This window comes from Acidiphilium rubrum, from assembly GCF_900156265.1.
GTDB classification, from domain to species: domain Bacteria; phylum Pseudomonadota; class Alphaproteobacteria; order Acetobacterales; family Acetobacteraceae; genus Acidiphilium; species Acidiphilium rubrum.
On record NZ_FTNE01000003.1, the window covers coordinates 189,553 to 235,435 of the forward strand.

General features: G+C 65.4%; 42 protein-coding genes. 29 read left to right on the forward strand and 13 right to left on the reverse strand.

The annotated features are described in order from the left end of the window. Positions 1 to 268: 268 nt before the first annotated feature. From BW994_RS03820 to BW994_RS03830, 3 genes are all read left to right on the forward strand, one after another. Positions 269 to 541 (forward strand): type II toxin-antitoxin system Phd/YefM family antitoxin, encoded by a 273-nt coding sequence (locus BW994_RS03820; RefSeq protein WP_029312823.1) that lies wholly within the window; start codon positions 269 to 271, stop codon positions 539 to 541. A gap of 2 nt (positions 542 to 543) precedes the next feature. Then, on the forward strand, positions 544 to 966 hold the full coding sequence (locus BW994_RS03825; protein WP_029312822.1) for a type II toxin-antitoxin system VapC family toxin: 423 nt from the start codon (positions 544 to 546) through the stop codon (positions 964 to 966). A gap of 106 nt (positions 967 to 1,072) precedes the next feature. After that, on the forward strand, positions 1,073 to 1,768 hold the full coding sequence (locus tag BW994_RS03830; RefSeq protein WP_029312821.1) for a DsbA family protein: 696 nt from the start codon (positions 1,073 to 1,075) through the stop codon (positions 1,766 to 1,768). Here BW994_RS03830 and BW994_RS03835 read toward each other — a convergent pair whose 3' ends face one another. Next, on the reverse strand, positions 1,769 to 2,041 hold the full coding sequence (locus BW994_RS03835; protein WP_029312820.1) for a hypothetical protein: 273 nt from the start codon (positions 2,039 to 2,041) through the stop codon (positions 1,769 to 1,771). It lies immediately after the preceding gene. A gap of 318 nt (positions 2,042 to 2,359) precedes the next feature. Here BW994_RS03835 and BW994_RS03840 point away from each other — a divergent pair, with 318 nt between their 5' ends. Next, positions 2,360 to 3,415 carry a ribonucleotide-diphosphate reductase subunit beta gene (locus tag BW994_RS03840; protein WP_029312819.1) on the forward strand — a complete coding sequence of 352 codons (1,056 nt, stop codon included), beginning with the start codon at positions 2,360 to 2,362 and terminating at the stop codon, positions 3,413 to 3,415. 316 nt (positions 3,416 to 3,731) lie between these two features. Next, entirely contained in the window at positions 3,732 to 4,001 is a 270-nt protein-coding gene (locus BW994_RS03845) for a hypothetical protein (protein ID WP_175612083.1), read from the forward strand. On the opposite strand, the gene BW994_RS03850 is transcribed toward BW994_RS03845, so the two are convergent. From BW994_RS03850 to BW994_RS03875, 6 genes are read right to left on the reverse strand one after another with little or no spacing between them, the layout of a single operon-like run. Then, on the reverse strand, positions 3,998 to 4,609 hold the full coding sequence (locus BW994_RS03850) for a ribonuclease HII (protein WP_029312817.1): 612 nt from the start codon (positions 4,607 to 4,609) through the stop codon (positions 3,998 to 4,000). The genes BW994_RS03845 and BW994_RS03850 overlap by 4 nt on opposite strands. Further along, on the reverse strand, positions 4,602 to 5,105 hold the full coding sequence (locus BW994_RS03855) for an NADH-quinone oxidoreductase subunit B family protein (protein WP_029312816.1): 504 nt from the start codon (positions 5,103 to 5,105) through the stop codon (positions 4,602 to 4,604). Before BW994_RS03855 ends, BW994_RS03850 begins: the two co-directional genes overlap by 8 nt. After that, on the reverse strand, positions 5,098 to 6,420 hold the full coding sequence (locus tag BW994_RS03860; RefSeq protein WP_076454373.1) for a nickel-dependent hydrogenase large subunit: 1,323 nt from the start codon (positions 6,418 to 6,420) through the stop codon (positions 5,098 to 5,100). Before BW994_RS03860 ends, BW994_RS03855 begins: the two co-directional genes overlap by 8 nt. Then, on the reverse strand, positions 6,417 to 7,757 hold the full coding sequence (locus BW994_RS03865; RefSeq protein WP_029312814.1) for a hypothetical protein: 1,341 nt from the start codon (positions 7,755 to 7,757) through the stop codon (positions 6,417 to 6,419). The genes BW994_RS03860 and BW994_RS03865 overlap by 4 nt, the downstream gene beginning before the upstream one ends. Beyond that, entirely contained in the window at positions 7,754 to 9,058 is a 1,305-nt protein-coding gene (locus tag BW994_RS03870) for a hypothetical protein (protein ID WP_217696431.1), read from the reverse strand. Before BW994_RS03870 ends, BW994_RS03865 begins: the two co-directional genes overlap by 4 nt. 42 nt (positions 9,059 to 9,100) lie before the next feature. Continuing rightward, positions 9,101 to 9,955, reverse strand: a complete 855-nt coding sequence (locus tag BW994_RS03875; RefSeq protein WP_029312812.1) for a protein-methionine-sulfoxide reductase heme-binding subunit MsrQ — start codon at positions 9,953 to 9,955, stop codon at positions 9,101 to 9,103. Between the two features lie 259 nt (positions 9,956 to 10,214). Between BW994_RS03875 and ileS the strand changes: the two genes are divergently transcribed. The 4 genes from ileS (at position 10,215) to BW994_RS03895 (ending at position 15,404) form a co-directional block, all read left to right on the forward strand. Further along, positions 10,215 to 13,043 (forward strand): isoleucine--tRNA ligase, encoded by a 2,829-nt coding sequence (gene ileS, locus BW994_RS03880; protein WP_029312811.1) that lies wholly within the window; start codon positions 10,215 to 10,217, stop codon positions 13,041 to 13,043. Further along, entirely contained in the window at positions 13,040 to 13,549 is a 510-nt protein-coding gene (gene lspA / locus BW994_RS03885) for a signal peptidase II (protein ID WP_029312810.1), read from the forward strand. Before ileS ends, lspA begins: the two co-directional genes overlap by 4 nt. Continuing rightward, complete coding sequence (locus tag BW994_RS03890) at positions 13,546 to 14,124, forward strand: DUF3035 domain-containing protein (protein ID WP_029312809.1); 579 nt, start codon at positions 13,546 to 13,548, stop codon at positions 14,122 to 14,124. Before lspA ends, BW994_RS03890 begins: the two co-directional genes overlap by 4 nt. A 68-nt stretch (positions 14,125 to 14,192) precedes the next feature. After that, a complete protein-coding gene (locus BW994_RS03895; protein WP_035229612.1) occupies positions 14,193 to 15,404 on the forward strand; it encodes an MFS transporter in 1,212 nt (403 codons plus the stop codon). A gap of 28 nt (positions 15,405 to 15,432) precedes the next feature. Here BW994_RS03895 and BW994_RS03900 read toward each other — a convergent pair whose 3' ends face one another. Together BW994_RS03900 and BW994_RS03905 are read right to left on the reverse strand one after the other, a co-directional pair. Beyond that, the gene (locus BW994_RS03900) at positions 15,433 to 16,323 is read right to left on the reverse strand and encodes an alpha/beta hydrolase (protein ID WP_029312807.1); all 891 of its coding nucleotides are present in this window, start codon (positions 16,321 to 16,323) and stop codon (positions 15,433 to 15,435) included. 32 nt (positions 16,324 to 16,355) lie between these two features. Then, positions 16,356 to 17,204: an SDR family NAD(P)-dependent oxidoreductase gene (locus tag BW994_RS03905; protein WP_029312806.1), complete on the reverse strand. Its 849-nt coding sequence runs from the start codon at positions 17,202 to 17,204 to the stop codon at positions 16,356 to 16,358. A 54-nt stretch (positions 17,205 to 17,258) separates the two neighbouring features. On the opposite strand from BW994_RS03905, the gene mutL reads away from it, so the two are divergent. The 3 genes from mutL to BW994_RS03920 all read left to right on the forward strand — a co-directional run bounded on the left by mutL (position 17,259) and on the right by BW994_RS03920 (position 22,612). After that, entirely contained in the window at positions 17,259 to 18,995 is a 1,737-nt protein-coding gene (gene mutL / locus BW994_RS03910) for a DNA mismatch repair endonuclease MutL (RefSeq protein ID WP_029312805.1), read from the forward strand. A 40-nt stretch (positions 18,996 to 19,035) separates the two neighbouring features. Further along, complete coding sequence (locus BW994_RS03915) at positions 19,036 to 20,724, forward strand: M3 family oligoendopeptidase (protein ID WP_029312804.1); 1,689 nt, start codon at positions 19,036 to 19,038, stop codon at positions 20,722 to 20,724. 133 nt (positions 20,725 to 20,857) lie between these two features. Beyond that, positions 20,858 to 22,612, forward strand: a complete 1,755-nt coding sequence (locus tag BW994_RS03920; protein WP_051657487.1) for an ABC transporter ATP-binding protein — start codon at positions 20,858 to 20,860, stop codon at positions 22,610 to 22,612. 98 nt (positions 22,613 to 22,710) lie between these two features. Here the strand turns inward: BW994_RS03920 and BW994_RS03925 are convergent, their stop codons facing one another. After that, positions 22,711 to 23,568, reverse strand: coding sequence for an oxidoreductase (locus tag BW994_RS03925; protein ID WP_029312802.1), 858 nt, complete (start codon positions 23,566 to 23,568; stop codon positions 22,711 to 22,713). A 99-nt stretch (positions 23,569 to 23,667) separates the two neighbouring features. Continuing rightward, entirely contained in the window at positions 23,668 to 24,387 is a 720-nt protein-coding gene (gene ubiG, locus BW994_RS03930; protein ID WP_245594173.1) for a bifunctional 2-polyprenyl-6-hydroxyphenol methylase/3-demethylubiquinol 3-O-methyltransferase UbiG, read from the reverse strand. Positions 24,388 to 24,517: 130 nt separating this feature from the next. Between ubiG and BW994_RS03935 the strand changes: the two genes are divergently transcribed. The 9 genes from BW994_RS03935 (at position 24,518) to BW994_RS03975 (ending at position 35,557) form a co-directional block, all read left to right on the forward strand. Beyond that, complete coding sequence (locus tag BW994_RS03935) at positions 24,518 to 25,735, forward strand: aspartate kinase (protein ID WP_029312800.1); 1,218 nt, start codon at positions 24,518 to 24,520, stop codon at positions 25,733 to 25,735. Beyond that, positions 25,735 to 26,775, forward strand: coding sequence for an NAD(P)H-dependent flavin oxidoreductase (locus tag BW994_RS03940; protein WP_029312799.1), 1,041 nt, complete (start codon positions 25,735 to 25,737; stop codon positions 26,773 to 26,775). The genes BW994_RS03935 and BW994_RS03940 overlap by 1 nt, the downstream gene beginning before the upstream one ends. Further along, a complete protein-coding gene (gene ptsP / locus BW994_RS03945) occupies positions 26,753 to 29,023 on the forward strand; it encodes a phosphoenolpyruvate--protein phosphotransferase (protein WP_051657486.1) in 2,271 nt (756 codons plus the stop codon). Before BW994_RS03940 ends, ptsP begins: the two co-directional genes overlap by 23 nt. A gap of 86 nt (positions 29,024 to 29,109) precedes the next feature. Then, the gene (locus BW994_RS03950) at positions 29,110 to 30,270 is read left to right on the forward strand and encodes a helix-turn-helix domain-containing protein (RefSeq protein ID WP_029312797.1); all 1,161 of its coding nucleotides are present in this window, start codon (positions 29,110 to 29,112) and stop codon (positions 30,268 to 30,270) included. Between the two features lie 15 nt (positions 30,271 to 30,285). Then, entirely contained in the window at positions 30,286 to 31,422 is a 1,137-nt protein-coding gene (ispG, locus tag BW994_RS03955; protein ID WP_029312796.1) for a flavodoxin-dependent (E)-4-hydroxy-3-methylbut-2-enyl-diphosphate synthase, read from the forward strand. Positions 31,423 to 31,674: 252 nt separating this feature from the next. Beyond that, complete coding sequence (hisS, locus tag BW994_RS03960; RefSeq protein ID WP_029312795.1) at positions 31,675 to 32,910, forward strand: histidine--tRNA ligase; 1,236 nt, start codon at positions 31,675 to 31,677, stop codon at positions 32,908 to 32,910. Beyond that, positions 32,907 to 33,962, forward strand: a complete 1,056-nt coding sequence (prfA, locus tag BW994_RS03965; RefSeq protein WP_029312794.1) for a peptide chain release factor 1 — start codon at positions 32,907 to 32,909, stop codon at positions 33,960 to 33,962. Before hisS ends, prfA begins: the two co-directional genes overlap by 4 nt. Positions 33,963 to 33,966: 4 nt before the next feature. Next, entirely contained in the window at positions 33,967 to 34,830 is an 864-nt protein-coding gene (gene prmC, locus BW994_RS03970) for a peptide chain release factor N(5)-glutamine methyltransferase (protein WP_029312793.1), read from the forward strand. Positions 34,831 to 35,083: 253 nt separating this feature from the next. Then, positions 35,084 to 35,557, forward strand: a complete 474-nt coding sequence (locus BW994_RS03975; protein WP_029312792.1) for a DUF4167 domain-containing protein — start codon at positions 35,084 to 35,086, stop codon at positions 35,555 to 35,557. Between the two features lie 3 nt (positions 35,558 to 35,560). Here the strand turns inward: BW994_RS03975 and BW994_RS03980 are convergent, their stop codons facing one another. Further along, complete coding sequence (locus BW994_RS03980) at positions 35,561 to 36,253, reverse strand: tyrosine-protein phosphatase (RefSeq protein ID WP_081849156.1); 693 nt, start codon at positions 36,251 to 36,253, stop codon at positions 35,561 to 35,563. A gap of 43 nt (positions 36,254 to 36,296) precedes the next feature. Between BW994_RS03980 and BW994_RS03985 the strand changes: the two genes are divergently transcribed. From BW994_RS03985 to BW994_RS04020, 8 genes are all read left to right on the forward strand, one after another. Next, complete coding sequence (locus BW994_RS03985) at positions 36,297 to 36,809, forward strand: CHAP domain-containing protein (protein WP_029312790.1); 513 nt, start codon at positions 36,297 to 36,299, stop codon at positions 36,807 to 36,809. A gap of 9 nt (positions 36,810 to 36,818) precedes the next feature. Next, a complete protein-coding gene (murJ, locus tag BW994_RS03990) occupies positions 36,819 to 38,378 on the forward strand; it encodes a murein biosynthesis integral membrane protein MurJ (protein ID WP_029312789.1) in 1,560 nt (519 codons plus the stop codon). Positions 38,379 to 38,601: 223 nt separating this feature from the next. Next, positions 38,602 to 39,603, forward strand: coding sequence for a tryptophan--tRNA ligase (gene trpS / locus BW994_RS03995; RefSeq protein WP_029312788.1), 1,002 nt, complete (start codon positions 38,602 to 38,604; stop codon positions 39,601 to 39,603). Then, complete coding sequence (locus BW994_RS04000; RefSeq protein ID WP_029312787.1) at positions 39,600 to 41,243, forward strand: ABC transporter substrate-binding protein; 1,644 nt, start codon at positions 39,600 to 39,602, stop codon at positions 41,241 to 41,243. Before trpS ends, BW994_RS04000 begins: the two co-directional genes overlap by 4 nt. After that, positions 41,240 to 42,259: an ABC transporter permease gene (locus BW994_RS04005; RefSeq protein ID WP_029312786.1), complete on the forward strand. Its 1,020-nt coding sequence runs from the start codon at positions 41,240 to 41,242 to the stop codon at positions 42,257 to 42,259. The genes BW994_RS04000 and BW994_RS04005 overlap by 4 nt, the downstream gene beginning before the upstream one ends. 4 nt (positions 42,260 to 42,263) lie before the next feature. Continuing rightward, positions 42,264 to 43,238 carry an ABC transporter permease gene (locus BW994_RS04010; protein WP_029312785.1) on the forward strand — a complete coding sequence of 325 codons (975 nt, stop codon included), beginning with the start codon at positions 42,264 to 42,266 and terminating at the stop codon, positions 43,236 to 43,238. Continuing rightward, complete coding sequence (locus BW994_RS04015; protein WP_051657485.1) at positions 43,235 to 44,233, forward strand: ABC transporter ATP-binding protein; 999 nt, start codon at positions 43,235 to 43,237, stop codon at positions 44,231 to 44,233. The genes BW994_RS04010 and BW994_RS04015 overlap by 4 nt, the downstream gene beginning before the upstream one ends. Then, on the forward strand, positions 44,230 to 45,222 hold the full coding sequence (locus BW994_RS04020; protein ID WP_029312783.1) for an ABC transporter ATP-binding protein: 993 nt from the start codon (positions 44,230 to 44,232) through the stop codon (positions 45,220 to 45,222). Before BW994_RS04015 ends, BW994_RS04020 begins: the two co-directional genes overlap by 4 nt. An 8-nt stretch (positions 45,223 to 45,230) precedes the next feature. Here the strand turns inward: BW994_RS04020 and BW994_RS04025 are convergent, their stop codons facing one another. Then, positions 45,231 to 45,452, reverse strand: coding sequence for a hypothetical protein (locus tag BW994_RS04025; protein WP_139333969.1), 222 nt, complete (start codon positions 45,450 to 45,452; stop codon positions 45,231 to 45,233). Positions 45,453 to 45,883: the final 431 nt, after the last annotated feature.

The window sequence follows — 45,883 nt, forward strand, 5'->3', positions numbered from 1 at the left end:
TTCATCCCCTCCTTCAACGTCAAAAAACTCTGGCGGAAGGGGCCATGATTTCGCGCGCCTAAATCGTTACGATAACGTAACGAAGAGCACAAAAGACAAGCAAAATTTCTATCCCTCCGATACCCCTCACACGTTCGGACGAAACCACCTTGAGCGACGACCCCACGACAAATGCCCCGACCGAGCCACCCATCCGAACCGAATAACCTTGCGCCCCACTGATCCATCCCATACAACTAGTCATCTCAAACGACCACAACGGACATCCATGAGCAACCACCCCCAAATCGCCGCCGCCGCGTTCAAGGCCAAGTGCCTCGATATTCTCGACCGCGTCGCCAATCGTGAGTTCGATACGGTCACCATCACCAAGCGGGGCCGGGTCGTTGCCATCCTCTCCCCGCCGGCTAGCGAGGCCAGCGCCGTCCACGCGCTGCATGGTTTCATGCGCGACAGCGTCATCATCCCGCACGATATCGACCTGACCGACCCGATCGCCGAAGACGATTGCGCCGCCGCCCACGGCATCTTGCACAACTGACCATGGCGGGCGCCCTGCTCGACACCTGCGCCGTCATCTGGCTCGCCAACGGCGACTCGCTATCGGCCGCGGCACGCGAAGCCATTGTGGCGGCCGGCCTCGCCGATGCCCTCCACATCTCGCCCGTCTCCGCCTGGGAAATCGGCATGCTGTCCCGCCCGAAACAAAACCGCCCTGCCCTGGAATTCCTGCCCGACCCGAAAACCTGGTTCGCCCGGCTCATGGCCGGCCCCGGCATCGTCAACGCACCCCTCACCGCCGCCATCGCCATCGACTCCTCAAACCTCGCCGACGATCTCCACGCCGACCCCGGCGATCGCCTGATCATCGCGACCGCCCGCCACCTCAACGTCCCGATCATCACCCGCGACCGCAGGATCATCGATTACGCCAAAGCCGGCGGCGTGCGCGCGATCCCCTGCTGACGCCCCTTTGACACGCACCCCCACCACCGCCATCACCCGGCCAAACGATTCGCACCTGCACCATGATTCTTATTGATCGTTCACCCGAACCCTGTATCGGAAAACCATGACAAACCGCATCAGAGCTGCCCTGTTTGCCGTGGGTTCCATCGCCATCGCCGCCGTTCTGGTGGCCGTGCTGCATCATCCCAAACCGAAACCCGCCGACGATGCCAATCCGCCGGTCATCCAGACCCCGTTCACCGCCGCCAGCCTGATCCGCGCGGGCGATCCGGTGTTCGGCAATCCGGCCGCCGCCGTCACGATCATGGATTTCTACGATATCCGCTGCCCGCCCTGCCGGCGGATGAACGTGCGGTTCAACCGGTTGATGAAGTCGGATCATGATTTCCGCTATGTGCCGGTCGACTACCCGATTCTCGGCAAGCCCAGCGTGCTCGGCACCAAGGCGCTGTTCGCGGCGGCGCTGCAACACAAATACCGGCCACTCCGACACATCCTGATGCGCCAGAAGCGCAAACCCACCTTGGCAATCCTGAAAGCGGACGCGCAAACCGCCGGGATCGACTGGCCGAGCCTGAAGGCGGCGATGAACGGGCCGGCGGTCACCGCCCGCCTCGCGGCCAATCTGGCGCGCGGCCACGGGCTTGGCTTGAAATACGTGCCGAGCTGGTACATCGGCCACCAGCGCATCATCGGCTCGATCAGCTATGCTGATCTGGTCAAAACCGTCGATCAGGCGGAGCAGCGGGAGCGTCAGGCCGGCAACGGCCAGGCCGCCGCCGCGAGCCACAAATCCTGATCAGGGTGCTGCGGGCGGCTCATCGGCGCCTCCCGCGGTCAGATGCCGGTCCACCGACAGGCGGAAATCCTCGAGCGCGACCACGGCTGAAGGATCCAGCGCCTCGACCCCAGCCATGAGTGTATCGCTCAGCTCACGAAGGGCCGAGAGCAGCGCCGTGCCCACCAGATTGCCGGACAGCACATCGGCAAAGCGCGCCGCGTGTTCGGGGTGGTTGTTGTCCTCCAGCGTCCGGATCAGGGTTTCGGCGTGTTTCTGCGGTTCATCGGTCATCGTGCATCCGTCCATGCGGTTTGGTTGGCGAGTCTCGGTGGGGTTGGCGGCGCTGTCAATCGCATTGCGGCTTGGGGCGCCATACGCGTCAACATATAGTAGGGCGGAACCGTGTTGCGCACAGATGTAGTGGCAAAACGCCGGTCCAACCAAAAAATGCAATTGCCGAACCGCCCATACCGGTCCATAAGATATGCATAGAGTCGATCATCAAAACCAGCGCGGTCCGGGACCGTCCCTCTGCTTTGCCGTGCGCGTCACGTCGGCTCGGGGACCACTCCCTCGCCTTGACCTCGCTTTGCCTCAAAGGATAACCGCATGTCCGCCATCATCACCCCGCCGCCGACCCCGATCGTCCTGCCAACCAAGTTCGATCTGCTGACGGAAAACCCGGTCTACAAGCCGTTCCGCTACCCCTGGGCCTACGAGGCCTGGCTGACCCAACAGCGCGTGCATTGGCTGCCGGAGGAGGTGCCTCTCGCCGATGACGTCAAGGATTGGCACAAAAACCTCACCGCCGGCGAGCGCAATCTGCTCACCCAGATTTTCCGCTTCTTCACCCAGGCAGATGTCGAGGTGAATAATTGCTACATGAAGCACTACAGCCAGGTCTTCAAACCGACCGAAGTGCTGATGATGCTCTCGGCCTTCTCTAACATCGAGACGGTGCACATCGCCGCCTATTCGCATCTGCTCGATACGGTGGGCATGCCCGAGCTCGAATACTCCGCCTTCATGAAATACAAGGAAATGAAGGACAAATACGACTACATGCACGGCTTCCGGGTCGACAACAAACATGAAATCGCCAAGACCCTGGCGGCGTTCGGCGCCTTTACCGAGGGGTTGCAGCTGTTCGCCTCCTTCGCGATCCTGCTGAACTTCCCGCGCTTCAACAAAATGAAGGGCATGGGCCAGATCATTTCCTGGTCGGTGCGCGACGAGAGCCTGCACTGCCTGTCGATCATCCGGCTGTTCCGCACCTTCATTTCAGAAAACCCCGAAATCTGGACCGAGGAACTGCGCCGCGAGCTGTATTTGAGCTGTGCCACCATCGTCGATCACGAGGATGCGTTCATCGATCTGGCGTTCGAATTCGGCGCGATCGAGGGTATCAATGGCGCCGAGGTGAAGCGCTATATCCGCTTCATCGCCGACCGCCGCTTGCAGCAGCTTGGCCTCAACCCGTTGTTCCATGTTGAGAAAAACCCGCTGCCCTGGCTCGATGAAATGCTCAACGCGGTGGAACACGCCAATTTCTTCGAGAATCGGGCGACCGAATACAGCAAGGCCTCGACCACCGGATCGTGGGAGGAAGCCTTTTCCGATTTCGTGTTCACCTCGCCCGAACCACCGCTGATCGTTGCGGTTTGATCGATCGTGACGAACCGCCAATTCTGTTGACGCGCGCAATCATCTCGCCCGCGGCTCCGCCCCGCGTGCGAGATTATTCGCATACTTGGCGTTAGGTCTTGTCAAAAATGAGAGAGTGTGGCTTTATATCAAAGACGAGTAGTTTCAAAAATAAGAAATCGCCATGAACTGCGTTGTGCGTACAACACTATTCCTTTGTATGGCGTTTTTTGTTGGCAATAGACGTGTTTGAGCATAGCCAAATGTTAGAAAACCGGTAAGATGACTTGTAGTTCATCTTTTGATCGGAATACCCGCAGTGACAGATGAGGATACCATCGACCAGTTCGCCGACGACGTTGTCAAGGCTGATAAGACCCAGTCGCGGTACAGCCGGCGCCTGTCCGACAAGATATTGATCGCGTTTCACCACGCCTGCGACCAGGACGATTACGAAATCGCCGAGCAGTTGTTGGTCATTCTCGAGCACATGCTGACGCGCCGCAGCCCTAACAGCGATGCCAACCGGCGCAAGAGTATCGAGAGCCTGGTGGCCGCGCACGAGCGTCTGTGGCACCTGCGCCATCCGGAACAGAAATACGCCTAACCCTGCGCGGTGACGTCCCGCAGCAGCGGCCCGAAACCGCGACGGTGATGCGCGGTGATCCCAAGTGACATGATTGCCGTGCGGTGCGCTTGCGTGCCGTAACCCGCGTTACGCGCCCAGCCAAAGCCGGGGTGGCGCTGATCCAGCCGCACCATCAACCGGTCGCGCGCAAGTTTCGCCGCGATCGAGGCCGCGGCGATCGAGAGTGAAATCCCATCGCCGCCGATCAACGCCGAACAATTCATCGGCAGCGATGGCGTCATCGTGCCATCGACCAGCACATGGTCCGGCCGCACGGTCAGGCGTGCCACCGCCCGTCGCATCGCGAGCAGGCTCGCCTGCAAAATATTCAACCGCGCAATCTCGGCAACCGACGCCGCGCCGAGCGCGATGATGGCGCCCGAGTCGATCAGCGCGGCCAGCGCCATGGCCCGCCGCGCGGCCGATAATCGTTTGGAATCATCGATCAACCGGATGATCATCGCATCAAGATCGAGCGGCAGAATCGCCGCGGCCGCTAGCACCGGGCCGGCCAGCGGTCCGCGCCCGACCTCGTCCACCCCTGCCACGATCCCGCCGCAGCGCAATTCATGGCTGAAATCAGGCATGCGGCTCGATGCGCGATGAGCGGCGCGCGGCCGCGACGGGCGCGGCATTTGCCTCGAGCAAAGCGACCAGACCGGCGATGATCCTTCCCGGCGATGGCGGGCAACCGGCGATCAGCAGATCGACCGGAACGATCCGCTCGGCACCGCCCAGCACGGTCGGCGCACCCTTGAACACGCCGCCATCGACCGCGCAATCCCCCACCGCGACCACGAAGCGCGGCGGTGCCATTGCACCCAGCGTGCGGGTGACCGCATCGGCCATCGTGGTGGTGACGACGCCGGTGATCAGCAGCACATCGGCTTCGCGCGGATCATCGACCAGCGTGATGCCGTAGCGGGTCAGCCCGGCCCGCAGCGCCACGGCACCCGCCAGCGAAATTTCGCACCCGCCGCAACTGCCTGCATCGACATGGCGCACCGCCAGGCTGCGGCCAAGCCTTGTGATGCCGGCATCCGCCAGGCGCGCCGCCAGTGAACTCACCGCCGCTTCATCCATCGATCGCCCCCACCGACAGGCCATAACACGCGATCAGCACGGCTGCCGCTTGGGGATCGAGCCCGACCACGCCGGCTTCGAGCGCCGGCAGCAGCCGCGCGGATGGGTCGATCGCGACACAATCGCGGATCTGGCCATCGAGCAGGTCGATCCAGTGATACACCATGCCCCGCGCGCTTTCGGCGGCCCCCAGCGCCGTGCCGGTGCCGGCGGGCAGAGCCGCGGCGATGATGCCTTCGGGCACCACCGCGAGGTCCGCACGCACCGATGCAGCAAGCGCGCGGATCGAGCGTGCCCGCGCCTGCGCGATGCCAGCGGCCGGCCCCAGGTCGCGCCGCACCCGCCCCCAGGCGAACGCCCGCACCACCAGGGAAGCGCGGTCCAGCGCGGCAAGCAGGGACGCAACGGCATCGCCGCGCAGATCGAGCGCGAGCCCGCCGGGCACCACGATATCCATCATGAGCCGATGGCCGAACGCCTCGCCCAGCGCCACGGCGCTCTGTTCACGCGCCTGACCGAGCAGGGTCGCGAACCGCGCATCACCCGCCGCCGCCACCGCCGCCGCCAGCGCGGCGAGATCGGCGGTCATTCGCTCGACCGCCACCATGATCGCGCGCAGCGCCACCGCCCGCGGCGGTGCCACGGCACCGCTCGCCGCCTCCGCCGCGCGGGCAAACGCGACCGCATGCGCGACCGTGGCATCGCCGGCGATGCGAGCGGCGAACCGTGCGGCAACCCGGGGCGATTTGCCGCGCATCAGCCCCGCGATGCCGCGATGGGCGTAGCCGAGCCGGTGTTCCAGGCGGAGAATCCGCGTGTCGTCCGTGCTGAAACACCCCATGCTGAAGCGCCCCATGCTGAAGCGCCCCATGCTGAAACGCCGGTGCACCGGGCTTGCGATCCGCCCGGCAACCGGGCCGGCGCCGATCTGATAGAAGCCTTCGCCCGCGGTTTCGATGAAGCGCGGCCAGGCGGCATCGGTGCCGGCGGCCCCTTGGGCGATCGCCGGGCGGCGGTCGGTGGCACCTTCGGCGGTGGCACCGGTCTGGTCGAACGCCAGCCGTTCGAACCAGGCGGCCTGGGGAAACCCTGTGGCGATCGAAGGATAGGCGTTGGCGATCAATTCGGTCGCCAGCAGCAGCGGCGCCGATCCATCGGTGAACAGCGCATGCACCCGCCCGCCCGAGACGAATAGGCCGACAAACCCCAGCCGGGCGTCGCCGGCCGCGAGGCTGCGCCAGGTGGCGGCATCCAGCATCACGGCCGTACCCGGCGGGGCCGCCGACGCGATCGCAACGTCGAGTGCGGGGTTCATGCGGGCAGCGCGATCAGCCAGGGCAGCAGCCCCAGCGCGGCGGCGGCGAGCAACAGCAGCGCGGCGGGCACCGCGCGGCGCGCCGGCGGCATGGTGAACCGAGCCGGCGGCTGGCGTGCCAGCGCGATCGCCGCGGTCAGCACCACCGCCGCCAGCACCACCCCACCCAGCCCGATATCAAGGCGGAAAGCGGCGCGCAGCACGGCGACATCCCCGGCGAACGCGCCGAACGGCGGCAGGGCGAGCAGCGCGATCAGGCCGGCGGATGCGAAGGTGCCGCCGGCGAGGCGCGCGAGCGCGATGGTCACCAGGATCAGCAGCGCCCCGTCGGTCGCGCCCAGACCGAAGCCGAGCGATGCGACGCCGAGTTGCACGCAACCCGCCGCCTCCAGCACCGCGCCGCGCCGGATCAGCCCGATCAGCCCGGCCAGAACCAGTACGCCGCCGCCGGCGATCAACAACGTGGGCACCGCAACCGCCTGCACCAGCATCACCACCAGGCAGCCGATCGCCGCGGCGACGCCGAGCCGGATCGCGAAGCGGCGCGGCGCCAGCCAGATCAGGATCAAGCCCAGCACGCCGGCCTTGATGATCCAGGTGAGCAGCCCGACCGGCCAGGTGGCGGCGAGACCGGCATCGGCCATCGGCACGGGCGCGATCATATCGAGCACGATGGCCAGCAGCACGATGCGGCGCAGCATCGCCTCGATCCGAAACAGCGCGCGTTCCGGCCCGGCGTAATCGGCCGGATCGTCGAGCTCGTAGCAGCCGAGCGTGAGCGCCAGCGCGATGCCGGCGAGCAGCACCAGCGCCGTGTTCGCGGGTGTCGCCGCGAGCAGGCCGCCGATCGCATCCAGCCGGTCGCTGCCCGCCCGCACCGCCAGCGCGCCGAGCACGACCAGCCAGACCACGAGGCCGATTGCCAGCCGCAGCGCCGCCCCCGCCGCCCGCGCGCCGCGCCCACCCTCCCCCGATTCGAGCCATGCGGCCAGGCGCGCGCCCAGCGCCAGGGCGAGTAGTCCGGCCAGCAGCGGCACGGTCGCGAGCGGTGCGGTGATCAGGCCGAAGGCAAAGCCGGGCACCACCAGCAAGGCGGCACCGCTCGCGGTCACCGCGATGACCGGCCACGCGGGATAGAGCGGCGAGGCGAACCCCGGCCGCAGGCGGCGTTTGCGGCTGAGTTTGACCAGATCATCCCAGGCCTGCCGCCACCGGGGCGGTGCCACACCATCGTGCACCGCCCGCAGGACCGGCGCGAGCAGCGCCAGCGCGGCCGCCATGCCGAGCAGCGCGGCAATATCGATCAGCGTCGCAATCAGGCGGCTCAGCAGCATCATGGCCGGAACGGCACGGCGAGCCAGCGGCCGGCGCGGCAGGCCCAGCGCCAGGCGGGTTGCGCGCGGGGCGGCAGGCGCAGCGCGCCGGCAAACCCGGTCGCGGTGATCTGAGTCGTCGGATCGCCGAACGGCAGCCAGGCCGGCGAGCGGGCGAAACCATCGTCATACGCCGGCACGTCGACCGGGCCGGCCCGCAGCAGGAACCACCGCGCGCCGAGCGCCAGCGCGGCCATGGCGAGGCCAAGCCCGAGCCGCGCCGGATCGGCCAGCGCAAAGATCGCGCCACCGAGCAGCAATGCTGCGAGTGCGACCAATACCGGCCGCGCCGCATCCTCGGCCGCCGCGGCGCGCAGGCTGCGCGGCCGGCCGAGTGCGATGGCCGCGAACGCGCGCAGCACGGCAAATCCCATCAAGGCGAACCACAGCGCCAGCACCACGATCGCGGTCCAGGCACCGGCACCGATCGCGGCACGCCACGCCGCGCTGAACGCGACAAACCCCGGTCCGGGCGGCAACATGGCGGCGAAGGCGAGGCCGCCGCCCATCAGCAAGGCAAAGCGCGGCATGCCGCGCGCGATGCCGCCCAGCCAGTCGAGCGCGCTGGTGCCGGTTGCCTCGGTCAGCGTCGCGGCGGCGATGCCGAGCACCGGGGCGATCAGCGCGTTCGCGATCATCGCCGCCACCGCCGCCGGCGCGGCGCCGAGGCCGAGCGACAGCAGCGCCAGCCCGGCGAACCCCAGGGCCGTGGCGCGGGCGAGGCCGGCCAGCGTGTTTGCGCGCGCCGCCCATAGCCCGCCGCCGAGTAGCGCCGCCCCGCCCGCCAAGGCGAAGACCGGATCGAGCGCCGGCGCATCGAGCGCCACCGTGACCAGGACCGACGGCACCGCGGCCAGCGCGAAAGCGCCACCCTGGCGGCCCCACAGCGCGAGCAGCAGCGCGATGCCCCCCCAGAAGACCGCGCCCAACGCTGAACCGTACGGGCCGAGCGCCAGCACCGCCAGCACGCTCGCGACGATCAGCGCGTATAAACCTGGCTTGGGTCGCCCCGCCGCCGTGATGGTGGCGGCGGCGGCGAGCAGCAGCGGCGCGAGCAGTGCGGCCCGCAGCGGATCGACCGCGAAATCTGCCACATCGAACCCGGCGCCGCCGAACCAGGGCAGCGCCGCCTGCATCGGCGCAAGGCCGAACAGCGCGACCGCCGCCATGCCGAGCGCGCCGGCGAACGCCAGACCGGCAACGCCGCCGGCCACGGCGGCCGGCATCGCAGCCATGACGCGTGATTGCTCAGAGGGTCGGGCCATGCCCCGGCATAGCAGGCCGGGCCGATTCGCCCACCACCACGGTCACGCCGATGCGCGCTTCTGCACCCGCCGCGCGATCACCAAACCGACCAGGATCGCCAGATCGATCGCCACGAATGCCGCAGCACTGATCCGCAGCGTGCTGAAATTGGCATCGAGCACCAGCCACGGGTTGATCCCCGAGTTGAGCTTGTACCAGAGCGCCTCGCCCAGCGCCGTGATCATCACGCTCGCGACCGCCAGGATCACGATGCCTGGGAGCGAGCGGCGGAACCCTGGCGCACTCGCGCGCCATAGCATCAGCCACACGAACAGCCCGGCCGGCACCATCGCCACCCCGACCTCGACCTTCTGGGTCAGGAAAAAATGCCACAGCGACAGGATCGCGACCGGATAGATCAGCCGGTGCAGCGCCTTCCATTTTTTGCCCAGCCGCGCCATCGCCGCATCGGTCGAGGTGACCGAGAGCGCGATGAACCCGACCGTCGCGATCGTGCCGAGAATGAGGTAGAATACCGTCAGCATCTGGCTGACCACGAAGCCGAGCGCGAACCCCTCGTCCCACGCGTAGAGCACGATATGCGCGATCGTGTAGAACGCCGCCGCGAGCCCGAGCATGCGCCGCAGCATCACCACGCGCGGCCAGTCGAACAGCGCGCGCGCCGGCGTGACCGCGAGGGACAGGATCAAGAAGCGGATCGCCCAGAACCCGGTTTCCAGCATGGCGTGATGCACCGGCCGGCTGCCCAGGTCATCGGTGCGCCACTGCCAGAGAATGAACGGCGTCGGCGCGATGCAGAGCAGCAGCGTGATCAGCTTCAGCCAGGAAAACCGCCCGGCCGGCGTGCGCCAGGGGACTGCGAAGACAGAGGGGCAGCGCTTGGTTGTGGTGCTCATGTGGGTCTCATGTGTTTACGCATCTACGCTGGCAAATGGGGCGACAGGCAAAAGTAAGGCTTCTTTTTTAAAAAAAAGAAGCAAAAAACTTTTTGTCCTGTGGGCGCCGCGGCGCTGTGGCTTGACCGGGGTGGCTTGGGGCTTGCATATATTGACCATGAATGGGTGCTGCATCCGGCGCGTGAGCGGACGAATTATCGGGCCGGCCCTGAGCTAAGGGCCGGGTCACACACCTGTTTCCTCTCCTCCGGAGCTTGCCATGAACGATAGCGTCCCCGCCGAGCGCGATTACCGCGCCACCGTGTTTCTGCCCCGCACCGCATTCCCGATGCGCGGCGACCTGCCCAAACGCGAACCCGAAGCACTCGCCCGCTGGGAGGCGATGGGTCTGTTCGTCCGCCTGCGCGCCGATGCCGCCGGCCGCACCCCCTTCATCCTGCACGACGGCCCGCCCTACGCCAACGGCAATCTGCACATCGGCCACGCGCTGAACAAAATCCACAAGGATGTGATCAACCGCGCCCGCCAGATGGCCGGGTTCGATGCCGATTACGTGCCGGGCTGGGATTGCCACGGCCTGCCGATCGAATGGATGGTCGAACAACAATACCGCAAAGCCGGCAAAAACAAGGACGAAGTGCCGGTGCTCGACTTCCGCGCCGAATGCCGCGCCTACGCCGCCAAATGGCTCGACATCCAGGCCGCCGAGTTCAAACGCCTCGGCATCGAAGGCAATTGGGCGCAACGCTACGCGACGATGGATTTTTCATCCGAAGCGGCGATCGCCGCCGAGATCCATAAATTCGCGGCGAACGGCGCGCTCTATCGTGGCCTGCGGCCGGTGATGTGGAGCCCGGTGGAAAAGACCGCGTTGGCCGAGGCCGAGGTTGAGTATAAGGATCGGACGGATACGGCGATCTGGGTGCGGTTTCCGATCATCGCCGGTGAATTCGCCGGCAGCGCCATCGTGATCTGGACCACCACGCCCTGGACCATTCCGGGTAACCGCGCAATCGCCGCCGGCGCAAGCTTCGACTATGCGCTGATCGACGTCGATGCGGTCGGCGAAACCAGCCACGCGCGGGTCGGCGACAAATTGTTCGTCGCAGTCGATCTGCTTGATAAATTCACAACCGAAACCGGCATCGTCGGTCATACGCAGCGCCGCATCGTGACCGGTGCCGATCTGGTGGACGTGGTCTGCGCCCATCCGTTGCGTGGACAGGGCTATGAGTTCGATGTGCCGATGCTGCTGGGCGATTTCGTCACCACCGAAGCCGGCACCGGTTTCGTCCACATGGCGCCTGCCCATGGCGAGGACGACTTTTTCCTCTGCCGCGAACACGGCATCGATGTGCCCGAGACGGTCAACGACGATGGCACCTATGCCGCCGATGTGCCGCTGTTTGCCGGCCAGCATGTCTACAAAGTGGCCGACAATGTCTGCCGCGCCCTGGAAGACGCCGGCGCGTTGCTCAAACGCGAGGAGTTCCTCCATTCCTACCCGCATTCCTGGCGCTCGAAAGCGCCGCTGATCTACCTCGCGCGGCCCAACTGGTTCATCCGGATGGATGGCGAGGAGCACATCCGCGACAAGGCGCTGGCAGCGCTCGATGCGACACAGTTCGTGCCGGATGCCGGGCGCAACCGCATCCGCTCGATGGTGGAATCCCGGCCGGACTGGTGCATTTCGCGCCAGCGCGCCTGGGGCGTGCCGATCGCGCTGTTCATGCGCAAATCGGACAAATCGATCCTGAACGATCCGGCAGTGTTCGCCCGCACCCGCGCCCTGTTCGAGGCCGCAGGGGCGGACGCCTGGTACGCCCGGCCTGCCGCCGATTTCCTTGGCAACGGCTATAACCCGGATGATTACGAACAGGTGTTCGACATCGTCGATGTCTGGTTCGAGAGCGGCTCGACCCATGCCTTCGTGCTCGAAGCGCGCGGCATGCCCTGGCCGGCCGATTTGTACCTCGAAGGGTCGGATCAGCATCGCGGCTGGTTTCAGGCCTCGCTGCTCGAAGCGGTCGGCACGCGCGGCGTGGCACCGTTCAAGGCGATCGTCACCGATGGCTTCGTGCTCGACGAGCAGGGCCGCAAAATGTCGAAATCGCTCGGCAACGTCACCGCGCCGCAGGAGGTGATCGACCTGTACGGCGCCGATATTCTGCGCCTTTGGGTGATGAATTCGGACGTGCACAACGATCTGCGGATCGGCAAGGAAATCCTCAAGCAGCAGGCCGATCTGTATCGCCGCATCCGCAACACGCTGCGCTGGATTCTGGGCGGGCTGGAGGGTTATTCCGAGGCGGAAATACTCGATCGCGCGGCGATGCCCGAGCTCGAGCAATACATGCTGCACAAACTCGCCGAGCTCGATGCGATGCTGCGCCGCGCCGTCGCCACGCACGACTGGACCGGCGTGTATCCGGCGATCCATCAATTCTGCAACAACGATCTCTCGGCGTTTTATTTCGATATCCGCAAGGATGCGCTCTATTGCGACGTGAAGCTCGATGCCGAGGGTCGGCAGCTTGCCCAGAGCGAAACAAGGCGCGCCTGCCGGACCGTGCTGGATATTCTGCACCGCTGCCTGACCACATGGCTCGCGCCGGTGCTGCCGTTCACCGCCGATGAGGCATGGCGGGCACGATTCGGTGAGGATGAGTGCGTGCATCTGGCGCAGTTTCCGCCGGTGCCGGCGGAGTGGCGCGATGACGCGCTCGATGCCGGCTGGGCGGAAATCCGGGCGGTGCGCAAGCTCGCGAACACCCAATTGGAGGAGGCACGACGCAGCGGCGACATCGCTTCCTCGTTGCAGGCCTGCATCAGCATCACCCTCGCGGTCGATGCGCCGATCGCGTTGCAGAGCGTCAATTGGGCGGAACTGCTGATCACCTCGGCGGCCGAAACCATGATCGCGACCGATGAGGCCGGCGCCGGTGCGGCGGCACCGTTGCGCGCGCCGCCGAAAGTCACGATCGCGCCAGGGACCAAATGCGCGCGCTGCTGGCAGGTCTTGCCGGAAGTGGGCGAGGATCAGGCTCACCCAACCCTGTGCCGCCGCTGCTGCGAGTATGTCGGATGAACCGCCGCCTTGCCGGCGTGGTGATGGCGCTGGTCGTCCTGCTGGCTGATCAGGCGTCGAAATACTGGGTGCTGTACGGTCTCGACCTGCCGCAGCGCGCGGTCGTGCGGATCCTGCCGGTGCTGAATTTCGCGATGGTATGGAACCACGGCGTCACCTTCGGGATTCTGGCGGGCGATAACGCCACGCTGCTGCTCATCGTGGTGGCCGCGGTCGCGGTGATCGCGCTGGCGGTCTGGCTGTGGCGGGCGGTGCATCTGACGACGACGCTGGCGGTGGGCGCGATCATCGGCGGGGCGATCGGCAATATTATTTCGCGGGTGCAGTACGGCGCGGTGGTCGATTTCATCGATGCGCATATCGGCGCCTATCATTGGTATGTATTCAATGTCGCGGATGCCGCGATCGTCTGCGGTGTCGGGACGTTGATTCTCGACTCGATGCTCCGTCGTGAGCCCGCCGCTCCCTTGCCCACCGGGGCGCGCGGCGATAAGGAGGCGTCATGATCCGCACACGCAAATCGGCCGCGCCGTTGACCCTTGCCGCCATCGCCACCATCGCGACACTGGCGCTCGCCGGGTGCAGCGATGCCTCGAAAACCTTCGGGCTCGAGGTCACCCCGCCCGATGCCTACGATGTCGCGACCGAGGCACCGCTGTCGATGCCACCCGATCTCGCGCTGCCGACGCCGCAGCCCGGCGCGCCCCGGCCGCAGCAGGTCTCCGCATCGCAGCAGGCCGAGGACGTGCTCTCGCCGCAGACGGCACTCGCCAATGGCGATGCCAGCATGGGCCCCGGCCAGCAGGCCTTGTTGCAGGAGGCCGGACCGACGCCACCGTCCGGGATTCGGACCATCGTCAATCACCAGGCCGAGCTTGAAAGCCGCAGCCCGGGTTTTGTGTCCTCGCTGATGTCGCTCGGCGGCGGCAAGCCGGGCGATCAGGTGGTCAATGCCTCGGCCGAGCAGCGGCGCCTGCAGGAAAATGCCGCCCTCGGCACGCCGGCGACTTCGGGTGCCACGCCGCAGCAGAGTGCCACACCGTCCAAGGGCATCATCGGGCGGATTCTCAACATTTTCTGAGCCGTCCGCATGTGAGCCTTGACGCAGCGCCGGTTGCACGCAGCTGAACAACTTGCATATCGGTTGGCATGTCCGACTCCATGAAGCCTTCGACCGGCCCGGCCGCACCATCCGCCGGCCTGGTCACCCTGTACGCCGTCGCGGCCGGCGCGGTGGTGGCCAATTTATATTATGCCCAACCGCTGGTCGGGTTGATCGCGCCCGCGCTGCATCTGCCCAAGCCAATCGCGAGCCTGTTGGTGACCTTCACCCAGCTTGGCTATGCGAGCGGGCTGTTGCTGCTGGTGCCGCTGGGCGATCTGGTCGAGAACCGAGCGCTCAGTACCCGGTTGATCGGCGGTTCGGTCGTCGCCCTCGCGCTGGCCGCCACCGCCTGGACCTGGCCGATCTTTCTGGCCGCCGCCCTGCTGATCGGCCTGTGTTCGAGTGCGGTGCAGATATTGGTGCCGATGATCGCGACGCTGACGCCGGATGCCACGCGTGGCCGGGTGGTCGGCAACGTGATGGGCGGGCTGGTGTTCGGCATTCTGCTGGCCCGGCCGGTGGCGAGCCTGATCGCCTATGCGGTGGGCTGGCGCGCGGTGTTCGGCCTCTCGGCGCTGGGCATGGCCGCGCTGTTTCTGGTGCTGCGCCGTAAGTTGCCGCACGTCGCGCCGAAGGCGCGGGCGGGGTATTTTTCGCTCATTCTCAGCATGTTCAAACTCTACGCGACCGAGCCGACCCTGCGGCGGCGGGCGGCCTATCAATGCGCGGCGTTCGGCGTGTTCAGCCTGTATTGGACGGCGGTGCCGATCTATCTGACCGAGCGGTTCCACTACACGCAATTCGGCATCGCGGTGTTCGCGCTGGTCGGTGCTGCGGGGGCGATTTCAGCGCCTTTGGCCGGCCGGCTGGCCGATGCGGGCTATGGCAGGGTGGGTAGCGCGGTTTCGCTCGCGCTGGTGCTGGCCTCGTTCGGGGTCTCGGCGCTGGGTGCGGCGCTGCACAGCGTGGTGCTGCTGGCGCTGGCGGGCGTTGCGCTCGATTTCGGCGTGCAGGCGAACAACGTGCTCGGCCAGCGCGCGATCTATGCGCTGGCGCCGGAGCTGCGGGCGCGGCTGAATGGCGCGTATATGGCGGCGTTCTTTGTCGGCGGCGCGACCGGCTCGGCGGTGGCGAGTGCCCTGCTGATCCGCGGCGGCTGGACGCTGGTCGCCCTGGTCGGCGCGGCGGCCCCTGCCCTCGCGCTGAGCTATTTCATCCTGAACGAAATCCGGCGGCGGCGCGCGGCGTTTGCCTGACGCCGGCCGCCGCCGCGCGGCTTGATCGCTAGCGCGCCGCACCGCGGATGAAGGCGGCGCTGTCATCGAGCGTCTGGCGGCCTTCCGGCACGAAACTGTGAAACATCGGCCAGACATGCGGCACCACCGGCCAGATTCGCAGCAGGCTTACCACACCGGCGGCGCGGGCCTTTTCGTCGAACCGCACGCTGTCGTCGCGCAGAACCTCGTTGGCGCCGACATGGATCATCAGCGGCGGCAAGCCGGCAAGATCGCCATACAGCGGCGAGGCGTGCGGCGTGCGTGGATCGGCGTCGCCGAGGTACATTTTTGCCCCGTCGGCGATTTTGGTGCCGATGATCATCGGGTCGCGCCCCTCGTTCTCGATCGCGCTGGCACCGGTGCCGGCCAGATCGGTCCAGGGCGAGAACACCACGGCGCGCGCCGGCATCGGCAGGCCGGCCTGCTTCGCCGCGAGCAGCACGGCGAGCGCCAGGCCGCCGCCGGCGGAATCGCCTGCGATCGCGAAGCGTTCCGGCACCACGCCCTGGTCGAGCAGGCCGCGATAGGCGGCCAGACCATCATCGACCGCCGCAGGATAGCGGTGTTCGGGGGCGAGCCGATAATTGGCGGCGTACACGCGAACGCCGCGCCGGGCGAGCGCGCCGGTGATCGGGCGGTGGGTTTCGGCCGAACAGACCAGATAGGCGCCGCCGTGAAAATACAGCACAGTCATCGCCGGGCGGGCACCCTCGGCCGGTTCGACCCACTCGCCCGGCACGCCGCCGATCACCGCCTCGGTATAGCGCACGCCGCGCGGCACCGGCATCGGTGATTTGAAGGCGCGGCGGACGGTTTCAGGATCGGCGCTGCCGGAGAGCTTGCGCTTGACCTGATAGCGCAGGACCGGATTGAGCAGATGAGCGGCAAGACTGGCCATGGCGACTCCTTGAGGTCAACGGCGGGACGGTATCACGGTTTGGCGGTTACCAGATCTTGAGGTCTGGCGAGCCGGCGCTGGATCACGCTCCAGGCGCGCACCGGCATCAGGCGGCTCAGCGTATCGATCGCATAGGCATCCGCGCCGATCAGCACGCGCGGCGCGCCGCGCTCCACCCCATCGAGAATGACGCGCGCGGCGGTCTCCGGCGGGGTCTTCAACGAGACCTCGAACGCCTTGATGCCGGCGGCGCCAACGGCCGGATCGATCCGCGCCGCCAGCCGCGCGGCGCGGGCGATGTTGGTGCGGATGCCGCCGGGATGCACGATCGTGACGCCGATGTTGGTATCCGCCAACTCATGGCGGAGCGATTCACCAAAGCCGCGGATGGCGAATTTCGAGGTGGCATAGGCCGTCTGCCAGGGCGGCCCGACCAGGCCGAACACCGATGAGAGAAACACGATCCGTCTGGGTTCGCCGCCGCCATTGCGCAGGACCGGCAGCATGGCGCGGGTGAGCCGCACCGCCGCCCAGAAATTGATGTCCATCAGCCAGGCGAATTCGGCCTCGTCCATCTGTTCGAACGCGCCGACGAGGGCGACGCCGGCATTGTTGATCAGCAGGGCGGGTGCCGCGTGGCTGGCGGCGATCGCGTCTGGCAACGCCGTGATGGCGGCGGCATCGGCGAGATCGGCGACATGGGTTGACACGGTGGCACCGAACAGCCGTGCTTGTTCGGCGATGCGCGCGAGACCTTCGGCATCACGGTCGATCAGCGCCAGATCGGCGCCGCGCGCCGCCAGCGCCAAGGCAAGTGCCGCGCCGATACCGCTGGCGGCACCGGTGAGCACCGCGACCTTGCCGTTTACCCTCATGCGCATCGGCGAACTCCCTGTGGTTTGGACATCGTTAACCCAACGGCTTTACATGGTCGCATGCCGATCCGACTCCTAGCCCCCGCCACCATCAACCGAATCGCTGCCGGCGAAGTGATCGAACGGCCGGCCGCCGCGGTCAAGGAACTGGTCGAGAACGCGCTGGATGCCGGGGCGCGGCGGATTGCCGTGCGAATCGACGGCGGCGGCATCGCGCGGATCGAGGTGACCGACGATGGCGGCGGGATTCCCGAAACGGAGCTGGCACTCGCGATCACCCGGCACGCGACCTCCAAACTGACCGATGAGGCGCTGGTACGGATCGCGACACTCGGGTTCCGCGGCGAGGCGCTGCCCTCGATCGGGGCGGCGGCGCGGCTGACCCTGGTGTCACGCCCGCGCGGCCAGGATGCGGCGGCGCGGATCGCGGTGGCGGGCGGCGCGGTGAGCGAAATTACGCCGGTGGCGGCACCGTTCGGCACCAGCGCGATCGTGGAAGATTTGTTCTATGCGACGCCGGCGCGGCGGAAATTCCTGCGCTCCGTGGCATCGGAAACCACCGCCTGCGCCGATGCGGTGCGGCATCTGGCGCTGGCGGCGGCGGATGTCGCGTTCGCGCTGAGCATCGATGGGACCACCAGTTTTGACGTGCCCGCGCAGGATCGGCGGGCGCGGGTGGCGGCGCTGTACGGGCGCGGCGATGCCGAGGCGCTGGTCGCGCTTGAGGCGGTACGCGAGGATATCACGATCAGCGGCTTCATCTCGCCCGCCAGCGTAACGCGCGCGACGGCGCGGCATCAGCACATGATGGTCAACGCGCGGCCGGTGCGCGACCCGCTGCTGCGGCTGGCGCTGCGCGTGGCGTATCGCGATGTGATTCCGGCCGGGCGGCATCCGCTGGCCGCACTCTGGCTCGACATTCCGCCCGAGCAACTCGATGTCAACGTGCATCCGGCGAAATCCGAACTGCGGTTCGCAGCGCCGGATGCGGTGCGCAGCCTGCTGATCGGTGCGGTGCAGCGGCATCTGGCGACGCCGGCCGGGGTTGCCGCCGCACCGGCGCTGCGCCTGGGCGGTGGCGGGCGGGCAAGTTGGAGCTATCCGGTGCCGGCCAGTGCGGCGGCGCGCGGCTTTGCCGAGGCGGAGACGGCGCTGGCGTTCGATCTGCCGCCGAGCCTGCGGCGGCCGGCACCGGCGGCGCCGATCGGTGCGTTTCCGCTCGGCACGCCGCTCGCGCAGCTGTTCGATACCTACATTTTGTCGCGGATCGCGGATGGGTCGCTGGTCCTGATCGACCAGCACGCGGCGCATGAGCGGTTGACCGAATTGCGCCTGCGCGCCGAGCGCGATGCTGGCGGGATTGCCAGCCAGGGCCTGCTGTCGCCGGTGCCGCTCGATATGGCGGATGACGATGTCGCGCGGCTGATGGCCAGTGCCGCGACGCTCGCGCAACTTGGCGTGATGGTCGAAGGCTTCGGCGCCGGTGCCGTGTTGATCCGCGCCATTCCGGCGGCCTTGGGCAACGCCGATCCACGGGCGCTGGTGCGCGACATTGCCGATGCGCTTGCCGATACGGGGATGGCGGGCCCGCTGGAAGGGCGGCTCGATGCCATGCTCATCCGCATCGCGTGCCACCGTTCGATCCGCGCCGGGCGGCGGTTGGCGTTCGAGGAAATGGCGGCGCTGCTGCGGGCGATGGAAGCCACGCCGCTGTCGCAGACCTGCCCGCACGGGCGCCCGACCGTGCTGAAACTCACGCGCGGCGATCTGGAGCGGATGTTCGGGCGGGCCGGCTAGGCGGGATTGCGCGACGGCGCCGAACTTGGTTTGATCAGGGATGGACAACGAACCCAATATCCGATTTGCCGATATCACTGCCCCGACGCCGGACCGTGCGAGCCTCGCGCGCGATTACGCCGCGATCAACGCGCTGTTCGACGATGGCGAGATTGCCGAGGCGGCGGCGCGGTTCGATCGGTTGCGGCGCGAGATCGGGACGTGGGGAGCCCTCGTCGAACTGCGGTTTCAGCAGAATACCGACGATGCCGGGGCGAAGGCGGCGCTCGATTATCGGGATGAATTGCTGCCGGCGGCGCAGAACCACGAAACCGCGTTCAAGCAGCGCATGCTGGATCACGATGACCGGACCGCGGTCGTGCATGCGGTGGGTGCCCATGCGGTCGCGTTGTGGGACCTCGATATCGGGATTTTCCGCCCCGAGATCGAGGCCGATCTGGAGCAGGAGGCCAAACTCGCGGCGCGCTACACCGAACTGACCGCCTCGGTGCAGATCGAGATCGATGGCAAGACGGTGAATTACGAGGGGATGGCACCGTTCCGGGAACATATCGATCGTGCGCTGCGCCATGAGGCCGAGCAGAAGATCGATGCGTTCTTTGGACAGAATGCCGACGAGCTGGACCAGATTTATGACGATCTGGTGAAGTTGCGCCACGGGATGGCGCGCAAACTCGGCTATGAGAATTTCATTCCGCTCGCCTACAAGCGGATGCGCCGGCTGGATTACGGGCCCGATGAGGTCGCCCGGTATCGCGATGCGATTGCGACGCATGTGACGCCGCTGGTCGGGCAAATCATGGAACAGCGGCGCGCGGCATTCGGCTGGGACAAGGTGTTCGCCTGGGACGAACGCATCGTCGATCCGCTCGGCAACCCGACGCCGCTGGGTGGGCATGATGAGTTGGTTGCGGCCGGTCAGGCGATGTATGACCGGATGGACCCGGAGATTGCCCGGTTTTATGAGGCGATGAACCAGGGTGGGTTTCTCGATCTGAAGAACCGGCCGGCCAAGGGCAACGGCGGGTTCTGCACCAGTTTCGATACCGTCGGCATGCCGTTCATTTTTGCCAATTTCGTCGGGACCAGCGGTGATATCGACGTGCTGACGCACGAGATGGGCCATGCGTTTCAGTATTTTTCCAGCCGGGCTCTGCCCAGCGTCGATTATGTCTGGCCGGGGAGTGAGACAGCCGAGATTCACTCGATGAGTTTCGAGCTACTGACGTATCCCCATGCCGGTCTGTTGGTAGGCGAGGCCGCGGCGGAGCGTTATCGGCGGATGCACTTGGTCAGTGTTTTGCAGACCCTGCCGCGGATCGCATGCCTCGATCACTTCCAGCACGAAATCTACGCCAAGCCCGCGATGACCCCGGCGGAACGCCGCGCAACATGGCGGCGGCTCGAACATCATTACATGCCGTGGCGCGATTACGGCGATCTGGCCCATGGTGCAGATGGTGGGTGGTGGCAGCAGGTGCTGCATTTATATCTGATACCGTTCTACATGATCGATTACGCGCTGGCGCAATGCTGCGCCCTGCAATTCTGGACACGGTCGCGCAAGAATTACGCGGTGGCGCTCGCGGATTACATCGCGCTGTGCCGGCGTGGTGGGTCGGCACCATTTCTCGAGCTGGTGGCATCGGCGGGGTTGATCTCGCCGTTCGCGCCGGGGGCGCTCGAAACATCGGTCGCGGAAGTGGCGAAGGCCTTGCGGTCGGACTGATCGAAACGGATTAAATTACCGTCAATTCCCTCGGTTTACTTCATACCTGCCTAAAATTGCCACGGTTCCAGGGCCATTCTGGCGCATGGGATCCATTGCAGCGAGGCGGGTTTTGGTACTTCGGCGACGCGAAATGACGGCGAGCGAACTGCCGCTCGAACAGCAAAGCGCGCTCCGCTTTATTCTCGGCGCGGCACGGCGGCGGTTCTGGTCGCATATCGTGGTGCTGCTGTCCGTCATGGTTGCGGTGGGCTGTTCGATCGGCTCGCAATATGCCGTCAAGAACATGGTCAATGTGCTGGCGGCGCACCGGGTCGATGAGGTTTGGCTGGCGTTCGGGCTGCTGGCGGGGTTGATCGCGGCGGATAATCTGGCCTGGCGGGTCGGCGGCTGGGTCGCGGCGCGGGCGTTCGTGGTGGTGACCGGCGACATCCGGCGGCGGCTGTTCAACCATATGCTCGGCCATTCCCACGGGTATTTCGCCGAGCGGCGGCCCGGGATGCTGGCGGGGCGGATTTCCGCGACCGGCAATGCGGTGTTCCGGATCGAGAGCCTGACCTTCTGGAACGTGCTGCCGCCATTATTCGCGGTGTTCGGTGCGATGCTGCTGCTGATTTCGGTCAATGCCGTGATGGGGCTTGCCGTGGTGGTGGTGGCGCTGGTGCTGGGGGTGATCCTGAAGCGGTTGGCCGAAGGTGGCGAGGCGCTGCACAAGGATTATGCGGTCAAGGCCGCATCGGTCGATGGCGAACTGGTCGATGTGATCAATAACGTGGGCGTGGTGCGGGCGTTCGGGGCGCTGCGGCGCGAGCGGCGGCGATTTGCCGGGCGGGTGGGCCATGAGATGGACGCGCGGCAGGAGAGTCTGCGCTACCTCGAAAAACTGCGGATCTTTCATGCGGTGTGCACCGCCGGCCTGACCTCGGCCCTGCTCGCCTGGACGCTGCATTTATGGGTGCTGGGGCGGGTTTCGCCCGGCGATGTCGTGCTGGTGACGACGCTGGGCTTTACGGTGTTGCACGGCACGCGCGATCTGGCGGTGGCGTTGGTCGAGATGGTGCAGGATTTCGCCCGGCTGACCGATGCGCTGAAGGCGCTGCTGGTGGCGCATGACATGGTCGATGATCCGGATGCGCCGCCGCTCGATGTGCGGCGCGGGGCGATCAGTTTTCGGCATATCGAATTCGCCTATCCGGACAGCGACGTGCTGCTGCGGGATTTTTCGCTCGACATCCAGCCGGGCGAGAAGATCGGGCTGGTCGGGCGTTCCGGCTCGGGCAAGACCACGCTGCTGGCGTTGCTGCAACGCCAGTTCGACCTGCCGGAAGGGCAGATTTTAATCGATGGCGAGGATATTTCGACCCGCACCCAGGCCAGCCTGGCCGGGGCGATTGCCGTGGTGTCGCAGGATGTGCAGTTGTTTCACCGCTCGGTGCTGGAGAATATCCGCTATGGCAAGCCATCCGCCACGGATTCCGAGGTGCGCGCGGCGGCGGAGGCGGCGGAGTGCATGGGGTTCATTCGCAAATTGCCGGACCGGTTCGACACGATGGTCGGCGAGCGGGGAATGAAATTATCGGGTGGGCAGCGCCAGCGGATTGCGATCGCGCGGGCGTTTCTATGCGATTCGCCGATTTTGCTGCTGGATGAGGCGACCTCGGCGCTGGATTCGGAATCCGAGAAATCGGTGCAGGAGGCGCTGGCCCGGCTGTCGCACGGGCGGACGGTGATTGCCGTGGCGCACCGGCTATCGACGGTGAAGGATTTCGACCGGATCGTGGTGATGGAGCAGGGCCGGATTGTCGATCAGGGCGCGCCGGATGCGCTGGCGGCGCGGCCGGGGCCGTATCGGGATCTGCTGGCGCATCAGGGGATGCAACTGGTCTGAGCGAGGCCGAACGCCGGCTACTGTGATGTGAAATCGCCGCCGCCGCTGGCATGCGGAGGCGGCGATTTACATTGTCATCGGGTTGGCATCACGCTGGATCAGGCGGCGGTCTGATGCTCCGGGAAATCGGCCGAGAGCGTCAGATCCTGCCATTTTTCGAGCTCGGCGCCGAGCGTTGCGACGTGTTTGCGCGCGAGGTCGAGTGCCGGGCGGCCGAGCACCAGGTGCAGCGGCGGTTCGGCGGCTTCGACGGCGGCGATCATGGCCTCGGCGCCGCGGCGCGGATCGCCGGGTTGTTTGCCGCTGCGGGCGGCGGTTTCACGGCGGCGGACGCCGGCGGTTTCGGCGTAATCCGCGATCTGGGTGGCGGATTGCACGATCGATCGGCCGGCCCAGTCGGTCCGGAACGGGCCCGGCTCGACGATGGTGACCTTGATGCCTAGGGGTTTGCCCTCGATCGCGAGGGATTGCGACAGGCCTTCGACCGCGAATTTGGTGGCGTGGTAGTAGCCGGTGGCACCGAAGCTGACGAGGCCGCCGATCGAGGAGATATTCACGATATGGCCGCTCTTGTGCTTGCGCATGCCGGGCAGCACCGCCTTGGTCATGGCGATGAGGCCGAACACGTTGGTTTCGAACAAAGCGCGGACCGCCTGATCCTCGCCCTCCTCGATCGCGGCGAGGTAGCCGTAGCCGGCGTTGTTCACGAGCACGTCGATCCGGCCGAATTTGGCTTCGGCCGCGGCCACGGCGGCATCGACATCGGCTTGTTTGGTGACGTCGAGTTGCAGTTTGAGCAGGTTGCTCTGGCGCTGGCCGCCCAGATCATCGAGGCTTTTCAGGTTGCGGGCGGTGGCGATGACACGGCCGCCGCGTTCGAGCACCGCCTCGGTCAGTTCGCGGCCAAAGCCGGTCGAACAGCCGGTGATGAACCAGATTTTTGTGGACTCCGTCATGCGAGGTCTCCTTTTCGAGCAGATCGTTACGGGCCATCATGTCATGAGCCGGCCCGGCGTGCGCAAGGGGCGCGCGGGCTGAGCGATGCGGATGCCGGGTCACGCGTGCGCCACGCCGATGTAATTCACTGAAAGATTGCGCGATTCCCGGAACCCGCCGCCCCGCAGCGACGGCACCAGGCCCGCCATGTCGCCCATGCGCAGGCCGGCGTTGCGGCACATGATCGATAATTCGCCGGGCGTGATGAAGCGCGCCCAGGAATGCGTGCCGACCGGCAGCAGGCGGAGCAGGTGTTCCGCACCCAGCTTGGCGATGGCGAAGGATTGCGGTGTGCGGTTCAGCGTGGACAGGAAGAGCAAGCCGCCGGGTGTGAGCAGGCGGGCGAGGCTCGCGAGAAACGCCTGCGGATCGGGGACGTGTTCGATCACTTCGAGCGCGGTGACGATGGGAAAGCGCGCACCCTCGTTGATCAGATCGTCGGTTTCAGCGGCGCGGTAGGCGATGGTCAGACCTTGGCCGGACGCATGCGCGCGGGCGGCGGCGATGGCTTCGCCGGCGGCATCGATGCCGGTGACGCGGCAACCGGCACGGGTCAGGCTTTCGGCGAGCAGGCCGGCGCCGCAGCCGACATCGAGCAGATCGATCGGATCATCGCCGAAGCGCGCGCGGATTCGCTGCATGATCCAGGCGGTACGTGCGGGGTTCATGGCGTGCAACGATCGCATCGGGCCGGTCTTGTCCCACCAGCGTGCCGCCAGCGCGTCGAATTTATCGACTTCGCGCCGATCGGCGGTTCCTTGTCGTTCCGTGATGATCATGCCGCCTCGCATTGCCCTTCGCCGCCCCGCCCGGTATGGGGACGCGGAGTTTATGTGAGCCCGGCGGGGCAAACCGGCAAGCGCTCCGCCCAAAGTCAACCAAAATACCCACGGCAACGAACGGATTGTTATGGCGCGTATCGTGATGAAATTCGGCGGCACATCGGTCGCCGATCTGGACCGGATTCGCAACGTGGCGTCCCGCGTCAAGCGCATGGTCGATGCCGGGCATGAGGTTGCGGTGGTAACCTCGGCGATGGCGGGTGCCACCAATCAGCTGGTCGCGTGGTGCCAGGAATTATCCCCGCTGTACGATGCGCGCGAATACGACACGGTGGTGGCGACCGGCGAGCAGGTAACGGTCGGGTTGCTCGCGATCGCGTTGCAGACGCTGGGGGTCGAGGCACGGTCGTGGACCGGTTGGCAGGTGCCGGTGGCGACCGATGGGCAGCACGGCAAGGCGCGGATCAACTCGATCGACGGTGCGGAGCTGATCAGGCGGATGCAGGCGGGCCAGGTGCCGGTGATTGCCGGGTTTCAGGGCATCGGGCCGGACAAGCGGATCACGACGCTGGGGCGCGGCGGGTCCGATACCTCGGCCGTCGCGGTGGCGGCGGCGATCGGGGCGGACCGGTGTGATATTTATACCGATGTCGATGGTGTTTACACCACCGATCCGCGGATCGTGCGCAAGGCACGCAAACTTGCGGCGATCACCTATGAGGAGATGTTGGAGCTCGCCTCGGTTGGTGCCAAGGTGTTGCAGACGCGTTCCGTCGAACTCGCTATGAAGGAGCGGGTTCGGGTGCAGGTGTTGTCCAGTTTTTCCGAGGAGCCGGGAACCCTGGTCGTTGATGAGGATGAAATCGTGGAACAGGAAATCGTCGCCGGCATCGCCTATTCGCGGGACGAGGCCAAGGTTACCATCCGCCGCGTGCCGGACCGGCCGGGGGTGGCGGCCGCCGTGTTCGGGCCGCTGGCCGAGGCGAGCATCAATGTCGATATGATCGTGCAGAACGTGTCCGAAGACGGCACCACCGACATGACGTTCACGCTGAACAAGACCGAATTGCCGCGCGCGCGCGCCGTGCTGGAATCGATGCACCCCGAAATTCAGTACGCCGATCTTTCGATCGATGCGGATGTTGCCAAGATATCGGTCGTCGGCGTCGGCATGCGCAGCCATGCGGGCGTCGCGGGCACGATGTTTCGCGCACTCGCCGGACGGGGGATCAATATACTGGTGATCTCGACCAGCGAGATCAAAGTGAGCGTGTTGATTGCGGCGGAATATACCGAACTCGCGGTGCGCGCCTTGCACACCGCCTACGGATTGGATGTTGCCTGATGAATGCACTCGATCATCTGTGGGCGCGCGGCTGCGACTTCCTGGGCACCAAGACCGCCATTATGGGCGGGGCGATGAGCTGGGTGAGCGAGCGGCACCTGGTTTCGGCGATTTCCAATGCCGGCGGGTTTGGCGTGATCGCCTGCGGTTCGATGAACCCGGCCCTGCTGGATGCCGAGATCAGCGCGACCAAGGCGCTGACCGGCAAGCCGTTCGGCGTCAATCTGATCACGATGCATCCGCAGTTGCTCGAACTGATCGAGGTTTGCATCCGCCATGAGATCGGCCATGTCGTGCTGGCGGGCGGCGTGCCTTCGGGCGCCGCGGTGCGGGCGGTGCGCGACAGCGGAGCGAAGCTGGTGTGTTTTGCGCCGGCGCTGGTGCTGGCCAAGCGGCTGATCAAATCCGGCGCCGATGCGCTGGTGATCGAAGGGTCCGAAGCGGGCGGGCATATCGGGCCGGTGTCGTTGACGGTGCTGGCGCAGGAGATTCTGCCAGTGATCCGCGAGGTGCCGGTGTTCGTGGCCGGCGGGATCGGGCGCGGCGAGGCGATTCTGGCATTTCTGGAAATGGGCGCCTCGGGCGTGCAGCTCGGCACACGGTTTGCCGCCGCGACCGAGAGCATTGCGCATGAAAAGTTCAAGGCCGCGTTCGTGCGGGCGAATGCGCGCGATGCGGTGCCTTCGGTGCAGCTGGACGCGCTGTTTCCGGTGATTCCGGTGCGCGGCCTGGCGAACGAGGGGACGCGCAATTTCCTCGCACACCAGGCGGCGACGCTGAAACGGTTTCAGTCCGGCGAATTGACCAAGGAGGCGGCACAGCTTTCGATCGAGCATTTCTGGGCGGGCGCGCTGCGCCGCGCGGTGATCGATGGCGATGTCGAGCAGGGATCGGTGATGGCGGGGCAGTCGGTCGGGATGGTCACCGCGATCCAGCCGGTGGCGGCGATCATTGCGGAACTGATCGGTCAGGCCGAGGCCGCGCACGCCGCGCGTCAGGCACAGGTGCCACGCACGGATGCTCGAAGCCACGCCGCCTGATCCTGCCCTGCCGGAGTCGGGCGCCGAGCCGTTCGCGGCCGCGCGCCGGCTGTTCGCGAAACTGCGCGAGCGGCTCAGCGGCGGCAATTCCAGCCTGGCGGAACTCGCCGAACTGATCGCGAGCGAACTGGAGGTCGAGGTCTGCTCGATCTATGTCGCGCGGCCGGGCGAAATGCTGGAGCTCGCCGCCACCTATGGGCTGCGGATCGGCGCGGTCGGGCGGACGCGGTTGCGGGTGGGCGAAGGCATCATCGGGCTGGCGGCGGCCAAGGGCGAGTTGATGAACCTGCCGGATGCGCAGAATCATCCTGAATTCGCCTACCGGCCGGAAACCGGCGAGGATCGCTACGCCTCGATGCTGGCGGTGCCGATCCGCCGCGCCGGGCGCACGCTGGGCGTGATCGCGGTGCAGAATATCGAACCACGGCAATATGATACGTTCGAGGCCGAGACGATTTCGACCATCGCCATGCTGCTGGGTGAGATATTGTCGGCCCAGGGCGCGGGCAATATCGCGCCGACCGGGCTGGGTGATTCGCTCTCGCGCCGGTATGCTGGGCATCCGCTGGCGCCGGGCATCGTGCGGGGCAGCGCTTTGCCGTTCGGCCGCTCAACCGGGCCGCGCCATGTGCTGGCCGATGATCCGGCGGCCGAGATCGCGCGGCTCGAACAGGCGATGACCGAGGCGGAGCAGAGCCTCGATACGCTGATGGCGGATCATCTGCCGCAGGGCCACGCGACGCGCGAGGTGCTCGATGCGTATCGGTTAATCTCGCAGGGCACCGGCTGGCTGGAGCGGGTGCGGAGCGCGATCAACGATGGCTTGACCGCCGAGGCCGCGGTCGATCAGGTGGGGTCGGAATTGCGGCGGCGGATGCGCAAGATCGCCGATCCGTATCTGCGTGAGCGGTTGGCCGATGTCGAGGATATGATCGAGCGGATGCTGACCGCGCTGGGCGCGGGCACCGCCAAGCCCGATGATGCGAGCGGCATGATCCTGATCGTGCGGCGGCTGGGGCCGGCGGAATTGCTCGATTGGCATCGGCGCGGGATCGCGGGGGTGGCGATCGAGGAGGCCAGTTCCGGCGGCCATGCGGCGATTCTGGCGCGTGCGCTGGATATTCCGGCTCTCGCGGTCGAGGCCGGCGCCACCGAGGCGGCGCAGCAGGGCGACGCCGTGCTGCTCGATGCGGAATCCGGCGCGCTGATCCTGCGACCGGACCCTGAAGTGACCGCCTTGTATGAGCGTGCGCTTGCCGCCCGCTCTTCGCGCGCGGCGGAGCTCAGCGTGTATCGGGACCGCCCGGCCGCCACGCTGGACGGCACCCGGCTGACGCTGATGCTCAATGTTGGCCTCGCGTTCGAACTCGATCAGCTGGCGCGCACCGGCGCCCAGGGGATCGGGCTGTATCGTACTGAAATTGCGGCTCTTGCTGCCGCCCGTGTGCCCGGGGTGGCCGCGCAGGCGGCGGATTACCGGCGCGTGATCGAGCGCGCGGCGGGGCAGCGGGTGGTGTTTCGCACGCTCGATCTGGGCGCCGACAAGATGCTGCCGGGCGAAGCCGATGACGCGGTGGAAAATCCGGCGATGGGCTGGCGCTCGCTGCGGGTCGGGCTCGATCGGCCGGCGATTTTGCGTAAGCAATTGCGCGCCCTGTTGATGGGGGCCGCTGGACACCGGCTTTCGATCATGTTTCCGATGGTGGCGACGGTCGCTGAATTCCGCGCGGCGCGCGACCTGCTGGAAGCCGAAGCCGCCAAGCTGGCTGACAAGCCGACCGAGATCGAGGTCGGTACCATGCTCGAGGTGCCGGCGCTGCTGTTTCAATTGCCCGGATTGCTGGCCGAGGCGGATTTCATATCGCTCGGCACCAACGACCTGATGCAGTTTTTATTCGCCGCCGATCGTGGCACACCGAAGCTGGCCGGGCGCTACGATGTGCTGTCGGCACCGGTGCTCGAACTGATCGAAGGGCTGGCCGCGGCGTGCGCCGAGGAGGAGGTCGGGTTTTCGATCTGCGGCGAGGCGGCGGGTCGGCCGCTCGATGCGTTGGTGTTCGCGGCCATCGGGGTTAACACGCTGTCGATGTCGGGAACCGCCATCCTGCCGGTCAAGGCGCTGCTGGCGGCGGCCGATCTGGGTGCGATGCGGCCGGTGCTGCGGGAATTGCGCCGCGCCGGTGCTGCGGGCGGCTCGCTGCGCGATCCGTTGACCGCCTGGGCGCGCGAGCATGGTTTGCCGATCTGAGCGGATCGGGGTAAACATTTGATCCGATTGGCGTTGGCAGCGCAGCGCCGCAGACGATGTCATACGGCTTACGGATGATTTCTGCGATGAATAATATGAACGGCAACCGCGACACCGACATGACGATCCCCGAATATCAGGCTTCCGGTCTGAGCGGCCCGGCCAAGGTTGGCTCGGAACTGCGCGGCGTGCGTGAGCGGTTGGGCTGGAAATTGCCGGATCTGGCGGCGCGGCTGAAAATCCGACTGCCGTTTCTCGAAGCGATCGAGGCGGGCGACCTCGCTGCCCTGCCCGCGCCGGCCTATGCTGCGGGGTTTATCCGCTCTTACGCCGAGACGATGGGGTTGGACCCTGATGAAATTCTCCGGCGGTTTCGCGCCGAGGGCATGACCAAGCCGAAACAGCCGCATCTGACGTTTCCCGAACCGGTGCCCGACCGCGCGGTGCCACCGGGTGCGGTGGTGTTTCTGGTCGCGGTGATTGGTATCGGCGCTTATTTCCTGTGGTATCGTCATTCCGAGCATGAGCTGAAAATGGCGCAGATGGTGCCGGCAATTCCGGCCAAGCTGGCACCGCTGGCGGTGCCGAAGCAGCCTGCGCCGGTGGCCAAGCCGGTGAGTAAGCCGAATGCCGCCGCAGCATCTGAAACCGTGACACCGAGCCCGTCACCGGCGGGCGGCACGGTGAGCAGCGTCGGGACCACGACGACAACGCCTGATACGGCGGTGACCACGGCCGGCGGCAATGGATCGGCTGCTACCAATTCCATGCCATCGCCCGCGGGAACCGCGGCAGCGGTCGCCGGGGCGCAACCGGCGGCGACGGGTCCTGGCAATGCTGGGGCGACGCCTCCTGCTTCGGCCGCACCCGCGGGCGCTGTGCCGCCCGCCGCTTCCACAGCATCGAATCAGACCCAGGCCAGCCCGCTGGTGATCAGTGCCACCGCCGATAGCTGGGTGCAGGTGCAGGGGCCGACCGGCACGATCCTGTTCAGCCGCGTGCTCAAGGCCGGCGAGACCTGGCCGGTGCCCGACGAGCCGGGCCTGACGCTGACCACCGGCAATGCCGGCGGCACCGTGCTGATCCATAACGGCGTGAGCGGCAGCCCGCTCGGCAATGCGGGGTCGGTGATGCGCAAAGTGCCGCTGACGCCAGCCGCCGCCGCACCAACATCATCGACATCGAGCACCCCGACACCCGCCGGGGCCTCACAACCGACGCCACAAGTGCCGAAACCGGCGCCATAACCGCGAGACACAGTCATGAATTACCGCGAATACCAGATGATCACCCGCCGCAAATCCCGCCAGATCAGTGTCGGATCGGTCAAGGTGGGGGGCGATGCGCCGGTTTCGGTGCAGACCATGACCAACACGCTGACCGATGACGTGGCGGCGACCGTGGCGCAGATCCACCGCGCCGAACGCGCCGGGGTCGATATCGTGCGGGTGTCCTGCCCGGATGAAGCCAGCACGGCGGCGCTGGCGGATATCGTCCGCCAGGTGAATGTGCCGATCGTGGCGGACATCCATTTTCACTACAAACGCGCGATCGAGGCCGCCAAGGCGGGCGCCGCGTGCCTGCGGATCAACCCCGGCAATATCGGCAGTGCCGAGCGCGTGCGCGAGGTGGTGACAGCGGCGCGGGATTATGGCTGCTCGATCCGCATCGGCGTCAATGCGGGGTCGCTGGAGCGCCATCTGCTCGAAAAATATGGCGAGCCGAACCCCGAAGCCCTGGTGGAATCGGCGCTCGAACATGCGAAGATCCTGCAGGACCATGATTTTCACGAATTCAAGATCAGCGTGAAAGCATCCGATGTGTTCATGGCGGTGGCGGCGTATCAGCAGCTCGCCGATGTGTGCGATCACCCGTTGCATATCGGCATCACCGAAGCCGGCGGGCGGCGCACCGGCACGGTGAAATCCTCGATCGGGCTAGGGTCGCTGCTCTGGGCCGGCATCGGCGATACCATGCGGGTCTCGCTTTCGGCGGAGCCCGAGGAAGAGGTGCTGGTCGGCTGGGATATTCTGAAATCGCTCGGCATCCGGCATCGCGGCGTGCGGATCATTTCCTGCCCGTCCTGCGCGCGGCAGGGGTTCAACGTGATCGATACCGTCGCCAAGCTGGAAGACCGGCTGGCCCATATCGAAACGCCGATCACGCTTTCGATTATCGGCTGCGTGGTGAACGGGCCGGGCGAGGCGCTGATGACCGACCTCGGCGTGACCGGCGGCGGCAACGGCCGGCACATGGTCTATGCGGCCGGCAAGACCGATCACACGATCGAAGGTGATGCGATGATCGATCACGTGGTCGGGCTGGTCGAGACGCGGGCGGCGAAATTGCAGGCTGAGGCGGCTCTCGCGAAGGAGGCGGCGCAGCAGGCTGCGGAATAGCCGAGGGATGGTGTCGCGCGATAGATCGAGGATGTCGTCGGCTTTCCGGGCGTGACTACGCTGCCGCACAGGTCATGAATTCTGGACGCGCATCCCAGGGTTTGTGAAGCGAGCGCCTTTGCAGACCGTCGTGGACCCGTATTCGCCGGCAGGCTGAACGGTACAGGTTCGGCTGATCCATGCCGCTGCTGTTCAAAGGCGATGAATTCCGGCAAACGGACCAGATTCCCGACCTTTGAAGGATCACTTGCCTTGACCAAACTGCAACCCGTGCGTGGCACCCAGGACCTGATCGGTGAGGACCAGCGCCGTCATGCGCATGTGGTGGCGACCGCGCGGCGGATTGCAGCACTTTATGGCTGCGCCGAATGGTCCACCCCGATTTTCGAGGCGACGGCGGTGTTCTCGCGCAATCTCGGCGAGACGTCGGATGTGGTGACCAAGGAGATGTACACGTTCGACGATCGCGGCGGCGACAGCATCACCTTGCGCCCGGAAGGCACCGCGGGGGTCTGCCGCGCGCTGGTCTCGAACGGGCTGACGCAGACGCTGCCGCAAAAGATTTTCTACACCGGCCCGATGTTTCGCTACGAGCGTCCCCAGAAGGGGCGGTACCGGCAGTTTCATCAGATCGGGCTCGAGATCATTGGCGCCGCCGAACCGCTGGCGGATGCCGAGGCGATTGCCTGTGGCTGGCAGATTTTGCGCGAACTCGGCATTACCGAGAGCGTCACGCTCAATATCAACACGCTCGGCGACCGCGAGAGCCGCGATGCCTATCGCACCGCGCTGGTCGATTACCTGTCGCGCTACGAGGCGGACCTATCGGCGGACAGCCGGGTCCGCCTTGTCAAGAATCCGCTGCGGATCCTTGATTCCAAGGATGCCGGCGACATCAGGCTGCTGGCCGACGCGCCGATGATTTATCAGCACCTCAACGCGACCTCGGCCGCCTTCTATGAGGGGTTGAAGACCACCCTCACCCGGCTCGGTCTCGATTTCATCGAAAACCCGCGGATCGTGCGCGGCTTTGACTATTACAATCATACCGCATTCGAATTCGTCAGCACCGGCCTGGGTGCGCAGGGCACCGTGCTCGGCGGCGGGCGCTATGACGGGTTGGTCGAGCAGATGGGCGGCCCCTCGACGCCGGGTATCGGTTGGGGCGCGGGCGTCGAACGCCTGGCCATGCTGCTCGCCGCGACGCCGGCGGTTGAACGCATGGTGGCGATCATTCCGCTCAGCGAGGGCGAGCAGGGTGTTGCGATCGATCTGCTGAACCGGTTGCGCGGCGCGGCTATCGCGGCCGATCTGGCCTATCGCGGCAACCTCAAGCGCCGCCTCGACCGGGCCAACAAAATCAATGCGAACCACGCCGTGCTGATCGGCGCGGATGAGCTTGCGCGCGGTGCCATAACCCTCAAGTCGCTCGATGACGGCAGCCAGCGCGAGGTCGCCATCGCGGATCTGATTTCAGCACTGCGATGAACCTTGCGGACAAACTCGACCGCATCGTCGATCGCGCCGCCGAGTTGCGGGCGATGCTGTCATCGGGGCTGGATGGGGAGCGGTTCGTCGCCGCATCGCGCGAGCTGGCCGAGATCGAGACGATCGAGGCGCAGGTGATCGAGTTTCGCGCCGCCCAGCGGGCGCAGGCCGAGGCGGAGGCGGCGCGGGCGGACCCCGAGTTGCGCGATCTGGCCGATGCCGAGCTGGAAGGTTTGCGCGAGAGCTTGCCCAGACTGGAACGCGAGATCACGCTCTCGTTGCTGCCGCGCGACGAGGCCGATGCGCGCTCGGGCATTCTGGAAATTCGCCCGGCCGCCGGCGGGGACGAGGCGGGATTGTTCGCCGCCCAGTTGTTCGGCGCCTACAAGCGCTATGCCGATGCGAAGGGCTGGCGCTTCGAGATCATGGATTATGCGGAAACCGAACTGGGCGGGTTGAAGGAAGGCATCGCCGAAATCACCGGCCGGTCGGTGTTCGCGCGGCTGAAATACGAGAGCGGCGTGCACCGGGTGCAGCGGGTGCCGACCACCGAGACGCAGGGGCGCATCCATACCTCGACGGTCACGGTCGCGGTGCTGCCGGAGGCGGAGGAGGTCGATGTCGAGGTCAACGAGGGGGATTTGCGGATCGATGTGTATCGGGCTTCGGGCGCGGGCGGGCAGCATGTCAACAAGACCGAATCCGCCGTGCGAATCACGCATGTTCCCACCGGCATCGTCGTGGCGATGCAGGAGGAGCGCAGCCAGCACAAGAACCGCGCCAAGGCGATGAAAATTCTGCGCGCGCGGCTCTATGAGCAATCGCGTGCCAGCCTGGCGGCCGATCGCGCGGCGGACCGGAAATCGCAGGTCGGCACCGGTGATCGATCGGAGCGCATCCGGACCTATAATTTCCCGCAGGGCCGCGTCACCGATCATCGGATCAATCTGACGCTGCACAAGATCGATCGGGTGATGCTGGGCGAGTTCGACGAGATCATCGACGCCCTGACCGAGGAAGACCAGGCGGCACGGCTGGCGGCGCTCGCCTGATCGGATGGCGGTCGTCGCGACGCACGAAGCTTTAACGGCGATCGCGGCGATTCTCGCGGCGGGCGGCATCGAGGAGCCGCGCCGGGAAGCGCGGCTGATTCTGGCGCACGCGATCGGGTGTGATCCTTCATCGCTGTTCAGCCGTGAAACCGTCATGAGTGATGCGGCACTGGCGCTGGCGCGGCGCCGGGCGACGCGCGAGCCTCTGGCCTATATCACTGGGCACCGCGAGTTCTGGAGCCTGGAGTTGGCGGTGTCACCCGCCACGCTGATCCCCCGGCCGGACAGTGAAACCCTGATCGAGGCAGCGCTGCATCATCGGCCGGATCGGGCGCGGGTTCGCACCGTGCTCGATCTCGGCACCGGCACCGGCGCGCTGCTGCTGGCCGCGCTGAGCGCCTTCGACGGCGCGTTCGGGATCGGGACCGACCGGATCGCCGCGGCAACCGCCCTCGCCCGCGCCAATGCGCGGCACCTGGGGTTCGGCGCGCGCTGCGGCTTCCTGGTCGCGGATTGGACCGCGCCGCTGGCCGGGTCGTTCGATCTGATCCTGTCGAACCCGCCCTATATCCCCTCACCCGCGCTTGCCGGGCTGATGCCCGATGTCGCCCGGTTCGAGCCGGTTTCAGCGCTGGATGGCGGGGTGGACGGGTTCGATGCCTATCGGTGCATCATTGCGGACCTGCCGCGGCTGCTGGCCCCGGCGGGGATTGCTATCATCGAGGCCGGCATCGGGCAGGCGGCGGGAATTGCGGGCCTCGCGGCGGCGGCCGGACTTGCCGCGGTCAGTCACGCCGACCTTGCTGGCGTGCCCCGCGCCATCGTCATGTCAGCACCGGAGGGAGTGCGTGAAAAAACCATTTGGTGAATCTCGCGAATCAGACTATCTAGCCCGTGCATTCTTTGATACCCGGATAAATGCCATTCGGGTTGGTGGTCATACAGCCGAACATTAACGGTTGTGGTGCAATATCACCGGATCGAGCGTGTATGAACGATCTCGTAATGATCAATCACTTTATCTCTCGGGTTAGCGGATTTGGCGCGCTCATGAACGCTCGACATAGGTTCGAACGCTGGGGGCGCGGCAGGACGCACTGCAACAGGATGACGGAAGTTCGATGAATATCAAACGTATGCGCGGGCGCAACAACCGGAATAACGGCGGTGGCGGCGGCGGTAATTTTCGGAGCTATCAGAGCGGCACACCGCTCAATCGGAACCATGTGTTTGACAGTTCCGGCCCGGAGCAGCGGGTGCGCGGCACGGCGCAGCAGCTGTATGACAAATACCAGCAGATGGGTCGCGATGCGTCGAGCAGCGGCGATCGCGTGCTTGCGGAAGCCTATTATCAACATGCCGAGCATTATTTCCGCATCATCACCGCGATGAACCAGGCCCAGGGCAACCAGGGCGGCCAGCAGCATAATCAGAACAACCAGCAGAACGGCCATGCCAACGGCCGGCGCGATGACAATCAGCGCGACGAGTCTCAGAACGAGGGTGAATACAACGATCAGGCCAACGGCCTGGGCGATCAACCGCAGGTCGAGCCGCGCGAAATCCCGATCAGCGTCGCACCGCCGGAAGGCTGAGCGCTACTCCCGCGCCAGGATCCGGTCGTTGACGAAGCGGGCGATCCGGCGTGGCAGGGATTTGGCGCTGCGCGCATCGAACGCGCGCCGCAGGGCGATCTCGTCGTAATCCTCGGCCACCCAGTTCAGAAACGGTTTGCGCTCCTCGCCCGCGCGCTCGTATTCATCGAGAAACGCATCGAGGATGCCGGTGTTTGATTGGCGGATATGGCCGAACCGCCAGCTCAACTGCGCGCGCGCCGCCGCCACCGTGCCGCCTTCGATCAGGACGAACAGCGCTGAGCCGATCCCGGCACGATCGGCGCCGGATTTGCAATGGACCAGTGCCGGGCGCTGCATCGTGCGGAAAATATCGGCGATCCGTAAAATCCGGTCCCGCTGCGGCGCACCGCGCGATTCCAGCGCCATGTCGTAGAAATCGAGCCCGAGCCGGCGGGCCGCGTCGCGCGACAACGCATCCGAACCGTTGCGGCATTCGCCCCGCAAATTGACGAGTGTGCGCAGCCCGACGGTGCGGGTGAATTTTTCCAGCTGAAACGGCACCGGGTGGTTCGAGCGGTACAATGCCCCTGCCTTCACCGCGGCGAAATTGGTCCAGCCGAGGCGGAGCACGGCGTGATCGACGAACAGCGCATCAAGCCATGCGTTGCGCCGTCCGGCCCTGGTTGCGATGTCACCGCGATAGATCGTGTCCATAAAATCCTGTTTAGCAGGACTGCGGCTCTGATAATATCCAGCCATGCGAATCGGCTGGCCGATGGTTATCGTGGTGCTCGGTCTCAGTGGCTGCGGCACATCGCCGCCGCGCACCGGCATTAACGCGTACGGGCAGCGCACCAACCTTTCCTGCGTGCCCTATGCCCGCGCGGTTTCCGGTATTGCGCTGACCGGCAATGCCTGGACCTGGTGGCACGAGGCCGCCGGCCGCTATACGCGCAGCCACGCACCGGCGGTGGGTGCCGTGCTGGTGCTGCGCCGGCATGGCTCGATGGATGAAGGGCATTTGGCCGTGGTGACGCATATTGTGGCATCCCGCGAAATCACCGTGACCCAGGCGAACTGGCTGCCGGGGCGGATCGAGCATGGGCAACCGGTGTTCGATGTCTCGCCGCGCAACGACTGGACGCTGGTGAGGGTGTGGTATCCGCCGACGCGGGCGCTGGGCATCACCGAGTATCCGGCGGATGGGTTTATCCTGCCCACCGCGCCGCAGAACGTCGCCCGGCTGGAACCCACGCTTGCCGCACGCTAAGACCCTGCAATGATCAGAAACGCCCTTACGGTCGGCGCCTGGACGCTGGGCAGCCGCGTGCTCGGCTTCGCGCGCGATATCCTGATCGCGGCGCTGCTCGGCGCGGGGCCGGCGGCCGACGCGTTTTTCGTGGCCCTGCGGCTGCCCAATCTGTTCCGGCGGCTGTTCGGTGAAGGTGCGTTCAGCGCTGCCTTCATCCCCGCCTATACCGCGACACTGAGCCATGAAGGCGAAGCGCCGGCGCGGCGACTGGCCGAGGATATCACGGCAATCATGGTGGTGTTTCTGTTCGTGCTGATGGCGCTGGGCATGATCTTCATGCCAGCGGTGCTCGATGCGCTGGCACCGGGATTTCGTGCGGAGCCTGCGAAATTCGCGCTGGCGGTGCATTTGTCGCGGATCACCTTTCCCTATCTGTGGCTGATCTGCCTGTGTGCGCTGTTCGCCGGCGTGCTGAACGCGCGGGGCCATTTCGCCGCCGCTTCCGCCGCACCGATCCTGTTCAATGTGTCGATCATCGGAGCCTTGTTCATTCTACACGGCAATGGCGAGCGCGTGCCCGAAGCCCTGGCCTATGGCGTGGTGATTTCGGGCATCGTGCAATTCGCGATGCTCGGGCGCGCCCTGGTGAAGGCCGGCACGCCGCTGCGCCTGCGCATGCCGCGCCTGACGCCGGGTGCGGTCACCGTGCTGCGCCGCCTCGGGCCGGGGTTGATCGGTGCGGGTGTCACGCAGCTTAATCTGACGGTCGATACCATCATCGCTTCGCTGCTGCCGAACGGTACCGTCTCGGTGCTGTACTACGCCGACCGGGTCAATCAACTGCCGCTCGGCGTGATCGGTGCGGCGCTCGGCACCGTGTTGCTGCCTAGCCTGTCGCGGCATTTTCGGCGCAACGAGACGCTGCAAGCCCAGGGGGCGCTCAATCGGGCGCTCGAATTCGCCCTGCTGCTGACCCTGCCGGGTGCTGCCGCACTCGGGGCGATCGGCCTGCCGATCATGCGCACCTTGTTCGCGCATGGTGCGTTTTCCGATGCCGATGCCGCCCGCAGCGCGGCAGCCCTGGCGGCCTATGCGTTCGGCCTGCCCGCCTTCGTGTTGGTCAAGCTGTTCGCACCCGGCTTTTTCGCGCGCGGTGATACGAGAACGCCGGTGAAAATTGGCCTCGCCGCCGTCGCGCTCAATCTGGCGCTCAACCTGATGCTGATGCACCCGTTGCAGCAGGTGGGAATCGCGCTGTCGACCAGCATTGCGGCCTGGTTCAATGTCGCGATGCTCGCCCTGCTGCTGCGCCGGCACGGCGGCTTCGCGCCGGATCGGCGACTGGTCGGGCGCGTCATCCGCATTGTGATCGCCAGCGCGGCGATGGCGATCATGCTGGTCACACTGCGCGCCACACCGCTGATGCACCTGCCGGGCAGCCTCGCGCTGATCGGTCTGATCGGCCTGGGCATCGGCGGATTCGGCGTGATCGGGCTGGGGATCGGGGCGTTTCGCGTGGCCGAAGTGCGGGGCTTGTTGCGGCGGCCGGCGAAGGGGGCTGCGGCGCTGGATGGTGTTAAAGGTTGAAAGGGCGAGTCAGTTAAGGACGGGCTTCTTTTTTGTAAAAAAGAAGCAAAAAACTTTTTGACTCTGGGGCATGGGCGGTTGAAGCGGCACGGGCTCAAATTAACAAAGTTTTGTTTGCTTCTTTTTTGTTCACAAATAAGAAGAACCTTTACCCCAGCAACCTCGCTTTCCTTCGGCCGATCCCCTGCTTGACCCCGCCGCACAACACAGCCGATACAGGCGCATGGCACGCATTTTCTCGGGCATTCAGCCCACCGGCATCGCGCATTTGGGCAATTATCTCGGCGCCATCCAGAACTGGGTGGCGCTGCAGGAGGGCAATGAGGGCATTTATTGCCTGGTCGATCTGCACGCGATCACGGTGTGGCAGGACCCGCATGCCTTGCGCGCGCAAACCCGCACCAACGCGGCCCTGCTGATGGCCTGCGGCATTGATCCGTCCCGCAGCATTCTGTTTCATCAATCGGCCGTGCACGCGCACGCGCGATTGGCGTGGATTTTCAACTGCGTCGCACGGTTCGGCTGGCTCAACCGGATGACCCAGTTCAAGGACAAGGCCGGCAAGGATCGCGAGGCGGTTTCGACCGGCCTGTTTGTCTATCCCAACCTGATGGCGGCCGATATTCTTGCCTATCACGCCACCGAAGTGCCGGTGGGCGACGATCAGAGCCAGCATCTGGAACTGGCCAACGACATCGCGCAGAAATTCAATCACGATTATGAGACCGAGTTTTTCCCGGTCATCCACCCGCGCATCATCGGCGGCACCGCGCGGATCATGAGCCTGCGCGATGGCGCTAAAAAAATGTCGAAATCCGACACGTCGGACCAAAGCCGGATCAACCTGACCGACGACAACGACACGATCGCGCAGAAAATCCGCCGGGCCAAAACCGATCCCGCCGATCTGCCGGATCATCCCGAAAAGCTCGAAGGCCGGCCGGAAGCGCGCAATCTGGTTGGTATTTTCGCGGCCCTTGCCGATATCACCCAAGCCGAGGTGCTGCGCCTGCATGGCAATCAGGGGTTCGGGCATTTGAAGGAACAACTGACCGCACTCGTGGTTGAAAAACTAACCCCGATTCGCGAGGAAACCAACCGGCTGGCGGCCGACCCCACGCATATCGATACGATTTTGCAACAGGGCGCGGCCCGTGCCGCCGCAATCGCCAACCCGATCGTCGCGGAGGCTGAACGCCTGGTCGGCATGTTGCCGGCCGCATGAAGGTCGTTGCAGCGGCGCTGCTGATTGTCGCCTGCCTCATCGCCGGCAAGGCCGAGGCGAAGGCCGCCGACTATGGCGGAACGCTGCGGCTGATTACCACCGCCGGATCGGGCTCGTTTGATCCGCAGATCAACTATACCGAGCGCTACTGGGAGATTTTCCAGGCCATGTACGACGGCCTGGTCACTTTCGCGAAGACCAGCGGGCCGGGATCGCTGGTGATCGTGCCGGATCTCGCGACCGAGGTGCCGAAACCAACTGACGACGGCAAGACCTACGTGTTTCATCTGCGCCGCGGGATAAAATTCTCGAACGGCGAACCCGTTACGGTCCAGGCGGTGGCTCATAGTATTCGCCGCCTGTTCAAGGTGAACAATCCCAACGCCGGCACCTGGTACGACGTGATCGTGGGCGGGCGCACCTGCAACGCCCATCCGCGCCATTGCACCCTGCCGGGCGTGGTGATCGATGCCGCGAGCAACACCGTCACGATTCATCTGCGCCATCCGGATTCCGAGTTTCTCGATCAGTTGGCCGTGCCGTTCGGCGCGATCCTGCCGGCAGACACGCCCGATCACGACATGGGCACGCAGCCGATTCCCGGCACCGGCAGCTATATGGTCAAATCCTACGATCCGTCCGGCGGCATCGTGATGGTGCGCAATCCGCATTTTCATCAATGGAGCGCGCAGGCGCAGCCAAAAGGCTACCCGAACGAGATTGACTACAAATTCGGCCTATCGGCGGAATCGCAGGTCACCGCGGTTGAAAACAATCAGTACGATTGGATGTTCGAAGACGTGCCGGCCGACCGGCTGAACGAGATTGCGACCAAATACACCACACAGGTCCATATCAATCCGCTCAACTGGTTCTATTACGCGCCGATGAACGTGAATATTGCGCCGTTCAACAACAAGGATGCACGTCTGGCCGTGGAATATGCGGTGAACCGGGAATCGATGGTCAAATTGTTCGGCGGCAATGCCCTGGCCAAGCCCGATTGCCAGATTCTGCCGCCTGAAATGCCGGGTTATCAGCCCTATTGCCCGTATACCGAACATCCCGGCCCCACATGGTCGGCCCCGAACTGGACCCTGGCCCGTGCCTACATGAAGAAATCCGGTATGATCGGCCAGCACGTGACCGTGATCACCGAAGTGCAATCGCCGTTTCGCCAGATCGGGATTTATTTGCAGGATGTGCTGAACCGGCTTGGGTTCGTCGCCGATGTCAAACCGCTCTCGTCGAATATCGAATTCAATTACATCCAGAACACCAACAACAAGGTGCAGATTTCTGTGACCGACTGGGCCCAGGATTATCCGGCCGCATCGGATTTTCTGAATGTGCTGTTCTCCTGTAATTCGTTTCGGAAAGGCTCGGATAATTCGATCAATATTTCGGGATTCTGTGAACCCGCGATCGATGCGGAGATGGCGCATGCCGAAACTTTGTCGCTGCTGCACCCGAATCAGGCCAACGCCATCTGGTCGCATGTCGATCATCAGATCACACGGCGGGCTTTGGTGGTCAGCCTGTTTTCGGTCGCGAAACTCGATTTCACGGCGGCCACGCTGAAGAATTTCATGTTCAGCGGCGAATACATGTTTCTGCCCCAGCTTGCGGTGGTCAAATGAGCGAGGTGAGCGCAACGGAACGCGATATCGCACCGCCGGCGCCGGGGTATTGGGCAATGGCCGGCCGCAAGCTGCTGCGCGACCGGGCGGCGATGATTTCACTGGCCGTGCTTGTTATCATCGCGCTGCTGTGCGCGGCCGCTCCCTGGTATGCCGCGCATATTGCGCACACCAATCCGTTCCGCTCGAATTTGTCCGGCACGGTGATGCGCCATGGCAAACCGGTCGAGGTGCTGGGTGCGGCGAACAACCCGCTGCATCTCGGCATCGAGCCGATCGGGCCGTCGTGGCGGCTCGGTCCCTATATGCTGGGTGCTGATCAACAGGGGCGCGATGTCGCGGCCCGGCTGCTCTATGGCGGTGGCAATTCTCTGATCATTTCCTTCGCCGCCGCCGCCGTCTGCCTGGTTCTGGCGGCGATTACCGGGATTCTGGCAGGGTTTTTCGGCGGCTGGGTGGATCGCGTCATTTCCTGGCTGCTCGATGCGCTCTGGGCGTTTCCGGTATTCCTGTTGGCCATTTCGCTCTCGGTGGTGCTGATCGCGCATGGGATCGATCTTGGCCTGTTCAGGCTCGATGCGTCGAGCCTTGCGCTGCCGATCACGATCATTGGCGTCATCTACGTGCCCTATGTGGCGCGGCCGGTGCGTGGCCTGGTGATGGGTTTGCGCCAGAGCGACTATGTGCTCGCCGCCATCGGCATCGGCGCGCCGGCTTGGCGGATCTTGTGGTTCGATATTCTGCCGAACGTGATTTCAGCACTGGTGGTGTTCGCGCCGCTGATCATCGCCCTCGATCTGCTAACCGAAGCGGCGCTGTCGTTCCTGTCGATCGGGGTGCAACCGCCGGCGGCAAGCTGGGGCACGATTATTCATGACGGCGAGAGCCTGATCTATACCCGCCCGATGGTCGCGATCGCGCCGGGGCTTGCCATTGTCATCACGGTCCTGGCGCTGAACATTCTGGGCGATGGCCTGCGCGATGCGTTGGACCCGCGCGCGAAACTGCGGAACTAGAGGCATGGCAAGCACCATCATTCGCCGGCTGGTTCATATGGTTGCCGTGCTGTTCGGCATTTCCGTCCTGGTGTTCCTGATTTTTTTCGCAACCCCCGGCGCCAATCCGGCCGAGCGCATCGCCGGCAAGAACGCCTCGCCGCAGACCGTCGCACGGGTGGAGCGGCAATTCGGCCTCAACCGGCCGCTGCCAATTCAATACGCTCTCATGATGAAAAAAATTTTTATCACCCGCAATCTTACCTCCTACGTGAACCTTGGTGAAAAAGTCGTGCCGCAGGTGTTCAAGGCGGCACCGATCACTTTATCGTTGGTGGCGGGCGCGGCAATCATTTGGATTGTCGTGGCCATCGCGATCGGGGCCGTGGCGGCGGCGTTTCGCAATAGCTGGATCGACCGGTTATTGATGGTGCTTTCGTTGATCGGCATTTCCATGCCGGTGTTCTGGGTCGGCACAATGGCCAATCTGTTCACCCAGGGCATCTGGCATCATACGTGGCTATTTTCCTGGGTGCCACCGCTCGGCTATGTCGATTTTTCGAAATCGCCCGTGCTGTGGTTCAAATCACTGCTGATCCCGTGGATCACGCTCGCTATACTCTACATCGGCCTTTATGCCCGCGTGCTGCGCGCCGCCCTGATCGAAACCATGCAGGAAGATTTCATCCGCACTGCCCGCGCCAAGGGATTATCCGAACGCCAGGTGCTGCTGCGCCACGCGCTGCGCTGCTCGCTGGTGAGCGTAGTGACGCTGTTCGGCCTCGATTTCGGCGTGCTGGTCGGCGGCGGCGCGCTGTTGACCGAGGTGGTGTTCGGGCTGCAAGGCGTCGGGTATCTGACCTATCAGGCCCTGGAGACTTTGGATTTGCCGATGATCATGGCGACGGTGATCTATGCCTCCGTGTTCGTCGTCGTCTCGAACGCGGTGGTCGATATTGTTTACGCGGCGTTCGACCCGCGCATGCGGTTGCGCCGATGAACCCTTTACTGGAGATTGTGGATCTGGCTGTCAGTTTCCGCACGAGCAATGGTTTGATCCGCGCGGTCGATGGGGTTTCGTTCAGCATCGCCGAGCGGGAAATTCTCGGCATCGTCGGTGAATCGGGCTCGGGCAAAAGCCTCACCGTGCTTGCCATTCTCGACCTGATCGGCGACCCCAACGCCGTTGTTACCGGGTCGATCCGATTTCGCGGCATCGAACTGATCGGGCAGAAGCCCGAAACCCTGCGCCGGTTGCGCGGCGGCGCCATCGCGATGATTTTCCAGGACCCGATGACAGCGCTGACCCCGGTGTTTACCATCGGCGCGCAGATCAGCGAACAGATCCGCATCCATACCGATTTGTCACGCCATGCGGCACAGGCACGCGCGGTGGAGCTGCTCGATGCGGTGGGGCTGCCCGATCCGCACCGCGCCGCCGCGCGCTATCCGCAGGAATTGTCCGGCGGGCAACGCCAGCGCGCCGTGATCGCCATGGCGCTGTCATGCAACCCCGCCTTGCTGCTGGCCGATGAACCGACCACCGCGCTCGACGTGACGGTGCAGGCACAGATTCTCGAACTGATCCGCAAATTGCGGGATGATTTCAATTCCGCGGTCATTCTGATCACCCATAATCTGGGCGTCGTCGCCGAAACCGCCGATCGCGTCGCGGTGATGTATTCAGGGCGCATCGTCGAAACCGCCGACACCGGCGCGCTGTTTGCCGACCCGCACCACCCCTACACCTGGGGCCTGCTGGGCTCGATGCCGGCGCTCGATGGCATCCGCCGCCCGCGCCTGACCACCATTCCCGGTCTACCGCCGGCGCTCGACCGCCGGCCGCAAGGCTGCGCCTTCTCGCCGCGCTGCGGCTTCGTGCGGCCGGAATGCCTGCCCGCGCCACCGTGTTTGACTGGCACCATGCACCAGGCCGCCTGCGTGATCGCCGATCATGAACGCGCCGCCGCGCGCAATCAGGTGTTGGCGGCATGAGCACGCCCTTGCTGACGATCGACCGGCTGAGCAAAACCTACACCACCGGCAGCGGCCTGACGCGGGCGGGCAAATCGCTGATCCGCGCCGTCGATGACGTGTCTTTCACGATAGCGGATGGCGAGACGCTCGGCCTGGTGGGCGAATCCGGCTGCGGCAAATCCACGCTCGGGCGTTGCGTCACCCGGTTACTCGATGTTTCGTCCGGGCGGATCACGCTGGCCGGCACCGACATCACCCGGCAACGCGGCGCTGCCCTGCGCGCCACCCGCGCCGATCTGCAAATGATCTTCCAGGACCCCTACGCGTCGCTCAACCCGCGCCGGCGGGTGCGCGATATCGTGGCCGAACCGCTGATCGTGCATCGGCGCGGCAACCGCGCCACCGTCAGCGATTCGGTACGGCGCCTGATCGCCGATGTCGGCCTGCGGCCGGAACATCTCGACCGGTTTCCCCACGAGTTTTCCGGCGGTCAGCGCCAGCGCGTCGGCATTGCGCGCGCGCTCGCGCTGGCCCCCAGGCTGATCGTCGCCGATGAACCGGTATCAGCGCTCGACGTTTCGGTGCAGGCGCAGATCATCAACCTGTTGACCGATCTCAAGCGCGATCGCGGCATCGCCATGCTGTTCATCGCGCATGATCTGGGCGTGGTGCGGCAAATCGCGGATCGGGTCGCGGTGATGTACCTCGGCCATATCGTGGAGATCGGCGCGACCGAACAAATCCTCGCGGCCGCAGCGCATCCCTACACCGAAGCGCTGATCTCCGCCGTGCCGGTGGCAGACCCGGCCCGCGCGAAACAACGCCACCGCATCGTCCTCGCCGGCGATCCGCCGAGCCCGGCCAACCCGCCCAGCGGCTGCCCGTTCCATCCGCGCTGCCGCTATGCCACCGATATTTGCAAAACCGCGATGCCGGCGCTGCGTGAAATGGCCGATGGACGGTCGGTTGCCTGTCACCATCCGGTGGGGATCGATCAGGCAGCGTAGCGGCGCGATCAGGTGTGCGGCGGCAGCGCGCCCGAGGAATAGGGCGGCAGCCAGAGCGGATAGCCGAACGTGATTCGCTCGCCCCATCGCTTGGGAACGATGGTTTGGGCCTGCGGCGACGGCGCACCGCCCGGTGCCCATTGCAACGGACCGACAAACATCCGCCGCAGCGCGATTGCCCGCACACCTTCGCCATCGGGCAGCAGCCGCATCTGGATGATATTGGTCATGGTTCCGCGAGCGTCGCGCAGTACTTCGTTTCCGAAATAGATATGCCCCCAACTTCCGCTCACACCCGGAAACTGCACCATCCTGCGCGTTCCGGTGGATCGCGATCACTGATTCCGTTTGATCGCGATCACGCAATCCGGTGGATCGCGATCATGGATTCCGTTTGATTGCGATCATCGATTCCGGTGATCGCGATCATTGGGATCGGCGCGGTGCTGGTGGGTCTCTGCTGACAGTCTTCAACTGAAGGTAGTCTTGATCTTTTGCCGAGGAGCAAGGGTTCGAGATGCCTGGAGAGAGATTGTCGATGCGGAAGATACGTGAGATTTTACGTCTGCGGCTGGAGCATGGTCTGGCGCAGCGTGCGATTGGGCAAAGCCTTGGGCTGAGCCAGGCTGCGATCAGTGAGTATTTGGGACGGGCGCGCATG

Coding starts and splice junctions, on each gene's coding strand:
- BW994_RS03975 (WP_029312792.1), top strand. CDS start 35,084: ATGAATATCAAACGTATGCGCGGGCGCAACAACCGGAATAACGGCGGT.
- ptsP (WP_051657486.1), top strand. CDS start 26,753: ATGCTCGAAGCCACGCCGCCTGATCCTGCCCTGCCGGAGTCGGGCGCC.
- BW994_RS03855 (WP_029312816.1), bottom strand. CDS start 5,105: ATGGATGAAGCGGCGGTGAGTTCACTGGCGGCGCGCCTGGCGGATGCC.
- BW994_RS03875 (WP_029312812.1), bottom strand. CDS start 9,955: ATGAGCACCACAACCAAGCGCTGCCCCTCTGTCTTCGCAGTCCCCTGG.
- BW994_RS04020 (WP_029312783.1), top strand. CDS start 44,230: ATGAGCACGCCCTTGCTGACGATCGACCGGCTGAGCAAAACCTACACC.
- BW994_RS03870 (WP_217696431.1), bottom strand. CDS start 9,058: ATGGCCCGACCCTCTGAGCAATCACGCGTCATGGCTGCGATGCCGGCC.
- BW994_RS03920 (WP_051657487.1), top strand. CDS start 20,858: ATGACGGCGAGCGAACTGCCGCTCGAACAGCAAAGCGCGCTCCGCTTT.
- BW994_RS04015 (WP_051657485.1), top strand. CDS start 43,235: ATGAACCCTTTACTGGAGATTGTGGATCTGGCTGTCAGTTTCCGCACG.
- ispG (WP_029312796.1), top strand. CDS start 30,286: ATGAATTACCGCGAATACCAGATGATCACCCGCCGCAAATCCCGCCAG.
- BW994_RS03980 (WP_081849156.1), bottom strand. CDS start 36,253: ATGGACACGATCTATCGCGGTGACATCGCAACCAGGGCCGGACGGCGC.
- BW994_RS03905 (WP_029312806.1), bottom strand. CDS start 17,204: ATGCGCATGAGGGTAAACGGCAAGGTCGCGGTGCTCACCGGTGCCGCC.
- BW994_RS03900 (WP_029312807.1), bottom strand. CDS start 16,323: ATGGCCAGTCTTGCCGCTCATCTGCTCAATCCGGTCCTGCGCTATCAG.
- BW994_RS03840 (WP_029312819.1), top strand. CDS start 2,360: ATGTCCGCCATCATCACCCCGCCGCCGACCCCGATCGTCCTGCCAACC.
- BW994_RS03850 (WP_029312817.1), bottom strand. CDS start 4,609: ATGCCTGATTTCAGCCATGAATTGCGCTGCGGCGGGATCGTGGCAGGG.
- BW994_RS03830 (WP_029312821.1), top strand. CDS start 1,073: ATGACAAACCGCATCAGAGCTGCCCTGTTTGCCGTGGGTTCCATCGCC.
- BW994_RS03865 (WP_029312814.1), bottom strand. CDS start 7,757: ATGATGCTGCTGAGCCGCCTGATTGCGACGCTGATCGATATTGCCGCG.
- mutL (WP_029312805.1), top strand. CDS start 17,259: ATGCCGATCCGACTCCTAGCCCCCGCCACCATCAACCGAATCGCTGCC.
- BW994_RS03915 (WP_029312804.1), top strand. CDS start 19,036: ATGGACAACGAACCCAATATCCGATTTGCCGATATCACTGCCCCGACG.
- BW994_RS03825 (WP_029312822.1), top strand. CDS start 544: ATGGCGGGCGCCCTGCTCGACACCTGCGCCGTCATCTGGCTCGCCAAC.
- BW994_RS03890 (WP_029312809.1), top strand. CDS start 13,546: ATGATCCGCACACGCAAATCGGCCGCGCCGTTGACCCTTGCCGCCATC.
- BW994_RS03835 (WP_029312820.1), bottom strand. CDS start 2,041: ATGACCGATGAACCGCAGAAACACGCCGAAACCCTGATCCGGACGCTG.
- murJ (WP_029312789.1), top strand. CDS start 36,819: ATGATCAGAAACGCCCTTACGGTCGGCGCCTGGACGCTGGGCAGCCGC.
- BW994_RS03950 (WP_029312797.1), top strand. CDS start 29,110: ATGAATAATATGAACGGCAACCGCGACACCGACATGACGATCCCCGAA.
- BW994_RS03985 (WP_029312790.1), top strand. CDS start 36,297: ATGCGAATCGGCTGGCCGATGGTTATCGTGGTGCTCGGTCTCAGTGGC.
- BW994_RS03860 (WP_076454373.1), bottom strand. CDS start 6,420: ATGAACCCCGCACTCGACGTTGCGATCGCGTCGGCGGCCCCGCCGGGT.
- BW994_RS04000 (WP_029312787.1), top strand. CDS start 39,600: ATGAAGGTCGTTGCAGCGGCGCTGCTGATTGTCGCCTGCCTCATCGCC.
- BW994_RS03935 (WP_029312800.1), top strand. CDS start 24,518: ATGGCGCGTATCGTGATGAAATTCGGCGGCACATCGGTCGCCGATCTG.
- BW994_RS04025 (WP_139333969.1), bottom strand. CDS start 45,452: ATGACCAATATCATCCAGATGCGGCTGCTGCCCGATGGCGAAGGTGTG.
- BW994_RS04010 (WP_029312785.1), top strand. CDS start 42,264: ATGGCAAGCACCATCATTCGCCGGCTGGTTCATATGGTTGCCGTGCTG.
- prmC (WP_029312793.1), top strand. CDS start 33,967: ATGGCGGTCGTCGCGACGCACGAAGCTTTAACGGCGATCGCGGCGATT.
- ubiG (WP_245594173.1), bottom strand. CDS start 24,387: ATGATCATCACGGAACGACAAGGAACCGCCGATCGGCGCGAAGTCGAT.
- lspA (WP_029312810.1), top strand. CDS start 13,040: ATGAACCGCCGCCTTGCCGGCGTGGTGATGGCGCTGGTCGTCCTGCTG.
- trpS (WP_029312788.1), top strand. CDS start 38,602: ATGGCACGCATTTTCTCGGGCATTCAGCCCACCGGCATCGCGCATTTG.
- BW994_RS03820 (WP_029312823.1), top strand. CDS start 269: ATGAGCAACCACCCCCAAATCGCCGCCGCCGCGTTCAAGGCCAAGTGC.
- prfA (WP_029312794.1), top strand. CDS start 32,907: ATGAACCTTGCGGACAAACTCGACCGCATCGTCGATCGCGCCGCCGAG.
- ileS (WP_029312811.1), top strand. CDS start 10,215: ATGAACGATAGCGTCCCCGCCGAGCGCGATTACCGCGCCACCGTGTTT.
- BW994_RS03940 (WP_029312799.1), top strand. CDS start 25,735: ATGAATGCACTCGATCATCTGTGGGCGCGCGGCTGCGACTTCCTGGGC.
- BW994_RS03895 (WP_035229612.1), top strand. CDS start 14,193: ATGTCCGACTCCATGAAGCCTTCGACCGGCCCGGCCGCACCATCCGCC.
- BW994_RS04005 (WP_029312786.1), top strand. CDS start 41,240: ATGAGCGAGGTGAGCGCAACGGAACGCGATATCGCACCGCCGGCGCCG.
- BW994_RS03925 (WP_029312802.1), bottom strand. CDS start 23,568: ATGACGGAGTCCACAAAAATCTGGTTCATCACCGGCTGTTCGACCGGC.